The sequence below is a fragment of the Exiguobacterium sp. SH5S4 genome (genome assembly GCF_004337045.1).
Lineage (GTDB): Bacteria > Bacillota > Bacilli > Exiguobacteriales > Exiguobacteriaceae > Exiguobacterium > Exiguobacterium aurantiacum_A.
Map to the genome: position 1 here is coordinate 1 of NZ_SJUQ01000002.1, position 56,329 is coordinate 56,329.

62 protein-coding genes (1 of these 62 cut by a window edge) are annotated in these 56,329 nt (G+C 52.9%); 5 read left to right on the plus strand and 57 right to left on the minus strand.

The genetic code is table 11. The features are described from left to right. Positions 1 to 131: 131 nt before the first annotated feature. Positions 132 to 383, minus strand: coding sequence for a hypothetical protein (locus tag EVJ32_RS01205; RefSeq protein ID WP_236633386.1), 252 nt, complete (start codon positions 381 to 383; stop codon positions 132 to 134). 91 nt (positions 384 to 474) lie between these two features. Between EVJ32_RS01205 and EVJ32_RS01210 the strand changes: the two genes are divergently transcribed. Then, the gene (locus EVJ32_RS01210) at positions 475 to 765 is read left to right on the plus strand and encodes a hypothetical protein (RefSeq protein WP_236633730.1); all 291 of its coding nucleotides are present in this window, start codon (positions 475 to 477) and stop codon (positions 763 to 765) included. Positions 766 to 795: 30 nt separating this feature from the next. Here the strand turns inward: EVJ32_RS01210 and EVJ32_RS01215 are convergent, their stop codons facing one another. From EVJ32_RS01215 to recU, 8 genes are all read right to left on the minus strand, one after another. Then, on the minus strand, positions 796 to 1,371 hold the full coding sequence (locus EVJ32_RS01215; protein ID WP_070327404.1) for a nuclease-related domain-containing protein: 576 nt from the start codon (positions 1,369 to 1,371) through the stop codon (positions 796 to 798). Positions 1,372 to 1,389: 18 nt separating this feature from the next. Beyond that, a complete protein-coding gene (gpsB, locus tag EVJ32_RS01220; protein ID WP_051121542.1) occupies positions 1,390 to 1,686 on the minus strand; it encodes a cell division regulator GpsB in 297 nt (98 codons plus the stop codon). A 5-nt stretch (positions 1,687 to 1,691) separates the two neighbouring features. Further along, positions 1,692 to 2,237, minus strand: a complete 546-nt coding sequence (locus tag EVJ32_RS01225) for an SLOG family protein (protein ID WP_131456091.1) — start codon at positions 2,235 to 2,237, stop codon at positions 1,692 to 1,694. After that, positions 2,234 to 3,391, minus strand: coding sequence for a ribonuclease H-like domain-containing protein (locus EVJ32_RS01230; RefSeq protein WP_131443307.1), 1,158 nt, complete (start codon positions 3,389 to 3,391; stop codon positions 2,234 to 2,236). Before EVJ32_RS01230 ends, EVJ32_RS01225 begins: the two co-directional genes overlap by 4 nt. Continuing rightward, positions 3,388 to 5,637 (minus strand): DEAD/DEAH box helicase, encoded by a 2,250-nt coding sequence (locus EVJ32_RS01235; RefSeq protein WP_070327406.1) that lies wholly within the window; start codon positions 5,635 to 5,637, stop codon positions 3,388 to 3,390. Before EVJ32_RS01235 ends, EVJ32_RS01230 begins: the two co-directional genes overlap by 4 nt. An 18-nt stretch (positions 5,638 to 5,655) precedes the next feature. After that, complete coding sequence (locus tag EVJ32_RS01240) at positions 5,656 to 6,216, minus strand: hypothetical protein (protein WP_236639461.1); 561 nt, start codon at positions 6,214 to 6,216, stop codon at positions 5,656 to 5,658. A gap of 89 nt (positions 6,217 to 6,305) precedes the next feature. Further along, positions 6,306 to 8,906, minus strand: coding sequence for a transglycosylase domain-containing protein (locus EVJ32_RS01245; RefSeq protein WP_131456093.1), 2,601 nt, complete (start codon positions 8,904 to 8,906; stop codon positions 6,306 to 6,308). 20 nt (positions 8,907 to 8,926) lie between these two features. Continuing rightward, on the minus strand, positions 8,927 to 9,523 hold the full coding sequence (recU, locus tag EVJ32_RS01250; RefSeq protein ID WP_083273961.1) for a Holliday junction resolvase RecU: 597 nt from the start codon (positions 9,521 to 9,523) through the stop codon (positions 8,927 to 8,929). A gap of 351 nt (positions 9,524 to 9,874) precedes the next feature. Here recU and EVJ32_RS01255 point away from each other — a divergent pair, with 351 nt between their 5' ends. Further along, complete coding sequence (locus EVJ32_RS01255; protein ID WP_083273962.1) at positions 9,875 to 10,726, plus strand: DUF3800 domain-containing protein; 852 nt, start codon at positions 9,875 to 9,877, stop codon at positions 10,724 to 10,726. 41 nt (positions 10,727 to 10,767) lie between these two features. Here EVJ32_RS01255 and EVJ32_RS01260 read toward each other — a convergent pair whose 3' ends face one another. The 15 genes from EVJ32_RS01260 to bshB1 form a co-directional block, all read right to left on the minus strand. After that, positions 10,768 to 12,000 (minus strand): MFS transporter, encoded by a 1,233-nt coding sequence (locus EVJ32_RS01260; protein ID WP_131456095.1) that lies wholly within the window; start codon positions 11,998 to 12,000, stop codon positions 10,768 to 10,770. Between the two features lie 151 nt (positions 12,001 to 12,151). Next, a complete protein-coding gene (gene nth / locus EVJ32_RS01265) occupies positions 12,152 to 12,811 on the minus strand; it encodes an endonuclease III (protein ID WP_131456097.1) in 660 nt (219 codons plus the stop codon). Continuing rightward, complete coding sequence (locus EVJ32_RS01270; RefSeq protein ID WP_070327409.1) at positions 12,811 to 13,398, minus strand: DnaD domain-containing protein; 588 nt, start codon at positions 13,396 to 13,398, stop codon at positions 12,811 to 12,813. The genes nth and EVJ32_RS01270 overlap by 1 nt, the downstream gene beginning before the upstream one ends. Positions 13,399 to 13,459: 61 nt before the next feature. Further along, positions 13,460 to 14,761: an asparagine--tRNA ligase gene (gene asnS, locus EVJ32_RS01275; RefSeq protein WP_131456099.1), complete on the minus strand. Its 1,302-nt coding sequence runs from the start codon at positions 14,759 to 14,761 to the stop codon at positions 13,460 to 13,462. A gap of 20 nt (positions 14,762 to 14,781) precedes the next feature. After that, positions 14,782 to 15,969: a pyridoxal phosphate-dependent aminotransferase gene (locus tag EVJ32_RS01280; RefSeq protein ID WP_131456101.1), complete on the minus strand. Its 1,188-nt coding sequence runs from the start codon at positions 15,967 to 15,969 to the stop codon at positions 14,782 to 14,784. A gap of 22 nt (positions 15,970 to 15,991) precedes the next feature. Then, positions 15,992 to 16,438, minus strand: a complete 447-nt coding sequence (locus EVJ32_RS01285) for a hypothetical protein (protein ID WP_236635467.1) — start codon at positions 16,436 to 16,438, stop codon at positions 15,992 to 15,994. Positions 16,439 to 16,467: 29 nt separating this feature from the next. Continuing rightward, positions 16,468 to 16,653 carry a YpmA family protein gene (locus EVJ32_RS01290; RefSeq protein ID WP_016509977.1) on the minus strand — a complete coding sequence of 62 codons (186 nt, stop codon included), beginning with the start codon at positions 16,651 to 16,653 and terminating at the stop codon, positions 16,468 to 16,470. 64 nt (positions 16,654 to 16,717) lie between these two features. Further along, positions 16,718 to 19,528: an ATP-dependent DNA helicase DinG gene (gene dinG, locus EVJ32_RS01295; protein ID WP_131456105.1), complete on the minus strand. Its 2,811-nt coding sequence runs from the start codon at positions 19,526 to 19,528 to the stop codon at positions 16,718 to 16,720. A gap of 116 nt (positions 19,529 to 19,644) precedes the next feature. Further along, the gene (panD, locus tag EVJ32_RS01300; RefSeq protein WP_131456107.1) at positions 19,645 to 20,028 is read right to left on the minus strand and encodes an aspartate 1-decarboxylase; all 384 of its coding nucleotides are present in this window, start codon (positions 20,026 to 20,028) and stop codon (positions 19,645 to 19,647) included. A gap of 5 nt (positions 20,029 to 20,033) precedes the next feature. Further along, positions 20,034 to 20,864: a pantoate--beta-alanine ligase gene (gene panC / locus EVJ32_RS01305; RefSeq protein WP_131456109.1), complete on the minus strand. Its 831-nt coding sequence runs from the start codon at positions 20,862 to 20,864 to the stop codon at positions 20,034 to 20,036. Continuing rightward, a complete protein-coding gene (gene panB, locus EVJ32_RS01310; RefSeq protein ID WP_070327416.1) occupies positions 20,861 to 21,697 on the minus strand; it encodes a 3-methyl-2-oxobutanoate hydroxymethyltransferase in 837 nt (278 codons plus the stop codon). The genes panC and panB overlap by 4 nt, the downstream gene beginning before the upstream one ends. Before the next feature lie 214 nt (positions 21,698 to 21,911). Next, on the minus strand, positions 21,912 to 22,874 hold the full coding sequence (locus EVJ32_RS01315; RefSeq protein ID WP_131456111.1) for a biotin--[acetyl-CoA-carboxylase] ligase: 963 nt from the start codon (positions 22,872 to 22,874) through the stop codon (positions 21,912 to 21,914). Then, positions 22,847 to 23,986 carry a CCA tRNA nucleotidyltransferase gene (locus EVJ32_RS01320; protein WP_131456113.1) on the minus strand — a complete coding sequence of 380 codons (1,140 nt, stop codon included), beginning with the start codon at positions 23,984 to 23,986 and terminating at the stop codon, positions 22,847 to 22,849. The genes EVJ32_RS01315 and EVJ32_RS01320 overlap by 28 nt, the downstream gene beginning before the upstream one ends. After that, positions 23,983 to 25,104: an N-acetyl-alpha-D-glucosaminyl L-malate synthase BshA gene (gene bshA, locus EVJ32_RS01325; RefSeq protein ID WP_131456115.1), complete on the minus strand. Its 1,122-nt coding sequence runs from the start codon at positions 25,102 to 25,104 to the stop codon at positions 23,983 to 23,985. Before bshA ends, EVJ32_RS01320 begins: the two co-directional genes overlap by 4 nt. Next, on the minus strand, positions 25,101 to 25,784 hold the full coding sequence (bshB1, locus tag EVJ32_RS01330; RefSeq protein ID WP_131456117.1) for a bacillithiol biosynthesis deacetylase BshB1: 684 nt from the start codon (positions 25,782 to 25,784) through the stop codon (positions 25,101 to 25,103). The genes bshA and bshB1 overlap by 4 nt, the downstream gene beginning before the upstream one ends. A 113-nt stretch (positions 25,785 to 25,897) precedes the next feature. Here bshB1 and EVJ32_RS01335 point away from each other — a divergent pair, with 113 nt between their 5' ends. Beyond that, entirely contained in the window at positions 25,898 to 26,773 is an 876-nt protein-coding gene (locus EVJ32_RS01335; protein WP_016509982.1) for a YitT family protein, read from the plus strand. 663 nt (positions 26,774 to 27,436) lie between these two features. Here EVJ32_RS01335 and EVJ32_RS01340 read toward each other — a convergent pair. The 27 genes from EVJ32_RS01340 to prsW form a co-directional block, all read right to left on the minus strand. Then, entirely contained in the window at positions 27,437 to 27,901 is a 465-nt protein-coding gene (locus EVJ32_RS01340) for a GreA/GreB family elongation factor (protein WP_131456119.1), read from the minus strand. A 50-nt stretch (positions 27,902 to 27,951) separates the two neighbouring features. Beyond that, entirely contained in the window at positions 27,952 to 28,635 is a 684-nt protein-coding gene (locus tag EVJ32_RS01345; RefSeq protein WP_131456121.1) for a zinc metallopeptidase, read from the minus strand. 38 nt (positions 28,636 to 28,673) lie between these two features. After that, complete coding sequence (locus tag EVJ32_RS01350) at positions 28,674 to 29,291, minus strand: DUF1405 domain-containing protein (protein WP_070327423.1); 618 nt, start codon at positions 29,289 to 29,291, stop codon at positions 28,674 to 28,676. An 88-nt stretch (positions 29,292 to 29,379) separates the two neighbouring features. After that, positions 29,380 to 30,174, minus strand: coding sequence for a menaquinol-cytochrome c reductase cytochrome b/c subunit (locus EVJ32_RS01355; protein ID WP_070327424.1), 795 nt, complete (start codon positions 30,172 to 30,174; stop codon positions 29,380 to 29,382). A gap of 33 nt (positions 30,175 to 30,207) precedes the next feature. Then, on the minus strand, positions 30,208 to 30,879 hold the full coding sequence (gene qcrB, locus EVJ32_RS01360; protein ID WP_016509980.1) for a menaquinol-cytochrome c reductase cytochrome b subunit: 672 nt from the start codon (positions 30,877 to 30,879) through the stop codon (positions 30,208 to 30,210). Positions 30,880 to 30,895: 16 nt separating this feature from the next. Next, a complete protein-coding gene (locus tag EVJ32_RS01365) occupies positions 30,896 to 31,399 on the minus strand; it encodes a QcrA and Rieske domain-containing protein (protein WP_131456123.1) in 504 nt (167 codons plus the stop codon). Positions 31,400 to 31,509: 110 nt separating this feature from the next. Next, positions 31,510 to 31,950 carry a DUF2487 family protein gene (locus EVJ32_RS01370; protein ID WP_236635468.1) on the minus strand — a complete coding sequence of 147 codons (441 nt, stop codon included), beginning with the start codon at positions 31,948 to 31,950 and terminating at the stop codon, positions 31,510 to 31,512. Between the two features lie 166 nt (positions 31,951 to 32,116). Continuing rightward, a complete protein-coding gene (locus EVJ32_RS01375) occupies positions 32,117 to 32,650 on the minus strand; it encodes a ReoY family proteolytic degradation factor (protein WP_016509965.1) in 534 nt (177 codons plus the stop codon). Positions 32,651 to 32,674: 24 nt separating this feature from the next. Beyond that, on the minus strand, positions 32,675 to 33,946 hold the full coding sequence (locus EVJ32_RS01380) for a tetratricopeptide repeat protein (RefSeq protein WP_070327427.1): 1,272 nt from the start codon (positions 33,944 to 33,946) through the stop codon (positions 32,675 to 32,677). Positions 33,947 to 33,981: 35 nt separating this feature from the next. Beyond that, entirely contained in the window at positions 33,982 to 35,232 is a 1,251-nt protein-coding gene (gene aroA, locus EVJ32_RS01385) for a 3-phosphoshikimate 1-carboxyvinyltransferase (protein ID WP_131456125.1), read from the minus strand. Continuing rightward, a complete protein-coding gene (locus tag EVJ32_RS01390) occupies positions 35,232 to 36,281 on the minus strand; it encodes a 3-dehydroquinate synthase (protein WP_131456128.1) in 1,050 nt (349 codons plus the stop codon). The genes aroA and EVJ32_RS01390 overlap by 1 nt, the downstream gene beginning before the upstream one ends. Continuing rightward, positions 36,275 to 37,438, minus strand: coding sequence for a chorismate synthase (aroC, locus tag EVJ32_RS01395; protein WP_070327430.1), 1,164 nt, complete (start codon positions 37,436 to 37,438; stop codon positions 36,275 to 36,277). Before aroC ends, EVJ32_RS01390 begins: the two co-directional genes overlap by 7 nt. Before the next feature lie 10 nt (positions 37,439 to 37,448). Further along, on the minus strand, positions 37,449 to 38,228 hold the full coding sequence (locus EVJ32_RS01400) for a CheR family methyltransferase (RefSeq protein WP_070327943.1): 780 nt from the start codon (positions 38,226 to 38,228) through the stop codon (positions 37,449 to 37,451). Positions 38,229 to 38,345: 117 nt separating this feature from the next. Then, complete coding sequence (gene ndk / locus EVJ32_RS01405; protein ID WP_131456130.1) at positions 38,346 to 38,762, minus strand: nucleoside-diphosphate kinase; 417 nt, start codon at positions 38,760 to 38,762, stop codon at positions 38,346 to 38,348. Positions 38,763 to 38,853: 91 nt separating this feature from the next. Then, entirely contained in the window at positions 38,854 to 39,816 is a 963-nt protein-coding gene (locus EVJ32_RS01410) for a polyprenyl synthetase family protein (RefSeq protein ID WP_131456132.1), read from the minus strand. Between the two features lie 3 nt (positions 39,817 to 39,819). Next, a complete protein-coding gene (locus EVJ32_RS01415) occupies positions 39,820 to 40,521 on the minus strand; it encodes a demethylmenaquinone methyltransferase (protein WP_035386712.1) in 702 nt (233 codons plus the stop codon). A 20-nt stretch (positions 40,522 to 40,541) separates the two neighbouring features. After that, positions 40,542 to 41,114, minus strand: coding sequence for a heptaprenyl diphosphate synthase component 1 (locus EVJ32_RS01420; RefSeq protein WP_131456134.1), 573 nt, complete (start codon positions 41,112 to 41,114; stop codon positions 40,542 to 40,544). Between the two features lie 127 nt (positions 41,115 to 41,241). Then, a complete protein-coding gene (locus EVJ32_RS01425) occupies positions 41,242 to 41,517 on the minus strand; it encodes an HU family DNA-binding protein (RefSeq protein WP_198010937.1) in 276 nt (91 codons plus the stop codon). Positions 41,518 to 41,624: 107 nt separating this feature from the next. Beyond that, positions 41,625 to 42,326 carry a hypothetical protein gene (locus EVJ32_RS01430; protein WP_201738317.1) on the minus strand — a complete coding sequence of 234 codons (702 nt, stop codon included), beginning with the start codon at positions 42,324 to 42,326 and terminating at the stop codon, positions 41,625 to 41,627. A gap of 12 nt (positions 42,327 to 42,338) precedes the next feature. Then, positions 42,339 to 42,539, minus strand: a complete 201-nt coding sequence (locus EVJ32_RS01435; RefSeq protein WP_070327435.1) for a DUF2768 domain-containing protein — start codon at positions 42,537 to 42,539, stop codon at positions 42,339 to 42,341. Between the two features lie 80 nt (positions 42,540 to 42,619). Then, positions 42,620 to 43,663 (minus strand): NAD(P)H-dependent glycerol-3-phosphate dehydrogenase, encoded by a 1,044-nt coding sequence (locus EVJ32_RS01440; RefSeq protein WP_131456138.1) that lies wholly within the window; start codon positions 43,661 to 43,663, stop codon positions 42,620 to 42,622. A gap of 17 nt (positions 43,664 to 43,680) precedes the next feature. Further along, entirely contained in the window at positions 43,681 to 44,991 is a 1,311-nt protein-coding gene (der, locus tag EVJ32_RS01445) for a ribosome biogenesis GTPase Der (protein WP_035386714.1), read from the minus strand. A 129-nt stretch (positions 44,992 to 45,120) separates the two neighbouring features. Then, entirely contained in the window at positions 45,121 to 46,269 is a 1,149-nt protein-coding gene (gene rpsA / locus EVJ32_RS01450; protein ID WP_070327437.1) for a 30S ribosomal protein S1, read from the minus strand. Positions 46,270 to 46,410: 141 nt separating this feature from the next. Then, positions 46,411 to 47,034 carry a lysophospholipid acyltransferase family protein gene (locus EVJ32_RS01455; protein WP_131456140.1) on the minus strand — a complete coding sequence of 208 codons (624 nt, stop codon included), beginning with the start codon at positions 47,032 to 47,034 and terminating at the stop codon, positions 46,411 to 46,413. After that, on the minus strand, positions 47,031 to 47,708 hold the full coding sequence (gene cmk, locus EVJ32_RS01460; protein WP_070327439.1) for a (d)CMP kinase: 678 nt from the start codon (positions 47,706 to 47,708) through the stop codon (positions 47,031 to 47,033). Before cmk ends, EVJ32_RS01455 begins: the two co-directional genes overlap by 4 nt. A gap of 74 nt (positions 47,709 to 47,782) precedes the next feature. Beyond that, the gene (locus EVJ32_RS01465; RefSeq protein WP_070327440.1) at positions 47,783 to 48,448 is read right to left on the minus strand and encodes a flagellar brake protein; all 666 of its coding nucleotides are present in this window, start codon (positions 48,446 to 48,448) and stop codon (positions 47,783 to 47,785) included. 19 nt (positions 48,449 to 48,467) lie between these two features. Next, entirely contained in the window at positions 48,468 to 49,124 is a 657-nt protein-coding gene (gene prsW, locus EVJ32_RS01470; RefSeq protein WP_131456142.1) for a glutamic-type intramembrane protease PrsW, read from the minus strand. A 108-nt stretch (positions 49,125 to 49,232) separates the two neighbouring features. Between prsW and EVJ32_RS01475 the strand changes: the two genes are divergently transcribed. Both EVJ32_RS01475 and EVJ32_RS01480 read left to right on the plus strand, forming a co-directional pair. Further along, positions 49,233 to 50,204, plus strand: coding sequence for an asparaginase (locus tag EVJ32_RS01475; protein ID WP_070327442.1), 972 nt, complete (start codon positions 49,233 to 49,235; stop codon positions 50,202 to 50,204). A 28-nt stretch (positions 50,205 to 50,232) separates the two neighbouring features. Then, complete coding sequence (locus EVJ32_RS01480; protein ID WP_131456327.1) at positions 50,233 to 51,243, plus strand: YpdA family putative bacillithiol disulfide reductase; 1,011 nt, start codon at positions 50,233 to 50,235, stop codon at positions 51,241 to 51,243. Positions 51,244 to 51,319: 76 nt separating this feature from the next. Here the strand turns inward: EVJ32_RS01480 and EVJ32_RS01485 are convergent, their stop codons facing one another. From EVJ32_RS01485 to EVJ32_RS01510, 6 genes are all read right to left on the minus strand, one after another. Beyond that, a complete protein-coding gene (locus EVJ32_RS01485; RefSeq protein ID WP_131456144.1) occupies positions 51,320 to 52,588 on the minus strand; it encodes a Glu/Leu/Phe/Val family dehydrogenase in 1,269 nt (422 codons plus the stop codon). Between the two features lie 147 nt (positions 52,589 to 52,735). Continuing rightward, positions 52,736 to 53,653, minus strand: a complete 918-nt coding sequence (locus tag EVJ32_RS01490) for a D-alanine--D-alanine ligase (RefSeq protein ID WP_131456146.1) — start codon at positions 53,651 to 53,653, stop codon at positions 52,736 to 52,738. A gap of 96 nt (positions 53,654 to 53,749) precedes the next feature. Further along, positions 53,750 to 54,331, minus strand: coding sequence for an adaptor protein MecA (locus tag EVJ32_RS01495; RefSeq protein ID WP_071399645.1), 582 nt, complete (start codon positions 54,329 to 54,331; stop codon positions 53,750 to 53,752). Positions 54,332 to 54,391: 60 nt separating this feature from the next. Next, a complete protein-coding gene (locus EVJ32_RS01500; protein ID WP_131456148.1) occupies positions 54,392 to 55,249 on the minus strand; it encodes a MerR family transcriptional regulator in 858 nt (285 codons plus the stop codon). Positions 55,250 to 55,418: 169 nt separating this feature from the next. Continuing rightward, positions 55,419 to 55,622: a hypothetical protein gene (locus EVJ32_RS01505; protein ID WP_070327448.1), complete on the minus strand. Its 204-nt coding sequence runs from the start codon at positions 55,620 to 55,622 to the stop codon at positions 55,419 to 55,421. 41 nt (positions 55,623 to 55,663) lie between these two features. Next, positions 55,664 to 56,329 carry the final stretch of a RecQ family ATP-dependent DNA helicase gene (locus tag EVJ32_RS01510; protein ID WP_131456150.1) on the minus strand. 762 nt of this gene lie beyond the right edge of the window, so only the last 666 of its 1,428 coding nucleotides appear in the window; the start codon falls outside the window, past its right edge; it ends in the stop codon at positions 55,664 to 55,666.

Consider the following 56,329-nt stretch of genomic DNA (forward strand, 5'->3'; position numbering starts at 1 on the left):
TCGCCCCTATCTGTTTAGTCCGAAATGCGTGAACGAACCCATAAAAATGAGAAGAGGCCACCGTTAGCGAACAAGTCGCTCCCGGTGGCCTCTTTCTTATAAATCTACTGAGTTATGTCCCAGCCTCTTTGTCAGGATGGTGCATTGTAATAAAGTGTCCCCGGTTTCGATAGGGTCAAGTCATAAAACGCCTCGAACGCTTCCACGTCCTCTAATTTCCGAAAATCGACTTTGTCCGTCTGTTCGTTCGGAATCGCAACGATGATGCCATCGACCGTCGATTTGATCATGCCCGTCTGTCCGTTATGGATTCGAATGTAGAGCACGTGCTCACTTTGCAGTAATTTTACGGCTTCACGCCGTGATTGTATCGTCGTTTTCACAGTCATCCCTCTCTTCTTTTCGAGTATACGGTCCGCCGCTGTTGCTTTCAACCGTTTCCCCCTTTAAAATTGTGTAAAGAAGGGGTTGAATGTGTTGGAAACTATATTGATTATCGCGCTTGGCGCGCTGTTCGTCATCCTCGTGACAATCCGGACGATTCGTAACTTGCAATGGGTCCGCTTTGGTGAGGCGTTCGGGAAACAAGGTGAGGAGTTACTCGAGGATTACACCTACTTGACGGAAAAAGGCGTCACGTGCCGAATCGAACAGGGCTTGCCGACCGGGCGCTTGTTTAAACCGCTCGCCAAAAACCTTGATGACCGGGTCGCTTTGTTCGTGCACCGAAATGATGAAAAAAAAGCAAAAGAGCTACTAAAGTAAAAAAGGTGCCGCGGCACCTTTTTACTTATTTTACTTATGTAACTGGCGCTCTGAACAATAATAAGCGATTTGCTTGATTGTCGCCTCTGATAGGAGCTCGAGTTTCGTCTTGGCGATGACTTTGTCGATCGCTTCGAACGAGTCTTCACAGTTCGCTTTAACACGTTCGACTTTAAGACGTGACGCTTCTGGAAAAATTAAAAATGACGTGACCGGTACGGCCTTGCCGCATTCTTTTTTTAATAGGCTCCGAACTTGTTTCGTCATCTGCTCGAGTCCTTCGACTGGATGCGGATAGATGTTTTTCCACCCGAGTGAGGTTTCTAACCGACACTCTCGGTTCGTCACATGGACGGCCGTCGTCGTCCGATTGATTTGGACTAAAAAGACGCCTTTCGGTCCGACGAGCACGTAGTCGAGCACGTTGTCACCGATTTCGACTCGTTCAATCATCATCCAATCGAAGCGACACGTGTGCCGAATGATTTCTACGATCTCATCCGTATACGATTTCGGCGGCAAGATGACCTCTTCTTTCGTTCGGAACAATCCTTTCGTCTGTCGTTTCACCGGCTCTTTCTTGACGGCCGTCAACACTTGTAACATCTATTCCACCTCCTCTCGTTATTCGCTAGGTCCGACTTGTTTTCCGAAGACGGCCTTTTCTAAGTTTGAAATCCGACGCAACATATCGTAGTTCGAGGCGACAGGTTGGGCCGGTTTCACCGGCTCGGTCGGTTCGCTTGAACCGCGGCGCAACGATTCGTTTTCTTGTCGCAAACGTTCGATCTCTTTCGCCATCTTCTCATAGTCCCGGATGACGACGTCTAAAAATTGGTCGACTTCTTCTTGCGAGTAGCCGCGGAGGGCCGTCTTGAATTCTTGTTTATAGATTGCTTCGGCTGTTAATTCGGTTTGCATAGTCTTCACTCCCACTGTTGTTCCCACTGTTTTTCTTCCTCGATCACACGCAGGTCGGCTTGTGTGATCATGAATAGTTCCATCTGGTGTTTTCGTTTAGCCCCTTCAACGAGGAAACGGGGACTTCCTCCCGTCTCTTCGTCATACAACGTAATTAATCCTGCTGCCTTGTCTAAAAAGAACGCTGTTTTTGCGCGCAGCTGACTCGGGTCTTCATAAGGACGTTGCGTGAGCGGTTCAAAAAAATCGGCTTCGAGCCGCAACTGGCTGAATAACTCTTGTTCATACGGCTTATACCGTTCTTCCATCTCTAAAAATGGCGGAAACACCGCGATTTTAATCGGGTGTGTTTCTCTTAACTCTAACAATACTTGTCCTGCCCACAATTCACAACCGTTCGTTCCACTGAAGATGAACCATTCGGCCCCGAGTTCGATTGCTTCTGTGATCTTTCGGCGGTACGCTTCTTGGATGATCTCGATGCCGGGATGGTCAGCTTTGAAGATCCCAAGCTCATGGGGCCGATACCCGGTAATCGCAACAACTTTCATAACCTCTTCCTTTCTAACCGAGCTAGACGATGGTTGAGCGCGTGTTGCTGTTTTTGGACGGTCTGTTTCAAGACCGTCTTTTGCTGTTCCACGATCGCAATCGCCTGCTCGGTATATCGAATGGCTGACACGACATCTTTTTGCTGATGTTCTGCATACTTGGCTAGCTCGACCAACGCCTCGGTCGTCCCGACTTCTTTGAAAAGAGGAAGCGCTTCGACGATGCGGCCGGTCCGCTTTAACAGCAGCGCTTGACGCATTTTCGCCCGTTTTGTCGGTTGCTCGATCCGTTCATACTGTTTGAGTGCCTCGTCCGTACTCCCTAGATCGTTCAACCAATGGGCCCGCTCTTCTCCAAATGTCGGCTCGTCTGCTTCGACGAGGTGACAGAGCCGCTTATAAAGCGACACGAGGCTCAAGCAATCGGCGTGATGGTGCTCGATGACCGGTTGTAAAATATCAGGGTCCCGCTCTTTGACGTATTGAAAGTAATGCATCGGGGCGAGAAAACCTGGCAGATCGTCCGTTCGGGCATGTCCAAAATGGGCCTCGACCGCTTTTAACGAGACCGACTCGAGTGTCGGCTTCAACAGACGCCTTGACGCATGCAACAGATCGACATGACCGACGGCGGGCAACGCCTTCACTTTCGTCCGGACGAAAGTATGACGCGTCTTGATTTGCGGCCAATCGAACGATTTTCCATTGTACGTCACGAACCGGACCTCATCGCCGATGTCATTGAGAAAGTGATAGTAGAACGCGGTCTCAAACGCCGGGTGCGGCAATACGTACTGAATCATCTCGAGATGGTCTGGCTTGAAGCGGGCGAACCCGATCAAAAAGATGGACGTCCCGGCACCACGGAGCCCGGTCGTCTCCGTATCCATGAACAACACTTGGTCATACGGCACGTCGACCGTGAAGAACGGATGGTCTGCCGTCCCGAGGGCACGTTTCGCCGCGTCGAACGTAAAGTCGTGATACGTTGCTTCAAGCGGGTAAATCTCTTTCAAGCGCACGCACCACTCGCTTTCAAACGTCAGGATCTCGCCACCTCGCGCAATCCACTTGGCTTGCTCCGCGTCATCTGGTGTGACCGTCGCTTGTTTCGGTTCATTTGTTTTGATGAGTCGTGATAGCTTCGCTTTCATATCGTTCCTTTCAATGCGGTCAACTGATTGACAACTTGGTCTTTAAAGTCACCGTAGCCGATCATCCCGACGCAACGTGGGCATCCGCTCACACACGGACAATCCTCGACCGTGCGGATTGCTGCGTCTAAAATTTCAGCGGCGTCTCGGAAGAGCGCTTCGCTCAAGCCGATACCGCCCGGATAGCGGTCGTACAAGTAGACGGTCGGTTTATTCGTATGGGTCGCTTTCATTTGAATCGTCGTGAACAAGTCGAGCGTGTCGCACATCAAGTAGAGCGGGGCGAGCCGGCGCAACAAGTCACTGACGGCCTCGAGCTGATCTTCCATATCGGCTTCCGAGTAAGCGAACCGGTCATCGAGCGTGAACCAGGTCGACGTCGTATGCAACTCCCGTTCCGGCAAGTGGATCGGACCAGATCCGATATTCTCATGCGTCCCGAACTTGATCTTCTTGAACAGCGTCGCCATTGCGATGACCGACACTTCACCGAACGTCTTGGCACCGCTCGTCTTGTTTTCTTCTAGCACTTTTAACTCCACGGCCAAGTTTGCGTCTGTGTAGTAATCGACATCGACGCGCCGCACGTACGCTTTCTTCTCTTCAAAATCGAGTTTCTCGACTTGATATTGCTCGGCCCCATGCAAATAGATCGCCTCGTCGTGAAGCAGCGTCATCGCACTGAACGTGTCCATCTCGCCGATGACTTGATGTTTCGCCGTCTGGTCGACGATGACGACGTTCTCTTGATCGCTCGTCCGCAGCGAGATGTCGTGGGCCGGGAAGGCGTCCGTCATCCAATAGTATTTATTGGCACGCTCATGCAAGATTTGCGCGTCCGTCAAGAAATCAAGGATATCCTCGGTCTCGACCGTACCGAAACGCTCCCCTTTTTGGAACGGGAGCTCGAAGGCGGCGCACTTCATATGATCGACTAAAATGATCAAGTTGTTCGGGTCAAGACGGGCCGCCTCAGGCGAACGCTCTAAAATCAGGTCTGGTTGCTCGACGACGAGTTGGTCGAGTGATGACGACGAGGCGACGAAGATGACGAGTGATTCCGACTGGCGACGGCCGGCTCTTCCTGCTTGCTGCCAGAGCGAGGCGACGGTGCCGGGATATCCGTTCAATACGCACGCCTCGAGTTGACCGATGTCAACGCCGAGTTCGAGCGCGTTCGTCGAAACGACGGCTTTGATTTCACCGTTCCGGAGCCTGCGTTCAATCTCACGCCGCTCTGACGGAAGATAACCGCCCCGATAACCGACGATCGACTTCGGTCCGAGTTCACGTCTCGTCAATTCTTGCAAATACGTCAATAGCACCTCGACCCGGACCCGTGACCGAGCGAAGACGATCGTTTGAATATCGGCCTCGACAAGTTTTGATGCGATCCGCTTCGTTTCGAGCGTGGCGCTCCGACGAATCCCGAGCGCTTCATTGACGACCGGTGGGTTATAGAAAATAAGGTGTTTTCTCCCTTGCGGAGCTCCATTATTGTTGACGAGCGTCACTTCTTCCTCGGTCAACAGCTCGGCCAGCTCGACCGGGTTCGCGATTGTCGCGGACGTCATGATCCATTTCGGATAACTTCCATAGTAAGCACAGATTCGTTTGAGCCGCCGAAAGACGTTGGCGACATGGCTCCCGAATACGCCGCGATACGTATGCAGTTCATCGACAACGATATATTCGAGGTTTTCAAACAACCGGATCCATTTCGTGTGATGCGGCAAAATCCCTGAGTGAAGCATATCCGGGTTCGTGATGACGATGTTGCCGGCGTCCCGCACTTTCGTCCGCGCTGCCGGCGACGTGTCCCCATCATACGTGAAGCATCGGAGGTCGCCTTCGAGCGCCTCGACCATCTCCATCAAATCGCTGTTCTGGTCTTGCGCGAGCGCTTTCGTCGGATACAGATAGAGGGCTCGTGCCGTCGGTTTCTCAATCATTCTAGACAGCACGGGCAAGTTATAGCAGAGCGTTTTACCAGAAGCTGTCGGCGTCACGATGACAGTCGAGTTCCCACGTGACGTCTGTTCGACCGCTTCGGCCTGATGCGTGTACAATTGCTCGATGCCGCGACTGTTTAACACCCGGACAAGATCGTCTGGGACGCTCGACGGGATGGCCGCGTATCTTGCAGGTTGTGCCTCGACCGTATGCCAGTGTGTGACATTGGCGGAAAAACTCGGGTCGGTCTTTAATGTCTTAATCATCTCTTCGACGGAACGTTTTTTCCGCATAGTACTCACCAACTTATTTCATGATTTTGAAGGTGCAAGTCGCTCCACGATCGTCTTCACTTGACTGATTCGTTCGTCACGCAAGAGACGATGAACCGCAGGCAAGTGTAGCACCTCCATCGCTTTGAACGCCTCGGCGACATGCTCATTTTCTTCTTCAAGCCGCTCCATCGCATCATTGTATAACAGGTGCGTCGAACGGCCGAACAAGACGATGGTATGTAACTTCGTGCATTTCGAATGGACTGCTTGCAAATGTTTCGTGTAACATTGCACCGCTTTATGATAATCCTCGTGCGTCGTCAGCGCTTGGCGCTTGCCGCGAAGAAGTTCTGGATAAAAAGATTCATCGCCGAGAAACATCGTCTCGACGCCGATCCGTTTCAAATAAGGATGGCCGATCGCCTCTGCCACGGCCGAATCATCGATCAATCGTCCGAACGGGATCGATTCTTCTAACAGAATGCGTCCCATCTTCAATCCATTGACGCCGTGAAGGGGTAGGCCAAGATCATCGTCTTGCAGTCGATCGATTACAAACAACACTTTCATCTTTCGCTTAAGAGAGAGTTGAACCATATGTCACCATCCTATTCGCTTTCTTTTCATTATAACAAACCACACAGAAAAACAGGGCGTTGATGTCGCCCTGTTTGAAGTAAGTCAATTTATTCGCGATTGTCATTTTCACGGTCTTGGTTTGATTCAGACGTGTCTGAGTTGGACTGTGATTCGAGCTCGGTCGAAGATTCTTCTTCCGGAGGGGTCTCTTCCGTCGCCGGCTCTTCCGTCGTCTCTCCTTCACCGCCTTCATTGTTCCCATTTCCGTTTCCGTTGTTACCATTCCCGTTATTGTTGTCAGTCTCATTCGGTGGCGTTTCTTCAGCCGGCTCTTCTTCTGGAGGCGTCTCTTCCGTTGCCGGTTCTTCCTCTTCTTCAGCCGGTTCTTGACTGCGTTCGACCGTGTATTGCGTTTGGGCCGGACTCGACTGTTGCTCCCCTACGAGTTGGTTCGAAGCGGTCGCGACGATGGTGAACGTCGTCGTCCCGTTCCGGAGACCCGAAATAGCGATGCTCGTGTCTTCCGTCGTTCCGACGACACGTTCACTGCCGTCCGGACGTTTCTCCGTCACGGTGAACGAGAGACCTTGATAACCGTCCGCTTCGACCGCTTGACGATTATATGACCACGTCAACGTCCCGCTGTCGGACGGAATGTCATAATTGATCGACGCGCCGGTCGGTGCCGGAAGATTTTTTGGTTCTAAGTCTTTTGGTTTCGTCCCTTTGACGTATAGTTCATTGCCGAGCGATAGCACCGAATCTGGTTGCTGGAAGCGATCCGGACTTCCCGTCGCCTTCGTCACTTCTTGCATCATATAGTCGAAGTAGTACTGGGCGTGGTCCTCAGCAAGCGCATCCTTATCAGCTCCGGGTGCTTTCCCGGTCCAAACCGAGATCGAGTAGTCGGTCGTATAACCCGTGAACCACTTATCGTTTGGATTTTTATCTTTATCGTTCGTCGTCCCGGTCTTCCCGGCGACGTCGTATTGGAAGGGATCAGGCGCATACGTACCAGTTGGTGTGTTGACCACGTCACGGAGCATATCGGTCAACATATACGCGGTATAGTCTTCCATCGCCTGCTTCGCTTTGATCGGCGAGTTGATCGTCGATCCGTCGTTGAACTCAATCTTTTGAATCAAGTGCGGCTTCGTGTACATCCCGTTCGCACCGAGCGCCGCATAAGCGGCCGCCATTTGCGTCGTGCTCGCCTCGGCTGTACCGAGAGTGTTCGAAAGCAACAACTCGTCACCCGAGCGGGCCGGCTCGATGCCGACGTTCTCGACGAACGACTCGATCGCCTCTGGACCGAACTCGTCCTGTACTTCCTGGAAAGCGCGGACGGCCGGCGTGTTCCCGGAAATCGTCAAGTAGTAACGCATCGTGTTGGCGCCGCGATACCCCGTGTAATAGTTCTTCGGATTGAATTCGCCTTCATCAAACGGCGCATCCATCAAGATTTTTCCAGTCGACCATTGGGCTTTCTCGATCCCTGGACCGTAATCGAAGAACGGCTTCGCCGTCGACCCGATTTGGCGTTTCTCCCGCGAATAGTCGCGGTAGTTCTTGTCGCCTTGTTCCGCCTGTTGGCTGTCGATGACAGCGACGATTTCACCCGTCTTCGTGTTCAACACGGTCGCTCCCATGCGGAGATCTTTCGGGAACTCACCGTTTGGAATGTTCACGTTATCTGTCTTAATATCTTTATTGAATTTCGCGTGCAGCTCTTTATTGATCGACGTATATACTTTCAAACCCGTCCCGTAAATATCAGACTGCTCTAAGCCGTAGTCTTCTTCGAGCTCCGCTTGCACACGAGCGTAAATCGAACGGGTGTAAGACTCTTCTTCTGTCTGCGCACCCGGCGAGATGACGTCGGCAATCTCGACGTCGAGCGCCTCGTTATACTGTTGTTCTGTGATATGACCGTCCCGCTTCATTGCCGACAGCACTTGCTCTTGACGGTAACGCGTGAGTTCTTGGTCGCCAGCGATCGGATCATAAGCGCTCGGTCGTTGCGGGAGTCCCGCTAAGATAGCCGCTTCTTGATAGTTCACTTCTGACACCGGCTTGTTGAAGTACGTCTTCGAGGCCGCTTGCACACCCCACGCCCCTGAACCGTAGTAGTTCTTGTTCAAGTACATCTCAAGAATCTGTTCTTTCGTGTACTCGCGCTCGAGTTTCACGGCGAGCCACTGCTCTTGCAATTTACGTTTTAATTTCTTGTCGGTCGACAAGAACGACTGTTTGACAAGTTGTTGCGTGATCGTCGAGCCACCTTCAGACCCGAAACCGTCGGTCACGTTCGCGAGCACGGCACCGCCGATGCGGCGCACGTCGATTCCGTTATGCTCATAGAAGCGACGGTCCTCGATCGAGATGACCGCTTGCTGCATCACTTCTGAAATATCGTCGATGGACACGTACTCACGGATCTGGCCGCTTTCTTCAAGCGGTTCACCTTCAGCCGACAGTAGCTGAATCGGATACGTATCGACTAATTTCTCCTCATCGAGCGGCGGTGCGGTCGCAATCGCGTAGGCTGTATAAGCTCCTCCGACGACCACTCCGACGATCAACAACAATCCTATAATAAGTAGGATGCGTCTCCACATCGGTTTCTTTGTTTGTTGTTTTAGTTTTTTCGTTTGTTGCTTTGGCTTTTTCGTCGTATCTTGTCGACGCGCCATCCGACTTCGTTCCATTCACGCTTCACTCCTTCTATTCAATCGAGCCACGCTTCAATCGCCGTCAAATAATCGATGGCTGGAAGGGCTCGTGTTGGAACTTCGATTGCCTCTTGTTCAATATATGCGAGCGGGATCGACTTACGTCCCGTCTCTCGCTGCTCCCACCAGTGTAATAATTGCTCCGTTGATAACACATATTGCGTATTATAGCGGCTAAACCGGATGATGACAAAACAAATCCCTCCGTGACGCTCACACTCGCGCATGTGATTGATTTGATGGTCATGAAAGTTTCCGAGCGGGAACGACGTTTTATTGTTCGTCTCTTTCGCTTCAAAATCAATGTATTTCCCGCGATAGACCCCGTTGTAGTCGGTCGTCGAGGCTTGCTTAAAATACGCCTCGGTCACTTTGGCCGCGCTCCGTTTCGGGTAATCGACTTTGACGATTTGAAGTGGAGTCGGTTTTTTATGGATGACCGCTTTTCCGTGGAGTCGATAAAACTCGTTCGTATCGTTCAGAAGCGTCTCTAAATTCATGCCTCGATTCGCATACGTTGGCGGACTGGACTTTGCCGGCATCTCGGCCGCTCTCGGTTTCTTCCCGTTTGGATAATGGAACAATGTCGTCACCCCTAATTACTAGTTTAACAGGTTGATCCACTCGTTCCTTCCGTCTGAAGTCTGATTGTCGAGTTATGTCGCTCGACTCCTCCGTGGATTTTCCGCAATCCATATCGTACCAAACTCCCGTATGTTAAACTAGTGTGTAGTGCATTGTGTATTCAAATTGACACGACCTTGTTACGGTGTCATTGAATACTTTTCTACAATAGGTCCTCTATTTATTAACCGAAATGTGAACAGGCTAAACGCTGATTGACGAGACTTTAAAAAAGTAAGCGATCGAGAGCGTTTCGCGAGGACTGGAAATAAACTAGGCGGCTTAGAATCTACATCCCTAAGCCCTGTTGGAGGAGTAAGATGGAGACACAAAAGAAATATGTCATGTTCGTCGACGAGACAGGTACACCAAAAGGCAACACCCAGTTCAACTTGACCGGGGTATTGATGGAATACAAGTATGCGATTGACGCCGATGAGGCCGGAATGCCGTGCGAATTGAAGCGACGCTTACAAGCGTTCAAACGAGATGTCTTCAAAACGGAAAATATCCCACTGCATTTAAAAGAAATTTTAAAGGCCGAGCATCCATATGGAAAAGACGATGGGATCACAATCGATATGCTCCGTGATTTTTGGAACAAACTCCCAGACTTCTTGCGCGATATCAATTGCACGATCGTCAGTGTCGAGGTCGATAAACAGAAGCTTCACGATTTCTACTCGACACCGAAAGACCCTTATGTCGTCGCTTTCGCCCATTTGATGAAATCGTTTTATGCGTTTTTGGAAGAGACGGAAGCTGTCAGCGCCCGTGTCGTCCTCGAGTCGCGCGACGATTATCAGAACCTGCTCATTCAAAAAGCATTTTTCGATATCTTCAATTCCGGGACGGTCCATCTCGACGTCGAGAAGAGCCGACAAAAAATCAAAGGGTTCATCTTCTCAGAGAAACAAAGCACGATTTATCAATCTGGTCTTGAAATCGCTGACCTCGTCTGCCTGCCGCTCTCGCGCGTGCGCCGCGGCGTGATCGAAGTGAAACCACGGTTCGTCCATTATGGGGATGAAAACCGAATCTTCAAAGCCATCAAGGACAAGATTTACATTCGTAAAGACAGTCCAGACCAAGATTTCCGCAACTGGGGCTTCAAAAAAGTCCCGATCACGAAAAAACGTCGCGAATGGAGCGACCATCCCTGGAACCATTAAAAATCGCCTCGTAGCCATCTACGAGGCGATTTTTATGTTGCTCAATCTTGCGGACGAAGCCCCGGTAATGTCTCACGCAGTCTTTTGAGCGCAATCAGTCCAGCCATGAACGGGAGCAGTGCCACAATCCCGATTGCCCAATCAATTGACAGCACGTCGGTCAATAAACCAGCCAACAACGCCCCAAACGCATAGCCACTGTCTCGCCAAAACCGATAGACGCCCATCGCTGACGCTCGCCAGCTCGGCTCGGCCACGTCACTGATTGAAGCTTGGAGCGTCGGATAAACCATCGCCGTCCCGATGCCAAGCAAAACGGCGGCAAACATCCAGAGCGAATAGTCGTTGACGAGCAGGATCAGCCAAAGCGATCCCGCCTGGACCCACATCCCTCCGACAATCAACCCTTTTCGTCCGATGCGGTCACTCAACCCACCTGTGAACAGTTGGACCAACCCCCATGCGGCCGGATAGATGGCGACGATCAGACCAATCTCCGATAGATTCAGCCCTTTATAGGCGAAGTAGATCGGAAACAACCCCCACGCCATGCCGTCCTTTAGATTCGTTGAAAGTCCTGCCAGCGTCAGGCTCGAGAGCGAACGGTCTTGCCAAGTCGTCGTCAAGAACACGTCTTTGGCCGAGCGTTTCTGTCCCGTTCCCACACCTGTTGACTGCAAGTGCAACTGTTGTCGCGTATCTTTGACAAAGATTGATAACGTGAACCCGATGACGACGATCAAAATCCCCACGTAAAACGGTTCCGGCCGGTTGCCGTACGTACTGGCGATGAATCCTGAGACCGCGGCCATGGTAGCGACCCCGACATAACCGGCAAATTCGTTCAAGCCGACGGCAAGCCCTCGTTCCATCGGTTTAGCCAAATCAATCTTCATGTTGACTGTCATCGACCACGTCAAACCTTGATTGATCCCTAGTAACACGTTGGCGACGATGATCATCCACCAAGACGTCGCAAAGATGACGAGTAACGGGACGAACAAACCAAGTCCCCAACCAACTAATAAGACTTTCTTGCGACCGAACCGGTCTGCGATCGCCCCGGCAAAATAGTTGACGATTGCTTTTGAGAAACCAAAACTGATAATGAATGACAGCGCCGCGCTTGTCGACACTAATCCAAAATCTTCTTCCCCGATTACAGGCAGGATGGTCCGTTCAAGACCGACCATCGATCCGACGAAGAAGTTCGTCACGACGAGCATGATAAAGTTCATCCGATTTTCATGTATGCCGATTCGTGTTTGAGTCATTAAACGTGCCCCCCTTGCCTTTCAGTCGATCTGTAGAATTGAACGATTGTATCGTTTCGATGTTGACTAGATCGAGTATAGCAAAAAATACCCCCATACGTATAAAAAGCGTCTTCCCGATTCAAAAATCAGGAAGACGCTTGCGTCATCATTATCCAGTCGCTTGCTGCGACTTCATCCGCTTCTTGCCTTCGCGGCACATATGCAAGAGCGGACACGTCTCGCAGCCGGGCCGTTGTGCCTTGCAGTGATACCGTCCGAAAAAGATAAACTGGTGGTGGAGCTGTGACCAGTCTTCACGGGGAAACTTCTTCATGAGCGTGTCTTCGACTTGACGGACGTTGTCTTTCCAACGGCAGATGCCGAGCCGTTTGGACACACGCTCGACGTGGGTATCGACCGCGAACGCCGGTTCATGAAAGGCGACCGACAAGACGACGTTCGCCGTCTTGCGCCCGACTCCAGGCAGCGCCTCGAGTGATTCCCGGTCGTCCGGGACGATGCCTCCGTGCAGATCAAGAATTCGCATCGACAGCGCTTTGACGTTTTTGGCCTTGTTTCGAAACAGACCGATTCGTTTAATGAGCGACTCGATTTCCGCTACGTCAGCCGCAGCCATCGCCTCGACCGTCGGGAACGCCTCGAACAGTCCAGGCGTCACTTGGTTGACGAGCGCGTCCGTCGCCTGCGCGGACAGCGCCACGGCGACGACGAGTTCGAACGGGTTGCGGTGGGTCAGCTCACAATGGGCGTCCGGGAACATTTGCCGCATCGTCTCCGAGATTTCGTTCAATTGAGCTCTCGTCAACATCACTTTTTCCTCCGTTGATACTCGACCAAGTCTTCGAGTGACTCGACTTTATGGTCTTGCCAAACGCTCAAGATTTTATCCATGTACTTGAAGTTGCGGACGTTACGCAGTTTCGCCTCGCGGAGCGCGGCCAAAATGAGTTCTTCACTGAAACCGTCTTCGGTCAACCAGCCGACGATTTGCTCGATCTCAAACGGCGTGATCGTCCCGAACTCCCGCTCGAACGTATGGATGAGGTTCTCGTTTAGCGACTGCGTATTTTTTTCAGGGGCGCCGTCTTCTTCGAGTGCTTGGAAAAGAGGGAGCAGACTGTATCGCTCCACTTCCGCCGACGCATCGATGGCGACGAGCTCTTTTTGCAGCAGCCCGAGCAGAACAGAGCGTGCCTCGCTCTCGGGAACGTTCATCCGGTCGCCGAGCTCGCTCGGAAGCGGCATCTCGATGCCTTCTCCCGTCAACTCCAACAAGTGGACGACGAGACAAAACTCGACCGGGTTGAGATTGAGACGACGTGCATCGGTGAACAGCTTCCTCGGAACGACGACCGGACTTTGTTCAAACAGCTTGATCAGATTATGTGCATCCATGTCGCACATCCTTTCTAGACAAATCAATCGGGGAAGACAATTAGTCATCCCCGATTGGCGATTATGGGTGAATTCGGTTCAATAGACGTGGGAACGGAATCGCTTCACGGATGTGTTCGATTCCGCTGATCCAAGCGACGGTCCGTTCAAGACCGAGCCCGAAGCCCGAGTGTGGGACCGAGCCGTACTTACGCAACTCAAGATACCAGTCATACGCATCAGTCTCATCAAGTCCTTCTTTGGCGATCTCTTCTTTCAAGCGGGCATAGTCGTCTTCACGCTGCGAGCCGCCGATGATCTCGCCGTAACCTTCAGGTGCGATCAAATCGGCACAAAGGACGAGTTCAGGGTTCTCTGGGTCGACTTTCATGTAGAACGGCTTGATTTCTTTCGGCCAATGGGTGATGAACACCGGCAAATCATGCGCGTTGGCGATCGCCGTCTCATGCGGCGCCCCAAAGTCATCCCCGTACTCGATGTCATCGAAGCCTTCTTCTTTCAAGAACGTGATCGCGTCCGTATAACGAATACGTGGGAACGGCGCTTGAACTTTTTCAAGCTTCTCCAAGTCGCGTCCGAGCAACTCAAGCTCGTTCCGGCAATGGTCAAGCGCTGACTTCGCGATGTATGACACATAACGCTCTTGCAGATCAAGACTCATATCATGGTCGAAGAATGCCATCTCCGGCTCGATCATCCAAAACTCGATCAAGTGACGACGTGTCTTCGATTTTTCAGCGCGGAACGTCGGACCGAACGAGAACACTTTGCCGAGCGCCATCGCTGCGGCTTCCATATATAACTGACCTGTTTGCGACAAGTAGGCCGGCTGACCGAAGTAGTCCGTCTCGAACAACTCGGTCGTCCCTTCCGGCGCGCTCGACGTGATGATCGGCGGATCGATCTTGACGAATCCTTCTTGGTTATAGAACTCGTATGTGGCCCGGATCAATTCGTTCCGGACTTTCATGATCGCGTGCTGGCGACGCGACCGGAGCCAGAGGTGACGGTTGTCCATCAAGAACTCCGTCCCGTGTTCTTTCGGTGTGATCGGATAGTCGATCGATTCCGAGATGATTTCCATCGCTGTCACTTCGAGTTCGAAGCCGAGCGGCGTCCGGCCGCCGTCCGATTTGACGTTCCCCGTCACCCAGACTGACGTCTCTTGCGTCACGCCTTTTGCGAGGGCGAACAGTTCTTCCGCGACTTCTGCTTTGACGACGACGGCTTGGGCGAACCCGCTCCCGTCCCGGAGTTGAAGGAAGGCGATTTTACCACTCGAACGTTTGTTGGCGATCCAGGCACCGACCCGGACCGATTGTCCTTCATAATCTTTAAATTGGCTAATTGAAATAGTTGTCATGTTCATATCCATCCTTTCGCTTATCGAGCGCTACTCTTGATAAAGTTTTCCACTCGATCGAGCGCTTCTAGTACTCGCTTCAATTCTGTTGCATAAGACAAGCGGACGTAATCGTCCTGCCCAAAGCCCGATCCCGGCACGAGCGCGACGAATGCTTCACCGAGCACTGCTTCGCACCATGCGTCGACCGAGTCGTAGCCGCTCATCGACGCGGCTTGTTTGGCGTTGGCGTATAAGTAGAATGCCCCTTGCGGTTTTAGGCACGTGATGCCTGGTATGTTGATCAATCGCTCATAGACGATTTCAAGGCGCTCTTCAAATGAGACCCGCATCATCTCGACGTCATCTTGCGAGCCGTTGTACGCCTCGACGGCCGCCGCTTGGGCGATCGACGTCGGATTCGACGTCGAGTGCGATGCGAGGTTCGTCATCGCTTCGATGATCGTCTTGTCTCCGATCGCGTACCCGATGCGCCACCCGGTCATCGCATGTGACTTCGAGACCCCGTTGATGATGATCGTCCGCTCACGCATGTCAGGAAGCGTGGCGATCGAGACGAACTCGCTATCGCCATAGATGAGCTTCTCATAGATCTCGTCACTGACGACGAGCAGGTCGTGGCGCTTGACGACTTCGGCGAGTGCGACCAACTCTGACTCCGTATAGATCATACCGGTCGGGTTGGACGGGCTGTTCAAGATGACCGCTTTCGTCCGGTCTGTGATGGCGGTTTCAAGTGACTCTGGCGTCAGCTTGAACGTCGTCGCCTCGGTCGTCTCCACATAGACCGGGACACCGTCGGCAAGTTTCACTTGTTCCGGATAACTCACCCAATACGGGACCGGGATGATGACTTCATCACCTTCGTCGAGAATCGCTTGGAACAAGGCGTATAACGCATGTTTCGCCCCTGAGGCGACCATGACCTCGTTACGCTCGAACGTGAGGTCGCTGTCGCGTTTCGTCTTCTCGATGATGGCATCTTTTAAAGCGACCGTTCCGCCTGAAGGCGTATACTTCGTATCGCCGTCACGTGCAGCCTTGCATGCGGCCTCAATAATTCGTTCAGGCGTATTGAAGTCCGGCTCACCGGCCCCGAGCCCGATCACGTCTTGTCCCGAGGCTTTCAGCGCTTTCGCTTTCGCCGTGATCGCGAGCGTCGTCGAAGGTGTTAACTGTTTTACACGTCTTGCCAATAGATGTTCCATCGATATCCTCCTCTAATCTCGTTCAGTTCGAATCCGCCAGTTGGACCCGTCTTACAAAGTCTCCGGTTTGAAGCGTGTAATAGGAATACGTATACGTCGCCCCTGATTTCGTCACGACTTCGATGAGCGCACGCTCATCGAACCCGTACTTACAACTGACGAGCATACCACCGGTCTCCTCGAGCGAATCGGCACAGACTTGATCTAAGTCGACCGACGCGATCTCACGTGTCTCGATCGGTTGCTTGCTGTCGACCGGCACGAACAGGACACGGTCCGTCTCCTCGAAGACGACGTACGGTTCCGTCCCGTTAAAGAGCTCAGCCCGTTCGATCCGGACCGTCGGCTGTTCGGCCTCAAGACGATTGCGCGCTTCCGCGATCATGTTTTGTTTTGTCCGTTCCGTATGACCGACCGTGAACCAATAAATCCCACTAAACACGATGACGACACCGATGAGTGCCGTCATAAGAGCAACCACTACTTTTTTCTTCCGCGTCATTCTGTCCGATAGATGGTGAACACCATCTCTTCTTTCTTCGGATCATTCACTTTTTTCTCTAATGCAAGACCGAACATCAAATCTTGGCTCTTCAGTGTACGATTCAATAGGTCGACGATTTTGTACACGTCTGCCGTCGGCTCGATCCGAACGGTCGCGAGCGTCTCAATATTCGAATTCATGTTTACTCCTCCTTCAAAACACTATACCCATCATTATAAAGCGATAATTTCACGCTGCCTAGCGTTATCTCTGATTTCCTAGAGTCGTCTCTTCTTTCTCATCTAAAAACAGTTCGAGCTCGGCCAGTGACGTCTCGAGCGATCCTTCGATCCGGTCGACGGCCGGGAGACTATTGAGAAACTGTTTCCCGTAACGCGTCGTCTCGACACGGCGGTCGAAGACGAAGATGGCGCCGTAATCCTCTTTCGAGCGAATGAGGCGACCGACGCCTTGTTTGAAGCGGATGACCGCTTGCGGAAGTGACAGTTCAAAAAACGACGACTTCCCGGTCGCTTCAATTTTTTCGGACCGCGCCTGAATGACCGGTTGGTCGGGCGGGGCGAACGGGAGACGCACGATGACGAGGCAGGTGAGCGCCTCTCCCGGGATATCGACCCCTTCCCAGAAGCTGGCCGTCCCGAACAAAATCGACTGATCGATTCGTTTGAACTGCTTCGTCAAACGGCTGCGCGAGCCGCCGCTGACGCCTTGGGCAAGCAACGTATACGCGTCGTCTAGCTGATGTCTCACCGCCTCGTGCGTCAAACGTAACAGCTCGTTCGACGTGAACAAGACGAGCATGCGTCCTTTCGTCACGTTGGCAATCCGGGCAATCGAAGCGGCGATTTGATCGACGAAATGCGGCAACGGCACTTCGTTGATCAACGGGATGTCTGACGGGACGAACAATTTCGCCTGTTTCTTGAAGTCAAACGGCGAAGCGAGGACGACTCGTCTCACGTCCTGCCCGTCGAGACCGAGCCTGCGCTCGATAAAGCCGAAGCGACCGGACACGGTCATCGTCGCCGACGTCAAAATCGTCGGTCGTTTCGCAAACAAGCGCTCATGGAGCAACGGTCCGATTTCGACCGGTTGCGTATAGACCGAGGTCAATTTGCGGTTGGCCAAGTTCAACTCGACCCAACTGACAGCGTCGTCGTCGCGGGTGAGCATCGTTTCATACAGCACGCTCTCAATCTCTCGCACGTCACCGATGAACGCCTTCAAGTCACCGATCACGGCGCGTTGCTTGAACGTCATATGCTCTTTATGCTCATCGAGAAGACGAAGCATCTGCCGGAGCGACATCCGAAGCGTCCGTAAACGGTTCTCAAGCCGCTTCGCCACTTCACGGATCGGTCGGAACACGTCACCTTCCCGTTCGAAGCGAACGGTTTGCCGTTGATCTTTTTTCTTGCCGAGCGACTGGAGCGCCGTCAACAGGTCGTCTAGTTCGACATCGACTTGGGCTAACGCCTGGTCGGTCTCTTTACTGAACGCTTCCGTCTCTTCGGACACGGACGTCAAGTCGGCAAGTTGCAGCAGCCGGGAATGGAACTTTCCGTCGGCCCCGTAGCCGAACCATTTGAATAAGCGATCGAACTGGATCGCGTCGAACGTGACGCCGAAATGATGCGAGGCGACCTCTTCGACTTGATGCGCCTCGTCCAAGATGAGCGGCGTGTCGGTCGGGAGAATCCCGGCCTGATGCTGCAGATCCGAGAAGAGCAACGCATGATTCGTGACGATGATATCCGCCTCTTTCGAACGCAGGACGGCCCGCGTGAAGAAGTCACGGCTATACCATGGGTCAAAGCGGCCGAAGTCCGTTGCCGCGTCGGCTTGAATGAGCCGTTTGAACGAAGCCGGCCCTTGTGTCGCCGCTCCAGGGAGTGACAACTCTTCCAAGTCCCCTGTCTCCGTCTCGGTCAACCAGACGAGCACCATCGCCTTGCACATCGCCGAGAGCATCCCGTCATTCGTCTCCTCGAGCACCATCTCAAACTTCCGGAGATCAATATAGTTGCGTCTTCCTTTCAGAAGCGTGAACTCGATTTCCGGGAAGATAGCTTTTAAGATCGGCAAGTCCCGGTTGAGCAGCTGTTCTTGTAATTGGATCGTATGCGTGCTGACGACGACCGGTCGTTTCGTCTCAAGGGCGTGATGCGCGCTCGGGATCAAGTAGGCTAACGTCTTGCCTGTGCCGGTCCCGGCCTCGATGAGAAGCGTCGCCTCATCGTCGAGCGCCTTATAGACGTGCCGCATCATCTCGAATTGACTTTGTCTCGGTTCGAATTGGTCGAACAGTGACGGAAGCGTCTCTTCGATCGTCCGATGAAGGAACGGTTCGAACGGTTCGCGCTCGACCGCCGGCTCAAACGAATCAGTCAGGCGACGGAGTGCGATTTTCCGGTGGATATCGTACGTCGTCTCGTCATCTGGCCGAATACCAATCTCGACGATGAGATCATCGAGCAACGGCTCGATGTTGCTCGTCCACGACTCGGACAGACGGCGCAACTGTTTTAGCGTCACGACCGGTAGCGTCCGCAGGCGATTGAGTTGTTGAATAAACAACTCCGCGGTCGCCTCGGCATCGCTGAGGGCGCGGTGCGCGTCCGTGTGCACCAAGCCGAACGTGTCGGCGAGCGACTCGAGCGCATGGCTTTCAAGTGTCGGATACAAGATGCGCGCGAGTTCGACCGTATCGATGGCCCGCCCTTGGAAAGGTAAATATCCTGCCAGTTCTAAACTCTCATTTAAAAAATTCAAATCAAACGAAACGTTGTGGGCAACGAACACTCGCCCATCTAACATCTTCCAAATATCAGGGATGACGTCTTCAAACGCCGGAGCGGACGCCACATCCTGATCTGTTATCGTCGTCAACTGCGTGATAAAAGGAGGGATTGGACGACTCGGTCGAATCAACGTACTGTAGCGCTCAATCACTTCACTACCTTGTACGACCACCGCCGCGAATTCAATCAGTTCATCGCCGGATTTGACGGAATGACCGGTCGTCTCTAAATCCACTATCACATAAGTGTCCATAACATCCATCCCATCTTCGGCACGCTCGTGCTTTCTGTCTCTTTCTGTCTGTCTCATCTTACCATAGAACGATGCACGAAAAAACGGGGTTGCCTCTAAGGGCATCCCCGCTCTGTTCATAGAATCGTATGTGCGATTTCTTCATATAACAGTTGATCGACTTCGTTGCGATCGTTCAACACCGCAACTTTCGGACGATACGATCTCGCCTCTTCAGCCGTCATCTGACCGTAGGCCATGATGATGACGACATCGCCGACTTGGAAATGGCGGGCCGCCGCCCCGTTTAGGCAGATGACGCCTGAACCGCGCTCACCCTTGATGACGTATGTCTCAATGCGGGCGCCGTTATGGTTGTTCGTGATGTGGACGTGCTCATTTTCCATAATCCCGACCGCGTCCATCAAATCCTCATCAATCGTAATCGAGCCGACGTAGTGTAAATTCGCCTCGGTCACGGTCGCCTTGTGTAGCTTGGCGTGCATAAATGTTCGAATCATTTGATTCACCCTCTCTTCCAAATCGTATTATCAATCAAGCGGGCGCGTTCAAACTGCACCGCCACTGCAATCAACAGTTCTGTCGACGAGTCTGTCACGTGCGAAAGCGTCGGATAGTCGACTAGTTCGACATAGTCGATCGTACTGTTCGGGATTGCCGACAGCCGTTCGACGAGCCGTTCTTGTACCGACGTGATCGCGTCCCCTTCAGTCAACGCGTCACGCGCCTCGATGAGTGCTCGATTGATGTCGCTCGCGTCAATCCGTTCCGTTTCAGACAAGTAGACGTTACGTGACGACTTGGCGAGTCCCGAGTCCTCACGAATGATCGGACAGCGGATAATCTCGACCGGCACGAAATAGTCCCGAACGTATCCCTCGATCAGTGCGACTTGTTGGGCGTCCTTCAAGCCGAAGTAAGCACGCGTCGGCCGCACCAAGTTGAACAGTTTTGAGACGACCGTCAACACACCGTCAAAATGACCGGGCCGGCTGGCGCCGCATAAGACGTCGGCTCCGGTACGCACCGTCACGCGCGCCATATCGAGCGGATACATCGTCGCGGTATCCGGATAAAATAGTACGTCTACCCCCGCTTCTCGCGCCAACTGTTCGTCCCGTTCAAAATCTCTCGGATAACGATCAAGGTCTTCATTCGGCCCAAATTGGGTCGGATTAACGAAGATGCTCATGACGACGCGATCGTTCTCGCGTTTGGCCGCCTCGACGAGACTCAAGTGTCCTTCATGCAGGTAACCCATCGTCGGCACAAAGCCGACGGTCAACCCGTCGGACAGAGTTTCACGTAACGACATCGGATCGGTGACGATCCTCATGCTTTGCCACCGTACAACGTGTCGAGCAGCGTCTCATCCATCGTGAACGTGTGGCGTTCGAGCGGGAACGAGCCGTCTTTCGTCGCTTGAACGTAAGAGCCGATGGCACTCGTCGCGACCGCGTTCACATCGGCGTAAGCCTCGACGAATTTCGGGAGACGGTCGACCCCATACTTCAAGACGTCGTGATAGACGAGTACTTGGCCGTCGACGTCGGCACCGGCACCAATCCCGATGACCGGGATGTGAAGCGCTTCGGCGATTTTTTTGGCGAGTTGATGCGGCACGCACTCGAGGACGAGCATTTTGGCCCCGACCCGTTCGGCCTCGAGGCTGTCGTTGATCAGTTGCTCGGCATCCTCAAGTGACTTCCCTTGGACCTTATAGCCTTCGAGCACACCGACCGATTGTGGTGTGAGCCCGAGGTGGGCGACACAAGGCATGCCGACTTTCGTCAATCGTTCGATCGTCTCGAGCACTTCGCCCGCCCCTTCAAGTTTGATGGCGTCGGCATGTCCGTCTTGGAACAATGTCGCCGCCGCTTGAAGCGTTCGGTCGAAATCACCGTGATACGTCGCAAATGGCATATCGACGACGACGAACGTGTCCTTCGCCCCGCGGCGCACCGCTTTGGCATGGTGGACCATATCATGAATCGTCACCGGAATCGTCGAGTCGTAACCGAGCACGACCATTCCTAGTGAGTCTCCGACGAGGATGATGTCCACTCCCGCCGCTTCGGCCAGTTTCGCCGACGGATAATCGTAAGCGGTCAACATGACCAATTTCTCTTCTTGCTTCATCTTTTTCAATAATGAAGTCATCGTATGCATATGTTCTCCTCCTAAATGTGGAGACAGGAAAGGAAAAACGCCTTCTTACACGATTGGCAAGAAGGCGCACGAAAACGAACTCAAGGTTGAGTGTCCTTCTGTCCCTGTCAAAATGATCAAGGCAGACAATTAACTAAAACGACGGTCTGCAATTCCGGTACACTTCTTGCGATAGCGTCCGACACGTTCATTATAGACCACGAATACGTTTCCATCAATCATTCCAGACTGCGATTTCAGCGGAATAGATGGCTTCGATGGCACCATGACGCTCGAGCAGGAGCGCCCCCTGTTCTGAGATGCCGCGCATGATACCGCGTTTAGACTCCCCCGAGGCGGTCAACGTCACTTCTTCATTCAAATAAGCGGCGTGCTCTAGCCAGTTGTCGCGGACCGGGCCGAACCCGGATTCGAGCAACGCGTCATATTCGGTCTCGAGCTCGGCCAATAGATCGGCGAGCACTTCACTGCGGCGCAACGCGACGCCGGTCTCCAATTTGATCGACGTCGCCCGGTGAACCAGGTCAGTCGGGATCGACTCCGTATTGACGTTCAATCCGAAGCCGAGGATGACGGCTTGGATGCGGTCGCCTTCAGTTTGCATCTCGGTCAAAATCCCGCCGATCTTCTTCCCGTTCACGAGAAGGTCGTTCGGCCATTTGATAAATGCCGGGACGCCTTGTTGCCTTAGCGACCGGGCGAAGGCGCTCGCCGCCATGAGCGTCAGCTTCGACGCTTCCCGAATCGGCAGCGCCGGACGAAGGATGATACTAGCCGCGATATTGACGTGGCTCGGGTTGTGCCAACTGCGCCCGAGTTGGCCGCGCCCTGCCGTCTGTTCTTCGCTGATGACGAGCGTCCCTTCAAGCGCCCCTTTTTGGGCGAGTTCGTGGGCGATGCGCTGCGTCGTGTCGACTTGGTCGTAGGCGTAGACGTGTTGCCCGAACCGGCCGTGCCGAAACGAGACGAACGCCGGTTCATCGAGTCGGTCCGTCCGTCCGAACAGTTGATACCCTTTACGCGGGATCGTTTCGATGTCGTAACCGTCTTGTTTTAACGTCTCGATATGTTTCCAAATGGCGGTACGTGAAATATTTAATTGGCGGGCCAATTCTTGTCCGCTCCAGACCGCCCCGTCCTGGAGCAAGTTTAAGACCTTTCCTCTCGTTGAAGCCACATGATCGCCTCCTCTCGTAACGTTTGTTCCTCATTGGCTAACTCGCCGAGGACGACGCGCCGTTCGAGGTCGGCGAGCAAGTGCTTGATCCGTGCGCCGCTCGCCCCGACCTGTAGCGCATCGCGACCGTCGAACCGGAGCTCCCGCCGTGACTGGATCGGGAGCACACGTTTCAAGGCGTCGGACGATTCCGTGCTCCCGGTCATCCGCAAATACGTCTCGAGCGTCGCTTGATCCGTCTCATACACGGTGAACGTATCGAGCCCGGAGTCGAACAGGTTGGCCAATACGCCCGCTTCCCGCTTCAAGGCGTTCGAACGCTTCCATGGCGTGAGCCAACGGATGTCCCCGGCGTGATAGACGAATAGCGCCCAGCCTCCGACCGCGTTGACCGGTGCCCGCCTGTCGGCGATGACACGACGGACGAGCTGTTTGGACACGTCCGGTAAGTACTGATGGATGCCGAGCTCGACAAGGTCGGTCAGCGCCCTGCGGTAAGCAGGTCCCGTCATCAACTTCTCGAACTCGATGGCGATGCGTTCCATCGCGATGTCTTGCAATTTGTGGCCGAGCGTCCGCGCCGCGCTCCGCACATCATCAGCGAGCGTGAAGTCGAGCTGGGACATGAACCGAAACGCGCGCATGATCCGGAGCGCGTCTTCCCCGAACCGTTCGTACGGGCTCCCGACGGTCCGGATGATCTGCGCCTCGAGGTCGAGCCGGCCGCCGAACAAGTCGACGACGTTGCCGTCATGGAACGCCATCGCGTTCATCGTGAAGTCGCGGCGCAACATGTCCTCTTCGAGCGTGACGCCGAGCGAGACGTGGTCCGGGCGTCGCGAGTCCGAATACGTCCCTTCCGAACGGAACGTCGTCACCTCGAACGGATGATGGTCGAGGATGACCGTGACCGTCCCGTGATCGATTCCGGTCGGGACCGATTTCGGGAACAGTTTCATGACGTCTTCCGGCAACAACGACGTCGCGATATCGATGTCGTCGGGAAGCGTGCCGCGCACGTAGTCACGAACGGCACCGCCGACGATGTACGCCTCGCCCCCGTGGTCGTTGATTTTTTTTATGATTTGTTTTGCATATTCCCATTCTGTCATCGGCGCACCACCTGTTCGTATAGTCGTTCATATTGCGTGACGATGTCTTTAGACGCGAACTGTCTCGCTTTCACGAGACCGCCGGCACGCAGTTTCGCATGGAGCGCATCGTCGAGCAAGATCGCTTCGAGCGCGGTCGTGGCCGCTGTGACGTCGCCGCGCGCGACGACAAAACCGTCCGCTCCGTCCGTGATCACTTCCGGCAAGCCCCCGGCATCGCTGACGACCGATGGGACGCCTGTCGCTAACGCCTCTAGAGCGACGAGACCGAACGCCTCTTTGTCCGACAACAGAAGATGGACGTCACTGATCGACAACAACGCCGCGACTTGTTCTTGTTTACCGGCGAAGATGACACTGTCTTCGAGCGCCATCTCGCTCACGAGTCGACGCATCGCCCCCATGAGCGGTCCGTCACCGACGAGGAGCAACTTCTTGCCCGGGACGCTCATCCGCTGGAACGCCTCGAGCACAAGGTCGATCCGCTTCACTTGCCGGAAGTTCGAGATATGGATGACGACGCGGTCGGCTGCTGACAAGCCGTAACGTTCACGGAGCGACGGCTCGGCTTGCGGCTGATAAACCGATTCGTCGATAAAGTTATGGATGACATCGATCTCAAGGTTGGCATCGATCCGCTCAAGCGTCTCGCGCTTCAAACTGTCGGACACGGCCGTGATCGCGTCCGACTGGCGTAAACCGTACAGGATCGCCGGTTTCAATTCTTCATCTTCCCCGAGCACCGTAATGTCGGTGCCGTGGAGCGTCGAAACGATCGGCGTCTTGCTCTCGGCCATCTCGCGTCCGAGCGCGGCACAAACCGCATGGGGCACCGCATAGTGCGCGTGGATGACGTCGAGGCCGAACGCACGGATGACGCTCGCAATCTTCGAGGCGAGCGTGATATCGTACGGCGGATAGCGGAACACCGAGTACTGGTTGATCTCGACTTGGTGGAACGTGATGTTCGGATGATACGCATTCAACCGGAACGGGATGCTCGACGTGATGAAATGGACGTCGTGCCCCCGGTCGGCGAGTTTCATCCCGAGCTCGGTCGCGAGGATGCCTGAACCTCCGACCGACGGATAACAGAGGACTCCGATACGTAGCTTCATGCGAGCTCACCCGCCCGCGTGACGACGTACGGTTTGACGGTCATGAGCCCTTCGGCGTAGTCCGTGCCGATCAAGCTACCGAAGTGACGGTCGCGCGCGACGACGCGGTCGACGTACGCATCGGTCAACGGTGTGTCGACGCCGTCAACAGGTGTGAACTGACTCGCGTATGACGTCAACGCGTCCACTTTTTTATCGATCGTCGCCGTGATGTCGATGCAGACGTCCGGTCGCACGTGGGCGTTGATCATGTATTGATAGACGCTGTCCGGACGGTAAGCCGGGACGTCGGGCATATATTTGCGAATCCCGGCGTTGAACAACGCCTCTTCGACGAGACGGGCGCACGCCCCGTGGTCGGGATGGCGGTCGACGCCGTACGGATAGAGCAGATGCGTCGGTCGTTCGGTCCGGATCAAGCGGACGAGCGCTTCAATTTGGTCGGCTGTCCCGAGCAGGCCACGGTCAGGGAAACCGAGATTGATGCGACGGACGCCGAGAATTCTATCGGCTGTTGCCGCTTCCTGTGCCCGCGTGACGACATCGCCGTTCGACGACAGTTCGGCCCGCGTCAAATCGACGTACAGGACTGGGATGTGATCACCCGTCCACTGGGCCGTCATGCCAGCGATGCCGATTTCGATATCGTCCGGATGGGCCCCGATTGCTACTATTTTCATAAAAAATCACCTCTTCTGTGAAAAGTATATCGGACTCACTGTCGAATGTCATATGTTCAGGGTAGGCAATCCACAGGTTTTTCGAGTACGCTTATGGATGGGAGGTGAACCACATGACGGTACAATTACCGATTCGGTTTCGCAATATATTCTTTATTCTCATCGGTTCATTCATTTTTGCGTTCGGCGTGTTTCATTTTAACGTCCAAAACAACTTGGCCGAAGGCGGTTTCACCGGGATCACGTTGATTCTGCGCGGCTTGTTCGGTTGGTCGCCATCGATCACGAACTTGGCACTCAATCTGCCGCTCTTCTTCGTCAGCTACAAGCTGCTCGGGCGGACGACGTTCATCTATACGCTCGTCGGGACGTTCAGCTTTTCGCTCTGGTATGGGCTGATCGCCAAGTACTCGAACCTCGTCATCGATTTGACCGATGACATGGTGCTCGCGAGTTTATTCGCCGGTCTGTTCATCGGCGTCGGTCTCGGCATCATTTTCAACAACGGCGGGACGACCGGGGGCATCGATATTATCGCTCGCCTCGTCCAACGTTACGTCGGTTGGTCGATCGGCAAGACGTTCCTCGTGTTCGACTTTTTCGTCATCGTCCTCAGTTTGACGTATCTCGACATCCGCGAGGCGATGTATACGCTCCTTGCCGTCTATATCGGCGCCCGCGTCATCGATTCGATGCAGGAAGGCACATATGCCGGTAAGGCCGCGATGATCATCAGCGACCACCGGACCGCCATCGCCGACGGCATCCACGCGACGATGAACCGCGGGACGACCCGCCTGCTCGCGAAAGGCGGCTATTCGAATAAAGAGCTCGAAGTGATTTACGTCGTCGTCGGACGCAACGAGGTCAACCGCCTCAAGACGATCGTCAAACAGATCGACCCGCACGCTTTCGTCACGTTCCATCACGTATACGAAGTCGGCGGCGAAGGATTCACGTTCGACGAGAATCGCGTTCCTTTGAAATAAATCACACCAAATTTGAAGCTAAGTTGTGTTTCTCTTCTCCTTATTGGACGAGATATAGTTCATCCATAGTTCTCCATATAGCGCACACCAATTGCTGCGCGGTAGGATAGTATGGTGGTCTACACATTTCAGAGGGAGGTTATATTTTGAAAAGACACGCTCGTTGTATGAAGTCGTATATTTCTAATATGATCTTTGGTAATCCAGTATGATGAAAAAAGCGATCTTTATCTCCTCACTATTTGTAATATTGGTCTTAGTGTTTACGACTTATGTATTTATGGATAGCTCGGTGATCTCCGTGACTGAGAAAGTAAAGGTTACTACGAAAGACCAGTCTGAGACAGAGCAATGGATCATACTCGCAAACGAGAAGAAAGTTTACATTGCTGACGTTAGTATATGGGCTTTACTGAACGAGGATGAAGAGTATATTATCTCTTACGAGTCTAAGAAAAACTCAGATAAGAAAATATTAACCTCAGTTGTTCCACGCGACTTCAATGGACAATTTTAGTTTTCAAAGACATGTTAAACTTGAAATAAGATTGAGTCATCACCTAATAGATTGATAAGAAAGAGGCCACCTAGAGCGACTTGTTTGCTCTAGGTGGCCTCTTCTCATTGGAAAAAACCGGCTCGTTCTGTCTCCACTTCGTTTTATCATCGTTCGATCCGTTTGATTTCAAAGTAAAGGGCACCGCCCGGCGAATCGATACTAGCCGTCTCCCCGACTCGTTTTCCGATCAAGCCGCTTCCGAGCGGGGACGAGACCGAGATCGTCCCGTTCGCCAAATCAGCCTCGAGCTCACCGACGATCCGATACGTCTCCTCCTCACCGTCCGGCAGTTCCCGGATCCATACCTCCACTCCGAAACCGACGCGATCCGTTGGCGCATCTTCCTCGATCATCGCGTCGGCAAGCACGCGCTCGAGTTCAACAATTTTCGCCTCGATGCGCTCCTGTTCCCGGATCGCCTCAAAGTACGTCACGTCTTCTCTAAAGTCACAAAATTTGCGCGCCGTCTTCACTCGTTCGAGCGCCTCGCTCCGACCGCTTCCGCGGAGCGACTCGAGCTGTTCGATGAGACGAAGACGGCCTGACTTCGTCAACTGTGGTTTTGCCATACAATTACCCTCCTCATACAAAAAAATCCCGTCAGTCGACGGGATCGATTCTATTCATCACGTGGCATAAAGACGATCAGTGCGAGACGGATCAGTTCGGCAACCGCGACAAGTGTCGCTGCGACATAAGTCCAAGCAGCCGCGTTCAACACTTTACGGGCACCTGACTCTTCCGTCGCCGTCACGATCCCGTGGCTCGTCAGTTCGGTCATGGCGCGTTTCGAGGCGTCAAATTCGACCGGGAGCGTGACGAGTTGGAACAAGACCGCCCCGAGCATCATGACGACACCGAGCTGGGCGAGTCCCATCGCACCTAAGAGGAAACCTCCTATGAGCAGCGGGAACGACAAGTTTGACGTGATGTTCACGACCGGCACGAGCCGATGGCGGACACGCATCATCTTATAGTCCGTCGCGTCTTGGACGACGTGGCCGATCTCATGGGCCGCGATCGCTGCCGACGAAATCGTTGATCCTTGATACACTTCGCGCGACAAGCGGACGACTTTATGTGTCGGGTCGTAATGGTCACTCATCAAACCGTCGACCATCTCGATGCGGACATCGTGTACACCGTTTTGTTTCATGATGAAGTCAGCGACTTGAGCGCCGGTGACACCGCTTTGAAGTGGTTGTTGTAAAAACTTTTTGTACGTACTTTTCACTCGCATCTGGGCCCATAACGGGATGAGCATGATCAGCGCGAGATAGAAAATATAGCCACCTAATGACATTTTCTATATCACCTCTGCGTATATTTGATATCTAGATTTTACATTCTTATGAACTTATTATCAAGCGAAGCGCGCAGGATGAGTCGGTATCCCACAAAAAAACATATTCCCGTCAACCAGAACGACCCGTAGCCGATCCACATAATATGCTCGGCGAGCGACGGATAACGCGGCCATTGTCCGAGTACGTAGTCGACGACGTCGTTATGGATGACCCAGATGAGCGTCAAGACGAACGACGACACGGTCCAACGCATGAACGGGGCGTATAGAAACGCCTGGACCGCCATCGCACCGTGAGACAGCATGAGCATGACGGCCATGAGCACGATGAACGTATCCGCGTCGTCTCCTAGCTTCATGAGAAACAAGACGTTCATGACGACGGCCCAGACCCCGTATTTGACGAGTGTGATGAAGGCGAGTGTCTCGATGAGCGGTGAGCTTTTCTTGAGCAGCCACAGCGCCAGGACGATTGTGAAAAATAGTGACGCCGTCGGGCTGTCCGGTACGAACGGCCAATAGATGAGCGGCGTGTCGCGAAGCTGCGGTTCATACCAGACGTATCCGTAAATCGTGCCGAGCAGATTGACGATGAAGAGGAATGTTAACACGGCTTTATGTTTTAGAAAGGGAAGCAACAGCGTATAGTTCATGAAATCATTCCGTCCTTTTTTTCTTTATTGTAGCTTGCGTGACCGATAAGTAAAAGAGTGTAGCCCATAGGGGACTACACTCGATTGCTTACTGGTTATTTTCGCCGCCTTCACCGTATGAGGCGAGGAACTCGGACATGGCTTGGAGGTCTTCATCCGAACCGTCCCACTGACCGGCCGGCATCGTGCCGACACCGTTGACCGCGATCTCCGCGATCTCTTCAGCCGTGTAGGCCGTTCCGATGAGTCCTGGAGCTGCCGCCCCGCCCTCGAGGTTTTGACCGTGGCAGTTCACACAAGACTGGGCTGCATAAATCTCATAGCCAGGTGCGGCTGTGTCGATTTCCGGACCTTCACCCGGTACGACTAAGATTCCTTGCTCATGAACTTGATCCCAATGCGTCGTTTGAACAGATTCCCACGTCAAGTACATGATCGAGAGAATCCCGAGCAGCATGAAGCTGATCGCGACCGGTCGTTTGGCCGGCCTGCGCTCGATTCCTTGGTCGAGCCACGGTGCGATCAAGAGCGCCGTGAACGCGACCCCAGGCAAGATGACCGTTCCAAGAAGGATCCAGTCCCCCGCCGCGAATTGATACTTGAGCAATTGATACAAGAACAAGAAATACCAGTCCGGTAACGGAATGTATGACGTGTTCGTTGGATCGGCGATGTTTTGGAGCGGTGCTGCCTCGACGATCGTCAAGGCGATGAATCCGATCAAGAAGACCGAACCGACCATCCACTCTTTAAGCAAGAAGTTCGGCCAGAACGCTTCTGTGCGTCCTGGATATTCAGAATAGTCTTTTGCAATATTTTGTTTCCGATTCCCGATTCCTACTCGAGAGTCGGTTACAAATTTCATCCCTTTACCGCGATGCATATCGTTTCTCCTCCTTTTTGTCTTCGAATCGGCTTATAGCGGTCCAGATATTCCTTGTTTACGAATCATCAGGAAGTGGGCTCCGAGGAGTCCGAACAAGGCCGCCGGTAAGAAGAAGACGTGAATGGCGAAGAAGTTCGTGAGCGTCCGTGCCCCGACGATCTCACCACCGGCGAGAAGGGTCTTGGCGATTCCACCAATGACAGGAACACTTTCGGCAATTTGAAGCGTAACTTTCGTTGCGAACAACGCTTTCATATCCCAAGGTAACAAGTAACCTGTAAGACCGAGCGCCAAGACGACGAAGAACAAGAGGACTCCGACGACCCAGTTGAGTTCGCGTGGTTTCTTATACGACCCGGTGAAGAACACGCGGAGCGTGTGTAAGAACAACATGACGATCGCGACCGATGCGCCCCAATGGTGCATCCCACGAACGATTTGTCCGTGTGCGATTTCGTTTTGTAAATAATACACCGATGCGTGGGCATTGATGATATCTGGAACGTAGTACATCGTCAAGAACATCCCTGACAGAATTTGAATCACGACCGTGAAAAATGTCAGACCGCCGAAGCAATAAACAAATGCTGAAAAGTGATGGGCAGGGTTGACGTGTTCCGGTACTTCATGGTCAGCGATGTCGCGCCATAACGGCGTGATGTCGACGCGTTCATCGACCCAATCATAAATTTTTTGTAACATCGACTATTTCCCCCTCTCACAACTGTGCGACTGGACTGCCTAAGTATAGGAAGCCGTCTTTTTCTTCTTTTTCATAGCGTGCCAGCGGTGATGTCGGAGGTGTACCCGGAATGTTCGTTCCGTCTTTTTCGTAACGTCCGAAGTGACACGGACAGAAAAATTCTGACGGTCTTGTCGGATCTCCACCATAAGCTACTTGACAGCCAAGATGCGTACAGATTGGAGAGAGTGCAACTACTTCACCGTTCTCGTCTTTGAACACCCATGCTGAAAGTGTTTCTTCAAATTCATACCAAGCGTCTTGCGTTTGTTTTTTAAAGTCGACACGTTGCGGCTCAGTCGTGATGTCGTCAAGACTCATGACCTTCACTTTGTCGCCCGCACCCGATTTTTTCAAGACCGGATCGATCGCAAAGTTGACCATCGGACTGATCAATGTTGCCGCCATAAAGCCACCTACACCAGTTAACGTATACGTTAAGAACTGACGGCGTGTGACTTTTGACCCATTTTGAGCCATTTCGTTCCCCCCTCATTCGTGTGCATAACCCCATAATTCTTTATGCATTCTTCACAAAAATTTCTCACTCACCAAAATAGTATATCAATAAAACCTCTACGTCAACCGCTTCATGTCGCCATCCAACGGCCCGAAAGCTCTGTAATGACTTGTGTCGCAAAATTTTGGACCATCGTGTGCGACTGCTCCCCCGACATGCCTTTCAAGGCAAGCGGCGGAACGAATATGACCGGTAACTCGAACGCTTTGAAGCGAACGTCTGAAGAGATGAACAACACGTGGGTAAACCCGGCCGTCGTTGCTTTTGTCATGACTGCGCGTGCAAGTTCATACCCGGCCTCGACATCGAGATAGCTAAGCGTCGGATTCAGCATCGTCCGTCCAGACAGCTGTCGTTCGGTTTCAAGCGCCACCGCTTGGACGACCTCGTAGCTTTCGGCTTTACGCACCATCTCCTCATCAAACGCCAGTTCGACGAGTGGGACGATGAGCGTATCGACGTATTGGCGTTCGGTCAGCGATTTCAACGCATCCATGCCATCGAACCTCATCTTCCTCCTCCTCTCTTTAGAAGACATACATCATCATGTCCATTGTAGCGTACCTACATTCGCTTCCTCTCGAAAGTTATGAACGAAATGTGAAATTATTGTGTATTCCTACGTCATTAATATACCAAAAAACAAGCGCTTCCCATAACGGAAGCGCTTGTTTTTTCTAAAATAATTTCGATGCTCTCACTTGATGAAGTTTGCTCGTCAAATTACGAAACAGCTTCTCGTCCCGGCGATCAAGCGCCTCGTCGATCTCGACGAGCAGACGCTCTTCCTCGAACTGGGCGACCGATGCTCGAATGACCGTCTGGGCCGAGTTCGTCACTTCGTCTTTAATCTCGGCGACAGGCTCAAACGGATTGAGCTCGACGATGTCGATCCAACTCTCATCAATCATCATCCCTTGAAAGTTAAGTTCGACATAAATCGTCCCGTCGTGGAGCCGAATGTCATGGTACGCCTTTTCCGGATTGACCGTGATGAGGTCACCTCGTCGGTAACGGAACGGTTCCCCTTCGAAGCCGTACGCCGTCATGACGAGGCTGCGCGGTGAAACCGAGGCGTTCGTCACGAAATGAACGTTCCCAAGTTTTTCAGGATGTCTAAGCCAATAATCAATGATCCATTTGGCCTCTCGCTTACGAAGCGTATGATGAGCGAGGAATCGCTTTAAAAAATTCTTTTTCCGCTCGACCATATGACCCCATCTCCTTTATATTGATTAATCGCGATCCGTCAACAAGTCGATCCGCTCTTCGAGAATTTGGCGGTCGATCATATCCACGGTGAGCGCAAGCGTTTGCTCGAGCACACGCTGCGCCTTGTCACGCTGTCCTTCTTCTACCAATAGTGTAGCCCATTCAGTCGAAAATGACACGTCCTCTTTATAAACTTGTTCGATCGAGGTGTATAGATTGACGGCCTGCTCATAGTCCTCGAGTTCATAGGCGGCTTTCGCCTTGTACCACGTCATGAGCGTCGACGTCGAGTGCTCCTCGAGCGCATCGATCGTCTCGAGCACGGCTTCCATGTCTCCCGCTTCGAACAAGATTGACAACAGCAGTTCGGTCGCTTGAAGCGATTCCGGGTTCAAGGCGAGCGCTTCGCGAAGTTCATTGACCGCTTCGTCTGTGCGGCCTTGCTTCAAGAACAGCTTCGCTTTGACGGTGCGCAGCTCATCGTTATAGTCGTCACGGTCGATCCCTTGATCGATCACTTCGAGCGCTTCATCGATGCGACCGAGTTCCTCGAGCGCTTCCGTATACGGCAAGTAAAGCGATGTAAAGTCAGGGTCCATCAAGCGGAGCTCTTCGAACTGTTTGATGGCGACCTCATCACGCCCGATACGGTGGGCCGTCATCGCATGTCCGAACACGGTGTTCAGATTGCGGTTCTCTGTCTTCTCGAATTCATCGAGCGCTTCTTCGAACGAGCCGATCATCGTCAGTGCTTCGGCGTAATCGGCTTGATAGTCGAGCTCTTCGGGCAATCGCAAGTGCGGTAAGCGCGCATAGAGCGGTACCGCCTGTTCAAACGAACCGATCGAGGCGTATAGTTCGGCCAGCCCATAGACGAGCAGCGGCTCGTCCGGATTCGCCTGTAACGCTTCCATCAATTTTTTGACCGCGACTTCGTCAAGTCCTTGTGATTGATACAAATCAGCTAACAAGACGAGACTTCTCATGTGCGCCTCTTTGTCGCTCGCATCGATCGTTTCAAGGACGGCAATCGCTTCTTCTTCCCGGTCGCTGTCGAGATACGCTTCAGCGAGCGACAGCGCCACGTGCGGGTTGCCCGCGTAGTCGACATACAGTGCTGCTAGTAAATTCACAGCCCGGTCGGCGAGGCCAAGTTCGAGATACAAGTCGGCAATCGCCAACCGATCTTCGTCCGAGCCTTCTGTCTCAAGCGCTTCAAGGTGCGCCAAGGCGTGCTCGGTCTCGCCTTTTTCGAGCATCTCGATTATATGGTTTAACACTGATTCGTCTAACATAATTAATTTCCTCCTACCACTTTCAGGTATTGCCGTTATTCTATCTCACGACCGAGCCGTTGTAAATCGTCACGAAAATGAGGGTAACTGATTTCAGAGGCTTCGATCCCGTCAATGATGACGGGTTCGTCGATCAGTAAAGCTGCCACTTGTAGCATCATCGATAGACGATGGTCCGAATGCGAGGACACATGACCAGCCTGAAGCCGGCTCGGGAAAACGCTGAACCCGTCTTCGGTCTCGCGGATATCGACACCGAGCGCCGCGAGCTCGCTCGCGACCGTCTTGATCCGATCGGTCTCTTTCACACGCAGTTCACCCGCATCCTTTACGACTGACGGGCTCGACGCCTGCGACGCGACAAGAGCGAAGAGCGGGAGTTCATCAATTTGTCGTGGGATGGCCTCGCCTTCGAGCGTCACCCCTTGAAGTTCGCTCGTCGTCACCGTCACATCTCCGACCGTCTCTTCCCCGAGTGGTCGCAGCCGAGTGATTTCGACGTTCGCCCCCATGCGCTCAAGTGTTCGTAAAAAGCCGATTCTCGTCTCGTTCAAACAGACGTCGGTCGTCGTCACACGGCTGTTTGGGACGATGGCGGCCCCAGCCCAGAAGAAAGCAGCCGACGACGGGTCGGCTGGCACGTCGACCGTCGCCCCGTCGAGGTGACTTGGCGATAGCCGGATCGTCCGCACGCCATCTTCGTTCGTGATCTCGACGCGTCCACCAAACAGTGGCAACATCCGTTCCGTATGGTCGCGTGACAGCATCGGTTCACGGACAATCGTCGTCCCGTCAGCGCGAAGACCGGCCAATAGGACAGCCGACTTCACTTGCGCGCTCGCGACCGGTAACGTGTAATCGATCCCGCTCAAGCGCCGACCCTTGATCCGAACAGGCGCGAATTCGCCGTCGATGTCGGCCCCCATCTGTCGAAGCGGTTCGGTGATGCGACGCATCGGCCGTTTCGAGAGCGAGTCGTCTCCGACGAGCGTGAACTCACCCGAGTACCCGGAGACGAGACCAGAGAGCAGGCGCATCGTCGTCCCCGAATTCCCGCAGTCAAGCGTGGCCGGAACGACTGACGCGACGCCTTCGATCCGGAGCCGCTCGTCGAGTTCTTCGACGCTTGCCCCGAGACTACGGACCGCATCGATCGTCGAACGGCAATCTGCCCCAAGGAGCGGATTCATGACGACCGTCTCCCCGCTCGCTATCGCACCGAATAAGATCGCGCGGTGCGTGATCGACTTATCACTCGGTACGCGAATCAATCCATTCAACCCCATCAGAACCACCCTTTCAACTGTATGTATGCTTCAGCAAGCCGCTCGGACGGCACCGCCTCAACGGTAGCCGCTTCACCGAGCAACACGAAACGGACTTGTCCATCCCGATTTTTCTTATCGAGCCCCATCACCGTCAAATACGTCTCGAACGGTTTCCATTCAACCGGGCTGACGCGGCGCGCCCGCATCCAAGCGGCGAGCTTACTGGCCCGATCCGTATCCCCTCCGACGAGAAAGGCGTATACCATGCCGTACAGCACCGCCTCCCCGTGCGACAGCCGATACCGTTCGACCGACTCTAAAGCGTGCCCGAACGTATGACCAAAATTGAGCCACGCCCGGACACCGTGTTCCCGTTCGTCTGCCTCGACGACGACACGTTTCACTTCAATCCCGCGCGCAAGCCACATTTCCCAGTCTAGCGCACCACCGGACAACGCCTGAAACAGTTCGTCCTCGAATGAAGCAGCGAGGACGTAACGTGACAAGTAAGCATGTTTAATCAACTCACCGAGCCCGCTCAAGACGTCACGATTGCTCAGCGTCTCGAGACGGGACACGTTATAATGCACACCGATCGGTTGATAAAACGCACCGATCGCATTTTTAGACAACGGGTGGTTGACGGCGACTTTGCCGCCGATCGCTGAATCATGGGCGAGCACCGTCGTCGGTACTTGGATGTAACGGACCCCTCGCATATACACACTCGCGAGAAAACCGGCCAAATCCCCAATCATGCCCCCGCCAAAAGCGACGACGAGCGTGTCGCGGTCACAACGTGCGGTCAACCCGTCTGTCACGAGTTTTTCAACGGTCTCGAGTGATTTCGAGCCGTCACCCGGCGTGACGACCGACCAAACGATCTGCGGATGGATGCCGGCTAGGCGTTGTTTGAACACCTTACCGTGTAGCGCATCCACCGTCCGGTCTGTAATGACCCATACCGTCGAGCAGGCCGTGAAATAATCCACGCGGTCCAACCAGGCGTCGCTGTGCTCAATCGACACGTCATAAGGGACTGATGCGTCAACATGAATCGTCACCACGACCGGATTTCCTCACGATACGACTCGACCCGCGACTGAATTCGTTTGACGGTGTCGTGTCCGAACGTCTCACACAACTCACGCGCGAGTTCGAACGCGACGACCGCCTCGACGACGAGTGACGCAGCCGGGACGGCACAAGCGTCACTTCGTTCGATTTGAGCGAGGAACGGCTGTTTCGTATCGATATCGACCGATTGCAGCGGTTTGTAGAGCGTCGGAATCGGCTTCATCACGGCACTGCAGACGATCGGCATCCCGGTCGTCATCCCTCCTTCAAAACCGCCTAAATGGTTGCTCAGTCTCGTATACCCGGACTCGTCATAGGCGATCGGGTCCATCACTTCCGATCCTGGACGATACGCCATGTCAAATCCATCGCCAAAGGCAACCCCTTTGATGGCGTTGACGCTCATGACGGCGCGGGCGATGGCCGCATCGAGCTTGCGATCATATTGAACGTAAGAACCTAACCCTGGGATGACGCCATGCACTTCGGTGCAGACGACGCCACCGAGCGAATCCCCGGCCGCTTTCGCTTCATCAATCAAACGCATCATCGCTTCACCGGACGTTTCGTCAGTCGTGCGTACAGGTGACGCTTCGATGACGGTCCGAAGTTCTTCGAGTGCTGCGTAGTGCTTCGGCGCGGACTCGATGCCGCCGATCACTTTCACATAGCTGACGAGCGACATGCCGACTGCGTCGAGCAACTGCTTGCTGAGCGCACCGACAGCGACGCGGGCCGCCGTCTCCCGGGCACTCGAACGTTCGAGCACGTCCCGAAGGTCTCGGTGGTCATACTTGAGACCGCCGACAAGGTCAGCATGTCCCGGACGAGGCCGCACGACCCGGCGCTTGATTTCAAACTCGTCGTCGACCGGCTCTGCCTGCATGACGTTCCGCCAATGCGCATGGTCTTTGTTTTCAATCCAAAACGAAACAGGGGCTCCGGTCGTCATCCCATGACGAACCCCAGCCCTCACCTCGATTTTGTCTGATTCAATTTGCATTCGGCGTCCACGGCCGTAGCCCGACTGACGTTTCGCTAACTCGCTGTTGATTGCCTCGACGTCGACGCTTAAGCCGGCCGGGACTCCTTCGATGATGACGGTCAATCCCGGTCCGTGTGACTCTCCCGCTGTCAAATAACGCATATGCGCCACCTCACTCCTCAAATTTTTCGTAGAAGAAACTTTGTTTCATCTTGTATCCGTAACGCTTCGGCTGGAAGATTTGTTCAGTCCCTCCGACGAAGAGGACCCCGCCCGGACGAAGCGAGCGGTGGAACGACTTGTACACTTTCTCTTTCGCCTCTTCCGTAAAGTAAATCAAAACGTTTCTACAGACGATCAAGTCAAAGTTACGTTCGTAGACGTCAGCGAGCAAGTTATGCTTTTTGAACGTCACGAGTTTTTTAATCTCGTCCGAGACAAAATAGTCGTCATCTCGACGGGTGAAATAACGATCTCGAAACTCAGGCGGCAAATCGACGAGCGCCCGTTCATGATACTTGCCTTGTTTCGCTTTTTCGATCACCAAGTCATCTAGGTCAGTTGCTGTGATCGTGAACTGGGCGGGTGACAAATGCTTCGACAATAACATCGCAAGTGAATACGGTTCTTCTCCCGTCGAACAAGCCGCGCTCCAGACCCGGAGTTTCCCTTGGCTTCTGCGAATGAGCTCAGGCAACACGTCCGTCTCGAGCTGTTGCCAGCGGACCGGGTTTCGATAAAACTCGCTGACGTTGATCGTCATCCGGTCTAAAAATTCGTCGTACAAACCTCGGTCTGACTCCATCGCTTTAAAATACTCGATAAATGTGGCGTAGCCCTTCTTCTCGCGGAGCGCGACCATTCGTCTTTTCATTTGTGCTTCTTTGTATAAATTCAAGTCGATTCCAGACTTTAAATAAAACTTTTTTACGAAGATCGCATAATCATTTATCACCAGTTCTAACCTCAATTCTTTCTCTTATCCTAGATCAGGTCGTGCCCGAACATACGAAAGCGCTTTAATGCAAATAGAAAAAGGGACAGGAGGCCCCCGTCCCTTTTATCGTCATCAAACGTGTGATGTTTCAGTGGCGAACCAGAGCGATAATTCTCTCTCGGCACTTTCCACGCTGTCTGAACCATGGATGACGTTTTGTGACATTGTCGAGGCCAGGTCGCCACGAATCGTTCCCGGTTGCGCATCGAGTGGGTTCGTCTTGCCAATCATCAACCGAGACACGGCGACGACGTTTTCGCCTTCCCACTCCATCGCGACGACCGGACCTGACGTCAAAAAGGCGACGAGCTCTCCAAAGAACGGTTTTTCCTTATGTTCCGCATAGTGTGATTCTGCAACCTCAACTGACGGCGTCAGCATTTCGAGACGGTTCAACGTGTACCCCTTTTGCTCAAAACGTGTGATAATTTCCCCAATCAAACCACGTTTCACCCCGTCAGGTTTTACCATTAAAAATGTCTTTTCCATACCCCTAGTCCCCCTAAATCAATGTGTGTACCATGTACTTTATCAGTTTACACGGTCACCTTCATTTTTGAAAGGGGTTACAAGGCGTGAATCACCATTTTCGCTTGCCGATATATTCGGCAATCTCAATCAACGACCGTTTGTCCTGAATGTCCGGCAGTGAATCGAGACGCTGAATCGCCCGGCTCACGTAACGATCGATCGTGCGTTGACTTCGCTCAAGCGTCCCGTTCCGTTGCACTTCGCGGACGAGCGTCCGGGTCATCTCATCGTTCGAGGCGTTCGTGACTTGCTGTAACCGCTCATAAAACACAGGATCTTCTGATGAATAGAAGAGCGGCAATGTTTTATGCCCATGCTTCAAATCCTCACCGACGGGCTTACCGAGTTGAAAACTCTTCGCCGTGAAGTCGAGCAAATCATCCGTCATCTGAAACGCCATCCCGATATCGTAGCCGAACAACCGAAGTTGTTTGACGACGTCAGGTGACGCCCCGGAGACGACGGCCCCGGCCGCGCAACTCGTCTCGATCAAGAGTGCCGTCTTCCGGGCGATCCGGTCCAAGTACCGCTTCGGGGATTGCGCCCAGTCATATTGGTCTTGAATTTGATTGATCTCGCCGATACAGATCAGTTCCATCGTCTCCGCCATGATTTGCATCACTTCCGGGGAATCGACTTCGGACACGAGCCGAATCGCTTCCCCGAACAACGTATTACCGGTATACATGGCGACGCTCTCGTTATAACGTTCCATCACGGTCGGTTTTCCGCGGCGCAGCGTCGCGTCATCGATCACATCATCGTGAACGAGCGACGCCATATGAATCAGCTCGAGGCTGGCCGCAACTTTCGTCAGACGAATATCATTCCCAGTCCCAAATCCGGCACTGAGCAATACGAACGCCGGACGGATCCGCTTCCCCCCGGCATCTAGCAATTGTTTCGATGCGGCTTCGATCACCGGATGTTCCGTGTGGACCCGCGTCGACAAAAACCGATCAATCTGTTCGATTTCTCGGTTCATGTGGCGATAAAGTCGCTTTAAAGACATCGTTCACCACTTCTTTCCTAGGTGCATGGCGCACGCACCACCGGAAAACGCCTTGACTTCGACTTGCTCGAACCCGGCTTCTTCAAACATGCGCTTTAACGTCAACCGGTCGGGGAACTGATCCGTCGATTCTTGCAGCCACTTGTATTGATCATACGACCCGGCAAACACTTTGCCGAATAGCGGCATGACTGAACCAAAGTAAAATTTATAGAGCCCGCTGAATAGTGGTGCCGTCGGTTGGCTCGTCTCGAGACAGACCACGGTCCCGCCCGGTTTTAAGACGCGGTGCATCTCCCGGAGGACCGTCATATAATCAGGTACGTTCCGAAGGCCAAATCCGATCGTCACATAGTCGAATGAATGATCTCCGAACGGCAACTCCATCGCGTTCCCGTGAATGAGTTCGATCATCGGATAATCAGCCACTTTCTCGTGTCCGACAGCAAGCATATTTTCAGAAAAATCGAGTCCTTTGACGACCCCGGTGTTTCCGGCCGCCTCGGCGAGTTGAATCGTCCAATCGGCCGTCCCGCAGCAAACGTCCAAACATTTCGCGCCCGGGAACACTTGCATGCGCCGCATTGTCGCTCTGCGCCACCATTTATGCAGACGGAAACTGATGATCGAGTTCATCGTATCGTAGCTTGGCGAGATCGTTTGAAATACTTCATATACTTTTTGCTCTTTCTCTTTCGGTTGCAACACGTAACACCCTTTCCGTTCTAAGCGACAGCATGCTCGAGTAGTGTCGATAGCTGTTCTCTTTTTTCTTGGCGCAGTTCTGTTGCCTTCTGTCCGATGATTTCTTTCCCGTACGATGTCAAATAAGATTGACCTAGCAGTTCGGAAAACGTTTTGATTAATCCGAAGTTCGCTTCCATCCACGTCACAACAGCGACGTCCGTCCCCAAGGCGAGTGTGCACTTCGCGCCATTCACAAGCTGCACGGTTCGACCGAAACGGTTGCTATAGTCCGCTGGAAACATCGCCAATATTTTATAAAATTGAGCCGAGGCGTAATCTCCGGCGAGCACTTTAAGTTGCCGTTCAAGGGACCCGTTCGGGCACTCCTTCACTTGATCGTGCAGCTCGAGTGCTTGATGGGCAAAATAAGTCGCAAGCACGAGCTGTCGATGTTGATGCGATTCGAGTTCAATCATGTCGATCATCCAACGAAGTAAAGGCATGTCGACTGCGGGTACAATCTCGTGTCTCGTCAAATACGGATGAGTCATACGTTGTTCGATTTGACGAGCAAGGTCGGTGACAACGCTTTCGTTTGTCAACTGTTCCATGCTATCCCCCCTCGTCCTCTTCGTTGTCATTCTGACATAGTATAGCACATTTTTGTCACATTCACGCCATGTGAACTTGCTTTCAACTACAAAAAAAGCCGCCTCTCGGCGACTTATGTATTGCTCATTATTTGACCGCATCTTTAAGCGCTTTACCTGCTTTGAAGGCAGGAACTTTGCTTGCAGGGATTTCGATATCTTCTTTCGTACGTGGGTTGCGACCTTTACGGGCAGCACGTTCACGAACTTCAAAAGTACCAAAACCGATCAATTGAATTTTCTCACCGCTTTGGAGTGCTTCAGTGATTGATTCAAACGTTGCTTCTACGATTTTCGTTGCGTCTTTTTTAGACACATCTGCTTTCTCGACAACTGCGTTGATCAATTCAGTTTTGTTCATCACGATTCACCTCCTCTCACAGAGAGTTTACGGGATTAATCATATCGTACAAACGTTGATATGACAACATTTTTTAAGCGAAAAGGTCAGAAGCGGACACCTTGCTCGACTCAATTGTTTAAAAACTCGACCTCACCTTGATCATTAATCGTATACCCTTGCGAATAAGCCGGGGCGAACGGTGCGTCATCGTAGAGCAAATAACGAATATCCTCTCCTACTTTCGGCTCTGCATCCGTATTCTCAAGCGCGGCTTCGATATCAGCCCGGTAATCGACGAACAATTGACCAGTCCCATCCACATAGATCGGCAACTCGTTTTCTGTGTATGGGCTCGGGATGAACGGTTCTTCGGAGACGAAAACGAGGTCGTAATCGATCGTAAACTGATTCTTGCCGAGCGATCCTTTGAACGGATATTTCCCTTCTTTGACTCGGAACGAGTTGATATTCGTCTGCAGTTGTTGGAGGCGCTCGGTCACCCGCAAGTCAATCAGTTTGACCGTCGGCTCTGTCTCGGCGTCGACAAGGACGTATAAGAACAAGCCGCCCCCTTCGAAGCTGTTTGCCGGCGGGTCTGCCAAATAACCAGGGACGAGGCGGCTAAACTCGATCGGGTAACGTTCCATCAGCGGCGTCTCGGCCGGCTTTGTTTTGATCGGTAAGACACCGGTCGTCTCTTTGAACGAGTCGACCGCCGTCTGGACCGATTGCAACTGGTCCTCATACGGCACGTTGTCGACTCGGTTTGTTTCCGGGAACATGCAGCCGGCGAGCAGCGTCGCCGCTGCCAAACTGACGACTAAAAACATTCGTTTCACGGTTTACCCTCCTGTCGGTCCAGAAGCGACCACATAAATCATAATGATCGTTCCGAATAGAAAAATCACGAATGCGACGACTCGAATGAGCACCGCAAACCAGCCTGAAAGTTTCGTGTGGCTGACTGCCACCATGAGCGCAGCGACGGCAAATGCCCCAATCCCCGCAAATGAAATCCACATCTTGATGAGTGACGGTGTCACGTCTATCCCCTCGACTTTCTCTATAAATCTTACTCCGTAATTTAGTGTAGCAAAAAAAACAAAGGAACTGAACGAAAACGTCAGTTCCTTTGTTCTTCATCGCCCTCAAAATGGAAAACTTCTTCCATTTCATGTTTTTGCGGGCGTCTCATCAACTTTTTCACTTCATCGTGCGGACTTTTTCCTTCGAACAGCACGTTGTAGAGCGCTTCCGTGATCGGCATGTCGACGCCGGCTTCGCGGGCAAGTGTATGCGCCGCTTCACAGGCACGCACACCTTCGACGACCATACCCATCTGATCGAGTACGTCTTCAAGCTTCTCTCCACGTCCGATGGCGTTACCAGCTCGCCAGTTTCGGCTGTGCTGTGACGTCGCGGTCACGATCAGATCACCGATCCCGGTCAAGCCCGAGAACGATGCCGGGTTGGCGCCGAGTTTGACACCGAGCCGGGCGATCTCGACGATGCCACGCGTCATGAGGGCAGCTTTCGCATTGTCGCCGTATCCGAGCCCGTCCGTCATCCCGGCGGCGAGGGCGATAATGTTTTTAAGCGCGCCCCCGTATTCCGCTCCGATGACGTCAGAGTTCAAATAGACTCGGAACTGATCGTTTGTGAGCAGTTCTTGAATCTCATCAGCGACAAATAAATCCTCACACGCGATCGTGATCGTCGTCGGTTTGCGGACGGCCACTTCCTCGGCGTGGGTCGGGCCCGTCAAAACACCGATGGCTCGACGTTTTGACGGATCGATCTCTTCAGCGATGATCTCAGACAACCGCTTATGCGTCTTCGGTTCGATCCCTTTTGCGGCATGAACGATCGTGACCGGTTCCGTGAGCAGATCGTTCACTTCACGGGAAACCGGACGAATCGCCGAGCTCGGGACGACGAGGAAAATAATCGAGCGACCGAGAACCGCCTCTTTCAAATCGGTCGTTGCCCGGATCGACGCCGGAAGCGGCACATCTTTCAAGTAAGTCGAATTCGTATGCGACGTGTTGATCTCATGGACGTGATCTTCCTCACGTCCGTAGAGCATGACGTCGTGTCCATTGTCAGCGAGGACGAGCGATAATGCCGTTCCCCAGCTTCCTGCACCAATGACAGCTACTTTTGCCATATGAGGCACCCCCATTACTAGTTTTTCTGACGAGCCACGATGTGAATCGGTGTACCAGTAAAGTCAAACGCGCGGCGAATCTGGTTATCTAGATAACGTTTGTACGAGAAGTGAAGCAACTCGGGATCGTTGACGAACAACACGAACGTCGGTGGCTCGATCGCCACTTGCGTCGCATAGTTGATCTTGAGTCGTTGTCCTTTGTCCGTTGGTGTCGGGTTCATCGCGACCGCGTCGACGATGACATCGTTCAACACGCTCGTCGAAATACGCTGACGGTGTGATTCGGCAACTTGATTGATGACAGGCAGAAGCGTCTGCAACCGTTTCGACGTGAGTGCCGATAAGAATACGATTGGCGCATAGTCGAGGAACAGGAATTCCTTGCGGATCTTCTCTTCCATCTTCTTCATCGTCTTGTCGTCTTTCTCGACAGCGTCCCATTTGTTGACGACGAGCACGATCGCTTTCCCTGCTTCGTGGGCAAGTCCTGCGACGCGTTTGTCTTGCTCGATGATGCCTTCTTCACCGTCGATGACGACAAGGACGACGTTCGAGCGTTCAATCGCCTTTTGGGCACGCATGACACTATAACGTTCTGTCGATTCATATACTTTGCCGCGCTTACGCATACCGGCCGTGTCGATGATGACGTACTCTTGGCCGTCACGTGTGAACGGTGTATCGATCGCATCGCGCGTCGTTCCGGCGATCGCCGAGACGATGACACGCTCTTCACCGAGAATCGCGTTCGTCAAACTCGATTTCCCGACGTTCGGGCGACCGATGAGCGAGAACTGAATGACATCTTCGTTGTATTCGTAATCGTCTTTGTCCGGCGCGAGTTCGAGGACACGATCTAACAGATCGCCAAGACCGAGCCCGTGTGTTCCCGAGATCGGGAACGGGTCGCCAAACCCGAGCGAGTAGAACTCATACATGAGCTCACGCATCTCGAAGTTATCGACTTTGTTGACGGCTAGCACGATCGGCTTGTTCGAACGGAACAACAAGTTCGCGACTTCTTCATCCGCTGCCGTGATCCCTTCACGACCGTTTACCATGAAGACGATGACGTCCGCCTCATCGATTGCGAGTTCGGCTTGATGACGCATCTGAACGAGAAGCGGCTCATCGCCGACCTCGATCCCGCCTGTGTCGATCAAATGAAACTTTCGGTTCAACCACTCACCCGTACCGTAAATACGGTCGCGTGTAACTCCCGGTTTGTCATCGACGATCGATACGCGATCACCGATGATCCGGTTGAAAATCGTGGATTTCCCAATATTCGGGCGGCCTACGATGGCCACTGCTGGAATTCCCATATAAACACCTCTTTAACTTTCATTCAAAAAATTATCGTTCTTATTTGCAACTGTACAATTATAGCACAGTCGAATATTAGTGACTATACAAAAAGAAGCGGGAGTATGACTCCCGCTTGAAGGACCGTCTTATTTAGAATCGTCCGAGGCGTTTTCACCTGTCAGTTCAGATACAGAGAATCCGCCTTGATCGCTATATTCGTCAAGCAGCGACTGCTCTTCATCATCGCGTGAACCGTCTTCTGATTCGAGTGCACGCATCGACAATGAGATTTTCTTCTCATCGAGATGGACGTCGAGCACTTTCACTTTCACTTCTTGTCCTTCAGACAAGACTTCAGATGGCGTCGCGATGTGTCGGTTCGCAATCTGAGAAATATGGAGCAACCCTTCGACTTGCGGCGCGACTTCGACGAACGCACCAAACGTGACGATGCGTTTGACTTTCCCCGCGATCACGTCCCCAGGTTGAATCTTGCCTTCAACCGATTCCCACGGTCCCGGTTGCGTCTCTTTGATCGACAATTTCACTTTTTCATTGTCGAGGTCAAGACCAAGTACTTTCACTTTCACTTTGTCACCTTCTGTGACGACATCACTCGGTTTTTCAACACGACTATGAGCCATCTCAGAAATATGGACGAGACCGTCGACGCCGCCGATATCGACGAACGCACCAAAGTCAGTTAGACGTTGGACGGTTCCTTCGATAATTTGACCGACTTCGAGCGATTCAAGCGTTTCCGCCTTCTTCGCACTCATCTCTGCCTCTGCCACTGCTTTATGCGACAAGATGACGCGATTTTTTTCACGATCCATCTCGACGACTTTAACTGTAATCGGCTTGTGCAAGTATGATGAGAAATCTTCGACGAAGTGGTTTTCTACGAGTGAAGCCGGGATAAAGCCGCGGATGCCGATATCGACGACAAGACCGCCTTTGACCTTATCTTTCACCATGACTTCAAATACTTCGCCCGATTCGAATTTTTCAACGATTTGATCCCAAGCTGCCTCGGCATCTACGTCTTTCTTCGATACGACAACCTCTTCATCCGTGACCTTTTTCACTTTGACACGGATTTCGTCGTTGACATGGAGTGATTCGTTTAAATCGTCTAAATGCATGCTTGATACTTCGCTGATTGGCAAAATCGCCTCGGTTTTGTAACCGATATCAATTAACGCTTGCTTGTCCTCGATTTTGACGACGATACCGGTCACGATTTGACCTCGATTAATTTCAAAATCAGGCATATCTTTCATTTCTTCGACCATTCCAACACTACCCCCTCACGATGAGTACAAAAAGGAGCGCCCTAAGGCGCTTAACACCTAGTATAAACTTCTTATAATTCGACAGATTTGTCAAGGTGTTATCAGGTTTGTTCCTCTCATTGCAACAGATTAAACCTGAAATTAGCGAACGTTCTGTGAATGGGTCATGTACAGTTCGGCGATTGTCGCCATGATCAAATCGGCGGCGTCTTGGGCACTCGCTTTGTCCGCTTTCAGTTGCGAGAAGTCGACCGGTTTGCCAATGACGACCTTCAACTTCGAACGGAACTTGTATTTACCGATGATCGCGATCGGAAGGACGGCAGCGTTTGAACGGAGGGCGAAAAAACCGACACCAGCCTGCGCCTTACCGAGCGATCCGTCTTTCGAACGGGTCCCTTCCGGAAAGATCGAGATGACCTCGTCCTCTTTCAACTTCTGAAGAACAGTACGTAGCGCTTGACGGTCTCCTTCCCCGCGTGACACCGGGATTTGCCCGGAGCGTGTCAAAATCCGTTTTAAAACCGGGACATCGAACAGCTCTTTTTTTGCAAAAAAACGAATTGGCCGTTGCTTCGGCACGGCACTGGCCAACAAGACGGGGTCCCAGTTCGACTGGTGGTTCGAACAGACGATGATCGAGCCGTCCTCAGGTACATTCTCACGACCGACATACTCGACGCGGAAGCTGAGCAGACGCATGATTCGAACGACGCCGACCGTTAACCGATACATCCCGAACGGGCCGTTATTGAGCGGCTTCATCGTCCGACCACCTGTTCCATGAGCTGTTCAACAGCCGTGACGACACCATCGATCGACAAATGGGTCGTGTCGAGGAAGTGGGCGTCATCCGCTTGACGGAGTGGAGCGACGACGCGCTCCGAGTCCCGCTTATCACGCAAGGCGATCTCTTGTTTCAATTGTTCGAAATCGCTCGGAAGACCTTTTGACACGTTCTCCTCGTGGCGACGACGGGCACGTTCCTCGACGGTCGCGGTCATGAACACTTTCAAGTCTGCCTCAGGCAATACGTGCGTCCCGATGTCGCGGCCGTCCATGACGATGCCGCCGTCCCGAGCCAAGTCACGTTGTAAATCCATAAGTGCGTCCCGGACCTCAGGCTGCCTTGCGACGAAACTGACGTTGTTCGTCACTTCACTCGTCCGAATGACTTCGGTCACTTCCTCGTCGCCGTCAAACACGCGTTGCCCGCTCTCGCTCGGGACGAGACGTAACTCCATCTTGCCGATCATCTCAGCGAGGGCGGGGCCGTCTTCTAATCCGACGTGCTGCTCGAGCGCGCGATATGTGACAGCCCGGTAGATTGCCCCGGTATCGATGTACACGTAACCTAACTTTTTAGCGAGCGTTTTAGCGATCGTGCTCTTGCCGGCTCCTGCCGGCCCATCTAATGCGATTTGTAGCGGTTTAGTCATAAAAATTGGGTATCGGCTCATTCCGATACCCACCTCCTCTCGGTCGTTTGTTCCGAGAACATCATACCAGTTTTTTAACGTGAAGAAAATACGGAGCCGGTCCGTTTTCTGGCTTCGAGCTGGGCCCGGAAACAATAACGTAAAATCGTCTCCTGGTCACGAGGCGTCAAGTCCTCAAAACAAAGTGACAGCTCGTGCTTTACGGCCTGCTCTTGAACCCGGACGAGACGGCTCTTGACGCGGAACGTCTGGGGCGTCCCTCGCTCGTCCTCGATGCGGAATACGACGATGACCGACTCATCGACGTCGACCGGCGAACGGTTCGCCACGACACGCATCCCGCCGGCCGACACGTCTAGTGACGTCGTCTCGAATGACGGAAACGCTTCGCCGTCTGCCGCGAGCACCGTCACGTTGATCATCTCCGGCACGCGCAAGTACTCGCGACGTTGGACCCGCTTGATTTTTTTCTCATCCGGCAAGTTAAACGCATAGCGAAGCGTCAGCTGGGCGTCACTGATCCGTTTCGTGACGACTGAATCGAAAGCGTACAGTTGATCTTCGCCTTTGAAAAAGTACAATCGCATCGGTTCATCCTCATGCAAAAAAAACGTCTTTAACGTCGCAATCTCGCTCGGAGATTCGATCCAGACGACACCACCGTTAATGGCAGCGATTTTCGTCTTCCCTTCGTTTCTCCCTTCAACTTCAACTCGTAACTCTTGACCAACTTTTAACATGAACCCGTTCCCCTTTTATCTATTTGTATTGACGACGATTTGATCGATTTGCAGTGCGGACGAGCAAGAGCGCGACCATCCATAGAATGACGATATAGAGGACGGCCGGCATCTTATCCGTCGATTCAACGAGTAAGATATAGTCAAACATTCCGTGCAGCAACGTTGCCGACATGACAGCGGTGAACAGCCAAAACCGTTCATGCGCGGAGTGTTTGGCCCGACCGAGACAAAAGCCCATCGCCACGGCGAAGAGCGCATGGCCGCTCACCGGCAAGACAGCTCGCCAAATCGCAATCTCGAGCGAGTCATAAACCCACAAGTATAGAAAATTCTCCAACGTGGCAAAGCCGAGTGAACAGGCGACCGCATAGAGAATCCCGTCGTAGTAATCATCAAAAACTTTATGTATGTATATTGTATAATAGATCATGAACCATTTAAAAAATTCTTCTAATAGAGCGGTGGCGACGAACGCTTGCCAAAACGGGCCGACAAGGACCCCTTCTTCCACAAACGCATATTGGACGAACATGATCGGAAAGACAAGAATGGCACCGGCGACAAACGAACGAATCACATAGCCGAGCGGTTCCGCTTCCAACTCATGCCGTAAATAGAAGTAGGAAAGAAGGGCGAATCCTGGCGCAACCGCAGACAAGGCGATTGCTATCATGATGCATCTCTCCTTTCTATCGTTAAGCATACACTGAATAAGCCGAAAGAAAAAGTAGCTAACGCCTAGAAAATGGAAGAAAAGGACAAAAAAAGTTGGAGGTCGACTATGAATCATCTATTACTCATCCATACCGGCGGCACGATCGCGATGTCGCAGACCGGTTCGGGCCACGTCTCACCAAGTGAGGTCAATCCGATTGACGCGACGTTGCCGAAAGCGACCGACATCGCAAAAATTACGACGAAGCACTTCTCAAACATTCCGTCTCCTCATATGACGCCCGAGAAGATGCTCGAGCTCGCCCAGTTCATCGCGCAGCAGTTGACGCAAGACACGTACGACGGCGTCGTCATCACCCACGGGACTGACACGCTCGAGGAGACGGCGTACTTCCTGCAGATCACGCTCGGTGCCCCCGTGCCGATCGTCTTGACGGGAGCGATGCGCTCGTCGAACGAGATCGGATCGGACGGCGAGTTCAATCTTATAACGGCGCTCCGGGTCGCAAGGAGCGAAGCCGCACGGGGCAAAGGGGTGCTCGTCGTCTTCAACGGCGAGATCCACTCGGCGTTCAACGTCACGAAGACGCACACCTCTTCCGTCGACACGTTCAAATCGGTCCACTTCGGAAACGTCGGGATGGTGACGAAGGACCACGTCCTCATCTACAGCCAACCGACAACGAGACAGCCGAAGATGATTCCAGCGATCACGAAACGGGTCGCCGTGTTGAAAGTTGTCGCCGGCATGGAACCCGACTTGCTAGAAGCCGTGCTCGACCTCGGCTACGACGGGCTCGTCCTCGAAGTGCTCGGTCAAGGAAACGTTCCACCGTCAATCGTCCCGGCACTCGAACGACTCGTCGACCACATCCCGGTCGTCATCGTCAGCCGCTGTTTTAACGGTATCGTTCAAGACGTGTACGGGTATGAGGGCGGCGGTAAACAACTGAAAGAGATGGGTATCATCTTCTCGAACGGTCTCAATTCGCAAAAAGCACGGCTCCGTCTTCTCGTCGAGCTCGAATCAGGCTCGTCGCAACCGGTCATGGAACACAGCTTCAGCTTCCAGCAGTGACTTGCCATCTCAGCCTTCGTTCCATACAATGAGGGATGAGGTGATTTCATTGGACAAACACGCGATCATTGTCGGTGCCGGCCCGTGCGGCCTGTCGGCGGCAATCGAATTAGAACGGGTCGGTATCTCGTGCACAATCATCGAACGAGGCAACATCGTCGATGCGATTTACCGCTATCCGACCCATCAGACGTTTTTCTCATCAGCCACTTTGCTTGAAATCGGGGACATCCCATTCATCTGTAAAGACTTAAAACCACATCGCCAAGACGCGCTCGTCTATTATCGTGAAGTCGTGAGCCGGACCGGGCTTGTCGTCAAACCGTTCGAGACGGTCGAATCGGTCGACCGTCGTGCCGACAAATTCATCGTCCGGTCCCGTCACGACCGCCACGGCGTCACAGAACGCCTTGCCGACTTCGTCGTTCTCGCGACCGGGTATTACGGACGACCCCGCAAGTTAGACGTCCCGGGAGAAGAACTCCCGCACGTGACCCATTATTTCAAAGAAGCACATCCGTTTTATCGGCAACACGTCACCGTCATCGGCGGAAAGAACTCGGCGGTCGATGCGGCCATCGAACTCGAGAAAGCCGGGGCATACGTCACGGTGCTCTACCGCGGTGACGGCTATAGCCCATCGGTCAAACCGTGGGTACTACCCGCTTTCGACTCCCTCGTTCGTCATGAAAAAGTACGTCTTGAGCTCGAGGCCGAAATCATTCGCATCGAACAGGACCATGTCGTCTATCGACAACACGGCGAAGAGAAACGGGTCGCAACGGACCACGTCCTCGCCATGACCGGTTACTTGCCTGACCACGGGCTGTTCTCGGCAGCCGGTGTGCTCGTCGACGACGAGACCGGCGTCCCGCAGTTTGACGAGGCGACGTATGAGACGAACGTCGATAACCTGTTCATCGCCGGCGTCGTCGCGGCCGGAAACGATGCCAACAAAATCTTCATCGAAAACGGCCGTTTCCACGGCCAAGCGATCGCCGAAGCGCTTCGGGAGCGTATCGGTGTGACATCGTCATAAACTTGTTCAACTAAAATGAGGAAGGACCCGCAGCCGGGCCCTTCCTCATTTTGCGATGTTCATCGGCAAGTCGCTATCATACCCAGCCACGGAAGCGCGAGGCCTCCGCCATTTTACGGACACCGACCATATAGGCAGCGAGACGCATGTCGACTTTCCGGGCTGATGACGTGTTGTATACCGTATTGAACGAATGGACGAGCACTTTTTCAAGCTTCGTTTCGACTTCTTCTTCCGTCCAATAGTAGCCTTGGTTGTTTTGGACCCATTCGAAGTAAGAGACTGTCACGCCGCCGCTTGAAGCGAGAACGTCAGGGACGAGCAAGATGCCGCGTTCTGTCAAAATACGCGTCGCTTCGTTCGTCGTCGGTCCGTTCGCCGCCTCGACGATGATCGACGCTTTGATGTTATCGGCGTTATCTTCAGTGATCTGGTTCTCGATTGCGGCCGGGACTAAAATATCACAGTCGAGCTCGAGCATCTCTTTGTTCGAAATCGTGTTCTTGAACAGTGTCGAGATCGTCCCGAACGAGTCGCGTCGATCGAGCAAGTATGGGATGTCGAGTCCGTTCTCATCATGGATCGCGCCATATGCGTCACTTACAGCGATGACTTTCGCTCCCACATCGTGCATGAACTTCGATAAGAAGCTGCCGGCGTTACCAAATCCTTGGACGACGACGCGCGCGCCTTTCAACTCGATCCCCCGGCGAAGCGCTGCCTCCCGGATCATGATGGCGACACCTTTTGCCGTCGCCGTCTCGCGACCGTGTGAACCACCGAGTACGAGCGGCTTACCGGTGATGAAGCCCGGTGAGTTGAATTCATCGATACGGCTGTACTCATCCATCATCCATGCCATGATCTGCGAGTTCGTAAACACATCAGGCGCCGGGATATCTTTGGTCGGACCTACGATTTGGCTGATCGCCCGGACGTAGCCGCGGCTCAACCGTTCGATTTCACGGAAACTCATCTCACGCGGATCGCAAACGATGCCCCCTTTACCGCCACCGTAAGGAAGATCGACGATCCCAGCCTTCAAGCTCATCCATATCGACAGCGCCTTGACTTCTACTTCCGTCACGCTCGGGTGGAAGCGAATCCCACCTTTCGTCGGGCCGACGGCATCGTTATGTTGCGCCCGATAGCCAGTGAAGATCTTCGTCGAACCGTCGTCCATGCGGACAGGGATACGCACGGTCAACATCCGAAGCGGCTCTTTCAACAGCTCGTACATCTCTTCTGGATAACCGAGTTTCTCGAGCGCCTCGTGGACAACTTCCTGTGTCGATTCAAGGATGTTTTTTCGTTTTTGATGACCTTTTTCTTGATCCGTAATCATGAAGGTTTCCTCCCCTAAATTGTCAATTCTCCCCCAAGAATCAACCTCGTATTCGTTTAAAAGTATAGCCGATAAGCAAGCATTTTGAAAGGGTTTTACAAAAATAATGAAAGCGTTTTCCAAAAAGCAGAGAAGGGGAATCCCTTCTTATTTCTCTAAGGCGAGCGCGATGAAACGCTCTAGCAATTCACCGTAAGAAATACCGGCGACGTTCGCACTGTCCGGGAACAGACTGAGCGGCGTCATCCCCGGGAGCGTGTTCGTCTCGAGGATGTAGGCCAATCCTTGCTCCGACACTAAGAAGTCAGAGCGTGAATAGCCGCTGCAGCCAAGGGCACGGTGCGCCTCAATCGCGGCCGCTTGCACTTCTTTCGTCAACGCCTCCGGCAATTCCGCCGGACAGACGTGAATTGACCCGCCTTCCGAATACTTAGACTCGTAGTCGTAAAATTCATTCTTCGGGATGATCTCGATGACCGGGAGGGCGTGCTCGTTCCCACGGTTGCCGAGTACCGGAACGGTCAGCTCACGACCTTTGATGTACTGTTCGACCAACACGGCCGTATCACATTGGAACGCCTTATCGATGCCCGCGCGTAGCATCGACTCGTCGGTCGCAATCGTCAGTCCGTTCGAAGATCCCTCTTGCGCCGGTTTGACGACACAAGGAAACTCGCCGCCCCATTCAGCCACTTTCAAATCGAGGTCATCCCCTGCTTGGACGAGGACGTCACGGGCGACACGAATACCTGAAGCGGCGAAAATGATTTTCGCGCGTGCCTTGTCCATCGCGAGAGCCGAAGCCAAGACGCCCGACCCTGTATAAGGGAGCTGCGCCATCTCGAGGAGCGACTGGACGCGACCGTCTTCTCCATACTTGCCGTGCAGGGCACTGACGACGACGTCTGCTTGAAGCGTCAATAACTCTTCAGCCCGATCCGGGTGAAAATCGATGGCCACGACTTCATGACCCCGTGTCTCTAACGCTTCGATCATACCTTTACCACTCGTAAGCGACACTTCACGCTCACCCGATACTCCACCATATAAAACAGCGACTTTCATTATATCTCTCCTTCAGCTAACTTCTCAAAAATTCAAGTTTTATCATACCATGTGTCAGCTGAAAACAATAGAAACAGAATAGTAAAAAAGCCGTACTTACGCGAACGTATCGTACAGCTGTTTCACTGCTTGTTCAGTTTGGATGGTCTTCCCGTACTCCATCATGAGATACGGGCTGACGGTCGTCGTTTTGCCATATTCAGACAGGATGGCGGCGAGCCGCTCCTCGACTTGCGGTTTGAGAACTTCCACAAAATGTAAGTAGTAGCGGCCGTCATAATGATAGAGTGCCCCACCTTGGTCGGTATCTTGCATATGCGGAAACGCGCGAATCGACGCATTGATCACGTCTTCAATATCGTCAAACTGATAAATCAAATGATGGATCACATCGATCGTCAACCGAATCTCGACTTGTTCTTGATCCGACTCCGCGACGACCGCATCGACTTTTTGAACATCGATGACGAGTCCATCGCGTGGAAACATCGTCACATTCAAGTCGACAGCACCTTGCGGCATGAACCCATATTCGGCCTCGGCCGTTTCAAGCAATTCCCGCCATAGTTCTTGACCGCTCTCTCCGACAATCGTATCGATGGCGATCCCTCGAATCGATAAGTCGCTCGCAGTCAAGTATACCCTCAAATGTTCTTTTGTCTGTTTTTCAAATCTCAAACGAAAACCTCCAAAGAAAAATCATTCTACTTAATAAGCTACTCCCGTTTTGTCGACCTGTCAAATGGTTGACAACCACTCGTTCCAAGCTTCGGGCGTATCTCCAAGAAACGCTCCTTCAAATTGCGACGCTTGTTGACTGACGGCGTATCCCCCCGCACCGATGACGAGGTCCGGATGCTCTGCTTGAATGTAACGCATCGCTTCTTGAAGATTGGCAATGTGCTCAGTTAACGTACATGAAAAGATTAAACATTTCGCATCGATATCATGGAGCGCTGTGCTCAAATCCTCTTTCGGGAACCCCGCTCCGAGGAAAATGACGTCAAAGCCGTATTGTCTTAAATAGAGTGTCACGAACAAAAGGCCGATTTCATGCATCTCACCCGGGGCGCAGACGCAAATGATCCGGGGCAAAAATGGATTCATCGGCATTTGAAGAGACAACGTCGACAAGCGGGCTCGGAAAAAGGACGTCGCAAAGTGTTCGTGCGCGATCGTGATCGTCCCATTTTCCCAGCGTGTGCCGATATCCATCAGCAAAGGGCTAATGATATCTTTCGTCACTTTTTCAAAACTGAACGTGTTGAAGGCACGATTAATCAAATCGTGCGCTTTCCGTTCATCAAATTTGAGCAGCGCGTCCATTAATCCATCCTTCAATTCTTCGTCGTAGAGACGAGCAGGCTTTGGCTTCGGTGCCTCATGAAGTTGCTGAATCGCTTGCGAGACGGTCAATCCTTCGCGTTGTTTTTCAACGACCCATTTGATTTTTTCGACGTCTTGGTCGGAATACAATCGGTGACCTGAATCGGTCCGGCTCGGCTCGATAAACTGATAACGACGCTCCCAAGCCCGAATCGTCGTCGGGTTCACACCGGTCAATGACGCGACCGTCTTGATGGAGTACTTCGGCATAGCAGTCCTCCTCTCCTACAGGTTCTTCCCTTTCAGTATAGACCCATCATTTCAGCTTTACCTGTTTTATTGTGCAAATCTGTGAGAAACAGGTGAGACTCTTCCAATTCAAGTAAACCTCGCGAACATGTTGAAACAAAATAAAAAATACGGTGTCTCCACCGTATCATCAGAAAAATAATGTATGACGTCCTATATATAAAAATGCGAGGATAATCGCAAACATCGTCAAAGTCAGCATCATAGCCAGCGGTCGTTTCAACCAATTATCATTTAATTTTTCTTTCCGCTCGTGCTCTTGCCGTTCCGACCGAGACGGCAACGTGTCCACGACTTTTTCACGAAGAGAATCTGCTTGGTTTCGATGTCGCAACGTGTGCCCTCCTTTACCTTTTTTATCATTTTACTATGATATCAATCAAAGGAAAAGATGCGCGCCAACCGATGTTTCCAATCTGTCACATTTTTAGACACAACTTGAACCGACGGCGGGAATGAAATCTCACCACAGACGTCACAGCAATCGGCTTGTTTGACCGGTTGCTCCGAAAAGTAATTCAGCAAGTAATCGCGCCGGCACTTCTTGATGAGCGCGTAGTCAATCATTTGGCCGAGCTGGCGGTACCGGGCCCGCTTTCTCTCTTTTACCCAATCGACCGCATCGGCAAGCGTGCGTTCGGCGAGCATTTGGTTTAGCAAGCCCCATACCGGATCTTCCTCGTTCATCTTCAACAGCCGCGGTAATTGCGACAAGCTCGTTCCGTTGTCCCGTTCTAGATAAGCCACGCGGATGTCTTTATCTTTCGGGTACTGTTGATCGATTAAAAACTGTTGGATCCGTTCATCCCCTTCGGCATACAGTAAGACGGCAAACGCCGGTTCGCCGTCCCGGCCGGCCCGGCCGATTTCTTGCATGTACGCCTCGAGCGTCGCCGGCAGTTGGAAATGGATGACAGAGCGCACGTTATCTTTGTTGACGCCCATCCCGAACGCACTCGTACATACCATGATCGCAACTTCATCGCGTAAAAATTGCGATTGAACGAGGCGCCGATCCTCGGTCGACATCCCGCCATGATA

What these genes read in the sequence shown, in the direction of transcription:
- EVJ32_RS01230 (WP_131443307.1), bottom strand. Translation starts at nt 3,391, where the DNA reads ATGAAAGCGAAGCTATCACGACTCATCAAAACAAATGAACCGAAACAA.
- EVJ32_RS01215 (WP_070327404.1), bottom strand. Translation starts at nt 1,371, where the DNA reads ATGTTACAAGTGTTGACGGCCGTCAAGAAAGAGCCGGTGAAACGACAG.
- EVJ32_RS01455 (WP_131456140.1), bottom strand. Translation starts at nt 47,034, where the DNA reads ATGAAGCCGCTCAATAACGGCCCGTTCGGGATGTATCGGTTAACGGTC.
- EVJ32_RS01350 (WP_070327423.1), bottom strand. Translation starts at nt 29,291, where the DNA reads ATGAACTATACGCTGTTGCTTCCCTTTCTAAAACATAAAGCCGTGTTA.
- EVJ32_RS01335 (WP_016509982.1), top strand. Translation starts at nt 25,898, where the DNA reads ATGACGGTACAATTACCGATTCGGTTTCGCAATATATTCTTTATTCTC.
- dinG (WP_131456105.1), bottom strand. Translation starts at nt 19,528, where the DNA reads ATGGACACTTATGTGATAGTGGATTTAGAGACGACCGGTCATTCCGTC.
- EVJ32_RS01355 (WP_070327424.1), bottom strand. Translation starts at nt 30,174, where the DNA reads ATGCATCGCGGTAAAGGGATGAAATTTGTAACCGACTCTCGAGTAGGA.
- EVJ32_RS01370 (WP_236635468.1), bottom strand. Translation starts at nt 31,950, where the DNA reads ATGAGGTTCGATGGCATGGATGCGTTGAAATCGCTGACCGAACGCCAA.
- EVJ32_RS01475 (WP_070327442.1), top strand. Translation starts at nt 49,233, where the DNA reads ATGAATCATCTATTACTCATCCATACCGGCGGCACGATCGCGATGTCG.
- panB (WP_070327416.1), bottom strand. Translation starts at nt 21,697, where the DNA reads ATGCATACGATGACTTCATTATTGAAAAAGATGAAGCAAGAAGAGAAA.
- EVJ32_RS01430 (WP_201738317.1), bottom strand. Translation starts at nt 42,326, where the DNA reads ATGTTTTTAGTCGTCAGTTTGGCAGCGGCGACGCTGCTCGCCGGCTGC.
- EVJ32_RS01225 (WP_131456091.1), bottom strand. Translation starts at nt 2,237, where the DNA reads ATGAAAGTTGTTGCGATTACCGGGTATCGGCCCCATGAGCTTGGGATC.
- EVJ32_RS01490 (WP_131456146.1), bottom strand. Translation starts at nt 53,653, where the DNA reads ATGAAAGTCGCTGTTTTATATGGTGGAGTATCGGGTGAGCGTGAAGTG.
- panD (WP_131456107.1), bottom strand. Translation starts at nt 20,028, where the DNA reads ATGATTCGAACATTTATGCACGCCAAGCTACACAAGGCGACCGTGACC.
- gpsB (WP_051121542.1), bottom strand. Translation starts at nt 1,686, where the DNA reads ATGCAAACCGAATTAACAGCCGAAGCAATCTATAAACAAGAATTCAAG.
- EVJ32_RS01345 (WP_131456121.1), bottom strand. Translation starts at nt 28,635, where the DNA reads ATGTCATTAGGTGGCTATATTTTCTATCTCGCGCTGATCATGCTCATC.
- bshA (WP_131456115.1), bottom strand. Translation starts at nt 25,104, where the DNA reads ATGAAGCTACGTATCGGAGTCCTCTGTTATCCGTCGGTCGGAGGTTCA.
- EVJ32_RS01480 (WP_131456327.1), top strand. Translation starts at nt 50,233, where the DNA reads ATGAGGGATGAGGTGATTTCATTGGACAAACACGCGATCATTGTCGGT.
- asnS (WP_131456099.1), bottom strand. Translation starts at nt 14,761, where the DNA reads ATGACAACTATTTCAATTAGCCAATTTAAAGATTATGAAGGACAATCG.
- EVJ32_RS01420 (WP_131456134.1), bottom strand. Translation starts at nt 41,114, where the DNA reads ATGGAACAGTTGACAAACGAAAGCGTTGTCACCGACCTTGCTCGTCAA.
- EVJ32_RS01375 (WP_016509965.1), bottom strand. Translation starts at nt 32,650, where the DNA reads ATGGTCGAGCGGAAAAAGAATTTTTTAAAGCGATTCCTCGCTCATCAT.
- EVJ32_RS01255 (WP_083273962.1), top strand. Translation starts at nt 9,875, where the DNA reads ATGGAGACACAAAAGAAATATGTCATGTTCGTCGACGAGACAGGTACA.
- EVJ32_RS01320 (WP_131456113.1), bottom strand. Translation starts at nt 23,986, where the DNA reads ATGACAGAATGGGAATATGCAAAACAAATCATAAAAAAAATCAACGAC.
- EVJ32_RS01285 (WP_236635467.1), bottom strand. Translation starts at nt 16,438, where the DNA reads ATGACGGCACTCATCGGTGTCGTCATCGTGTTTAGTGGGATTTATTGG.
- nth (WP_131456097.1), bottom strand. Translation starts at nt 12,811, where the DNA reads ATGTTGACGAGAGCTCAATTGAACGAAATCTCGGAGACGATGCGGCAA.
- EVJ32_RS01410 (WP_131456132.1), bottom strand. Translation starts at nt 39,816, where the DNA reads ATGTCTTTAAAGCGACTTTATCGCCACATGAACCGAGAAATCGAACAG.
- prsW (WP_131456142.1), bottom strand. Translation starts at nt 49,124, where the DNA reads ATGATAGCAATCGCCTTGTCTGCGGTTGCGCCAGGATTCGCCCTTCTT.
- aroA (WP_131456125.1), bottom strand. Translation starts at nt 35,232, where the DNA reads ATGGGGTTGAATGGATTGATTCGCGTACCGAGTGATAAGTCGATCACG.
- EVJ32_RS01280 (WP_131456101.1), bottom strand. Translation starts at nt 15,969, where the DNA reads ATGGAACATCTATTGGCAAGACGTGTAAAACAGTTAACACCTTCGACG.
- EVJ32_RS01500 (WP_131456148.1), bottom strand. Translation starts at nt 55,249, where the DNA reads ATGCCGAAGTACTCCATCAAGACGGTCGCGTCATTGACCGGTGTGAAC.
- panC (WP_131456109.1), bottom strand. Translation starts at nt 20,864, where the DNA reads ATGAGGATCGTCACCGATCCGATGTCGTTACGTGAAACTCTGTCCGAC.
- der (WP_035386714.1), bottom strand. Translation starts at nt 44,991, where the DNA reads ATGGGAATTCCAGCAGTGGCCATCGTAGGCCGCCCGAATATTGGGAAA.
- bshB1 (WP_131456117.1), bottom strand. Translation starts at nt 25,784, where the DNA reads ATGAAAATAGTAGCAATCGGGGCCCATCCGGACGATATCGAAATCGGC.
- cmk (WP_070327439.1), bottom strand. Translation starts at nt 47,708, where the DNA reads ATGACTAAACCGCTACAAATCGCATTAGATGGGCCGGCAGGAGCCGGC.
- EVJ32_RS01245 (WP_131456093.1), bottom strand. Translation starts at nt 8,906, where the DNA reads ATGGAACGAAGTCGGATGGCGCGTCGACAAGATACGACGAAAAAGCCA.
- EVJ32_RS01465 (WP_070327440.1), bottom strand. Translation starts at nt 48,448, where the DNA reads ATGTTAAAAGTTGGTCAAGAGTTACGAGTTGAAGTTGAAGGGAGAAAC.
- EVJ32_RS01290 (WP_016509977.1), bottom strand. Translation starts at nt 16,653, where the DNA reads ATGAATTCGAATATTGAGACGCTCGCGACCGTTCGGATCGAGCCGACG.
- EVJ32_RS01240 (WP_236639461.1), bottom strand. Translation starts at nt 6,216, where the DNA reads ATGGTTCAACTCTCTCTTAAGCGAAAGATGAAAGTGTTGTTTGTAATC.
- EVJ32_RS01380 (WP_070327427.1), bottom strand. Translation starts at nt 33,946, where the DNA reads ATGTTAGACGAATCAGTGTTAAACCATATAATCGAGATGCTCGAAAAA.
- EVJ32_RS01485 (WP_131456144.1), bottom strand. Translation starts at nt 52,588, where the DNA reads ATGATTACGGATCAAGAAAAAGGTCATCAAAAACGAAAAAACATCCTT.
- EVJ32_RS01235 (WP_070327406.1), bottom strand. Translation starts at nt 5,637, where the DNA reads ATGCGGAAAAAACGTTCCGTCGAAGAGATGATTAAGACATTAAAGACC.
- EVJ32_RS01270 (WP_070327409.1), bottom strand. Translation starts at nt 13,398, where the DNA reads ATGGATGCACATAATCTGATCAAGCTGTTTGAACAAAGTCCGGTCGTC.
- EVJ32_RS01365 (WP_131456123.1), bottom strand. Translation starts at nt 31,399, where the DNA reads ATGGCTCAAAATGGGTCAAAAGTCACACGCCGTCAGTTCTTAACGTAT.
- EVJ32_RS01340 (WP_131456119.1), bottom strand. Translation starts at nt 27,901, where the DNA reads ATGGCAAAACCACAGTTGACGAAGTCAGGCCGTCTTCGTCTCATCGAA.
- rpsA (WP_070327437.1), bottom strand. Translation starts at nt 46,269, where the DNA reads ATGGTCGAAGAAATGAAAGATATGCCTGATTTTGAAATTAATCGAGGT.
- EVJ32_RS01440 (WP_131456138.1), bottom strand. Translation starts at nt 43,663, where the DNA reads ATGGCAAAAGTAGCTGTCATTGGTGCAGGAAGCTGGGGAACGGCATTA.
- qcrB (WP_016509980.1), bottom strand. Translation starts at nt 30,879, where the DNA reads ATGTTACAAAAAATTTATGATTGGGTCGATGAACGCGTCGACATCACG.
- ndk (WP_131456130.1), bottom strand. Translation starts at nt 38,762, where the DNA reads ATGGAAAAGACATTTTTAATGGTAAAACCTGACGGGGTGAAACGTGGT.
- aroC (WP_070327430.1), bottom strand. Translation starts at nt 37,438, where the DNA reads ATGCGTTATTTGACAGCGGGAGAGTCACACGGACCGGGATTGACCGTC.
- EVJ32_RS01260 (WP_131456095.1), bottom strand. Translation starts at nt 12,000, where the DNA reads ATGACTCAAACACGAATCGGCATACATGAAAATCGGATGAACTTTATC.